At 65.5% G+C, this 57,671-nt stretch carries 49 protein-coding genes (2 of these 49 cut by a window edge); 40 read left to right on the top strand and 9 right to left on the bottom strand.

Features of this window, described 5'->3' with window-relative positions; all coding sequences use genetic code 11:
• Positions 1-1,976, top strand: partial view of a D-(-)-3-hydroxybutyrate oligomer hydrolase gene (locus tag WS49_RS16425; protein WP_059530448.1) — the 3' portion only. It extends 115 nt beyond the left edge of the window; 1,976 of the gene's 2,091 nt are visible here — the last part of the coding sequence; the start codon falls outside the window, past its left edge; the stop codon is at positions 1,974-1,976.
• 612 nt (positions 1,977-2,588) lie between these two features.
• The gene (locus WS49_RS16420; RefSeq protein WP_059530445.1) at positions 2,589-4,424 is read left to right on the top strand and encodes a S10 family peptidase; all 1,836 of its coding nucleotides are present in this window, start codon (positions 2,589-2,591) and stop codon (positions 4,422-4,424) included.
• Positions 4,425-4,570: 146 nt separating this feature from the next.
• Here the strand turns inward: WS49_RS16420 and WS49_RS16415 are convergent, their stop codons facing one another.
• The 5 genes from WS49_RS16415 to WS49_RS16395 form a co-directional block, all read right to left on the bottom strand.
• Complete coding sequence (locus WS49_RS16415; RefSeq protein WP_059530551.1) at positions 4,571-5,359, bottom strand: sulfite exporter TauE/SafE family protein; 789 nt, start codon at positions 5,357-5,359, stop codon at positions 4,571-4,573.
• A gap of 280 nt (positions 5,360-5,639) precedes the next feature.
• Positions 5,640-7,079, bottom strand: coding sequence for a DHA2 family efflux MFS transporter permease subunit (locus tag WS49_RS16410; RefSeq protein WP_059530442.1), 1,440 nt, complete (start codon positions 7,077-7,079; stop codon positions 5,640-5,642).
• Between the two features lie 127 nt (positions 7,080-7,206).
• Positions 7,207-7,941, bottom strand: coding sequence for a DsbA family oxidoreductase (locus WS49_RS16405; protein WP_059530439.1), 735 nt, complete (start codon positions 7,939-7,941; stop codon positions 7,207-7,209).
• A 183-nt stretch (positions 7,942-8,124) separates the two neighbouring features.
• The gene (locus WS49_RS16400; protein ID WP_059530436.1) at positions 8,125-8,919 is read right to left on the bottom strand and encodes a helix-turn-helix transcriptional regulator; all 795 of its coding nucleotides are present in this window, start codon (positions 8,917-8,919) and stop codon (positions 8,125-8,127) included.
• On the bottom strand, positions 8,916-9,890 hold the full coding sequence (locus tag WS49_RS16395; RefSeq protein ID WP_059530433.1) for an ornithine cyclodeaminase family protein: 975 nt from the start codon (positions 9,888-9,890) through the stop codon (positions 8,916-8,918). Before WS49_RS16395 ends, WS49_RS16400 begins: the two co-directional genes overlap by 4 nt.
• A 332-nt stretch (positions 9,891-10,222) precedes the next feature.
• Here WS49_RS16395 and WS49_RS16390 point away from each other — a divergent pair, with 332 nt between their 5' ends.
• The 11 genes from WS49_RS16390 to groL all read left to right on the top strand — a co-directional run bounded on the left by WS49_RS16390 (position 10,223) and on the right by groL (position 21,233).
• Positions 10,223-11,002: an ABC transporter substrate-binding protein gene (locus WS49_RS16390; RefSeq protein ID WP_059530430.1), complete on the top strand. Its 780-nt coding sequence runs from the start codon at positions 10,223-10,225 to the stop codon at positions 11,000-11,002.
• A 67-nt stretch (positions 11,003-11,069) separates the two neighbouring features.
• Positions 11,070-12,314 carry an NAD(P)/FAD-dependent oxidoreductase gene (locus tag WS49_RS16385; RefSeq protein WP_059530427.1) on the top strand — a complete coding sequence of 415 codons (1,245 nt, stop codon included), beginning with the start codon at positions 11,070-11,072 and terminating at the stop codon, positions 12,312-12,314.
• A gap of 486 nt (positions 12,315-12,800) precedes the next feature.
• The gene (locus WS49_RS16380; protein WP_059530424.1) at positions 12,801-15,269 is read left to right on the top strand and encodes a beta strand repeat-containing protein; all 2,469 of its coding nucleotides are present in this window, start codon (positions 12,801-12,803) and stop codon (positions 15,267-15,269) included.
• A 277-nt stretch (positions 15,270-15,546) separates the two neighbouring features.
• A complete protein-coding gene (locus WS49_RS16375; RefSeq protein WP_059530421.1) occupies positions 15,547-15,906 on the top strand; it encodes a COG4315 family predicted lipoprotein in 360 nt (119 codons plus the stop codon).
• Between the two features lie 46 nt (positions 15,907-15,952).
• Entirely contained in the window at positions 15,953-16,468 is a 516-nt protein-coding gene (locus tag WS49_RS16370) for a sigma-70 family RNA polymerase sigma factor (RefSeq protein ID WP_059530417.1), read from the top strand.
• A complete protein-coding gene (locus tag WS49_RS16365) occupies positions 16,468-17,256 on the top strand; it encodes an anti-sigma factor family protein (protein WP_059530415.1) in 789 nt (262 codons plus the stop codon). The genes WS49_RS16370 and WS49_RS16365 overlap by 1 nt, the downstream gene beginning before the upstream one ends.
• A gap of 28 nt (positions 17,257-17,284) precedes the next feature.
• On the top strand, positions 17,285-17,698 hold the full coding sequence (locus WS49_RS16360) for a hypothetical protein (RefSeq protein ID WP_059530412.1): 414 nt from the start codon (positions 17,285-17,287) through the stop codon (positions 17,696-17,698).
• Positions 17,695-18,327, top strand: coding sequence for a LolA family protein (locus tag WS49_RS16355; RefSeq protein ID WP_059530409.1), 633 nt, complete (start codon positions 17,695-17,697; stop codon positions 18,325-18,327). Before WS49_RS16360 ends, WS49_RS16355 begins: the two co-directional genes overlap by 4 nt.
• A gap of 41 nt (positions 18,328-18,368) precedes the next feature.
• Positions 18,369-18,878, top strand: a complete 510-nt coding sequence (locus WS49_RS16350; protein WP_059530407.1) for an SRPBCC family protein — start codon at positions 18,369-18,371, stop codon at positions 18,876-18,878.
• A 374-nt stretch (positions 18,879-19,252) separates the two neighbouring features.
• A complete protein-coding gene (gene groES, locus WS49_RS16345; RefSeq protein WP_004186661.1) occupies positions 19,253-19,546 on the top strand; it encodes a co-chaperone GroES in 294 nt (97 codons plus the stop codon).
• Positions 19,547-19,592: 46 nt separating this feature from the next.
• The gene (groL, locus tag WS49_RS16340) at positions 19,593-21,233 is read left to right on the top strand and encodes a chaperonin GroEL (RefSeq protein WP_059530405.1); all 1,641 of its coding nucleotides are present in this window, start codon (positions 19,593-19,595) and stop codon (positions 21,231-21,233) included.
• 178 nt (positions 21,234-21,411) lie between these two features.
• Here the strand turns inward: groL and WS49_RS16335 are convergent, their stop codons facing one another.
• Positions 21,412-22,278 (bottom strand): hydroxymethylpyrimidine/phosphomethylpyrimidine kinase, encoded by an 867-nt coding sequence (locus WS49_RS16335; protein WP_059466951.1) that lies wholly within the window; start codon positions 22,276-22,278, stop codon positions 21,412-21,414.
• Positions 22,279-22,533: 255 nt separating this feature from the next.
• Between WS49_RS16335 and WS49_RS16330 the strand changes: the two genes are divergently transcribed.
• The 8 genes from WS49_RS16330 (at position 22,534) to WS49_RS16295 (ending at position 29,131) form a co-directional block, all read left to right on the top strand.
• Positions 22,534-22,704, top strand: a complete 171-nt coding sequence (locus tag WS49_RS16330) for a rubredoxin (RefSeq protein ID WP_004186709.1) — start codon at positions 22,534-22,536, stop codon at positions 22,702-22,704.
• 103 nt (positions 22,705-22,807) lie between these two features.
• The gene (locus WS49_RS16325) at positions 22,808-24,109 is read left to right on the top strand and encodes a hypothetical protein (RefSeq protein WP_059530404.1); all 1,302 of its coding nucleotides are present in this window, start codon (positions 22,808-22,810) and stop codon (positions 24,107-24,109) included.
• Positions 24,110-24,291: 182 nt separating this feature from the next.
• A complete protein-coding gene (locus tag WS49_RS16320; RefSeq protein WP_006751106.1) occupies positions 24,292-24,870 on the top strand; it encodes a YqgE/AlgH family protein in 579 nt (192 codons plus the stop codon).
• Complete coding sequence (ruvX, locus tag WS49_RS16315; RefSeq protein WP_059530402.1) at positions 24,867-25,316, top strand: Holliday junction resolvase RuvX; 450 nt, start codon at positions 24,867-24,869, stop codon at positions 25,314-25,316. Before WS49_RS16320 ends, ruvX begins: the two co-directional genes overlap by 4 nt.
• Complete coding sequence (gene pyrR, locus WS49_RS16310) at positions 25,303-25,818, top strand: bifunctional pyr operon transcriptional regulator/uracil phosphoribosyltransferase PyrR (RefSeq protein ID WP_059530399.1); 516 nt, start codon at positions 25,303-25,305, stop codon at positions 25,816-25,818. Before ruvX ends, pyrR begins: the two co-directional genes overlap by 14 nt.
• A gap of 74 nt (positions 25,819-25,892) precedes the next feature.
• Positions 25,893-26,924, top strand: coding sequence for an aspartate carbamoyltransferase catalytic subunit (locus WS49_RS16305; protein ID WP_044846292.1), 1,032 nt, complete (start codon positions 25,893-25,895; stop codon positions 26,922-26,924).
• Between the two features lie 52 nt (positions 26,925-26,976).
• The gene (locus tag WS49_RS16300) at positions 26,977-28,254 is read left to right on the top strand and encodes a dihydroorotase (RefSeq protein WP_059530395.1); all 1,278 of its coding nucleotides are present in this window, start codon (positions 26,977-26,979) and stop codon (positions 28,252-28,254) included.
• A 19-nt stretch (positions 28,255-28,273) separates the two neighbouring features.
• A complete protein-coding gene (locus WS49_RS16295; RefSeq protein ID WP_059530392.1) occupies positions 28,274-29,131 on the top strand; it encodes a lysophospholipid acyltransferase family protein in 858 nt (285 codons plus the stop codon).
• A 33-nt stretch (positions 29,132-29,164) separates the two neighbouring features.
• Here WS49_RS16295 and WS49_RS16290 read toward each other — a convergent pair whose 3' ends face one another.
• Entirely contained in the window at positions 29,165-30,004 is an 840-nt protein-coding gene (locus WS49_RS16290) for a symmetrical bis(5'-nucleosyl)-tetraphosphatase (protein WP_059530389.1), read from the bottom strand.
• Between the two features lie 344 nt (positions 30,005-30,348).
• On the opposite strand from WS49_RS16290, the gene rfbB reads away from it, so the two are divergent.
• The 15 genes from rfbB to WS49_RS16215 all read left to right on the top strand — a co-directional run bounded on the left by rfbB (position 30,349) and on the right by WS49_RS16215 (position 49,741).
• Positions 30,349-31,410, top strand: coding sequence for a dTDP-glucose 4,6-dehydratase (gene rfbB, locus WS49_RS16285; RefSeq protein ID WP_059530386.1), 1,062 nt, complete (start codon positions 30,349-30,351; stop codon positions 31,408-31,410).
• Between the two features lie 11 nt (positions 31,411-31,421).
• Positions 31,422-32,315, top strand: a complete 894-nt coding sequence (gene rfbA / locus WS49_RS16280) for a glucose-1-phosphate thymidylyltransferase RfbA (RefSeq protein ID WP_059530383.1) — start codon at positions 31,422-31,424, stop codon at positions 32,313-32,315.
• Positions 32,300-32,851 carry a dTDP-4-dehydrorhamnose 3,5-epimerase gene (gene rfbC / locus WS49_RS16275; protein ID WP_059530380.1) on the top strand — a complete coding sequence of 184 codons (552 nt, stop codon included), beginning with the start codon at positions 32,300-32,302 and terminating at the stop codon, positions 32,849-32,851. Before rfbA ends, rfbC begins: the two co-directional genes overlap by 16 nt.
• Positions 32,844-33,746, top strand: a complete 903-nt coding sequence (gene rfbD, locus WS49_RS16270; protein ID WP_059530377.1) for a dTDP-4-dehydrorhamnose reductase — start codon at positions 32,844-32,846, stop codon at positions 33,744-33,746. Before rfbC ends, rfbD begins: the two co-directional genes overlap by 8 nt.
• A gap of 140 nt (positions 33,747-33,886) precedes the next feature.
• Entirely contained in the window at positions 33,887-35,332 is a 1,446-nt protein-coding gene (locus tag WS49_RS16265) for a mannose-1-phosphate guanylyltransferase/mannose-6-phosphate isomerase (protein WP_059530548.1), read from the top strand.
• Complete coding sequence (locus WS49_RS16260) at positions 35,332-36,126, top strand: ABC transporter permease (protein WP_059530372.1); 795 nt, start codon at positions 35,332-35,334, stop codon at positions 36,124-36,126. The genes WS49_RS16265 and WS49_RS16260 overlap by 1 nt, the downstream gene beginning before the upstream one ends.
• The gene (locus WS49_RS16255; RefSeq protein WP_059530369.1) at positions 36,126-37,346 is read left to right on the top strand and encodes an ABC transporter ATP-binding protein; all 1,221 of its coding nucleotides are present in this window, start codon (positions 36,126-36,128) and stop codon (positions 37,344-37,346) included. The genes WS49_RS16260 and WS49_RS16255 overlap by 1 nt, the downstream gene beginning before the upstream one ends.
• Positions 37,343-38,737, top strand: coding sequence for a class I SAM-dependent methyltransferase (locus WS49_RS16250; RefSeq protein WP_059530545.1), 1,395 nt, complete (start codon positions 37,343-37,345; stop codon positions 38,735-38,737). Before WS49_RS16255 ends, WS49_RS16250 begins: the two co-directional genes overlap by 4 nt.
• Positions 38,738-38,831: 94 nt before the next feature.
• Positions 38,832-40,268 carry a PfkB family carbohydrate kinase gene (locus WS49_RS16245; RefSeq protein WP_059530366.1) on the top strand — a complete coding sequence of 479 codons (1,437 nt, stop codon included), beginning with the start codon at positions 38,832-38,834 and terminating at the stop codon, positions 40,266-40,268.
• Between the two features lie 389 nt (positions 40,269-40,657).
• A complete protein-coding gene (locus WS49_RS16240) occupies positions 40,658-44,314 on the top strand; it encodes a glycosyltransferase (protein ID WP_059530363.1) in 3,657 nt (1,218 codons plus the stop codon).
• 60 nt (positions 44,315-44,374) lie between these two features.
• Positions 44,375-45,409 (top strand): GDP-mannose 4,6-dehydratase, encoded by a 1,035-nt coding sequence (gene gmd, locus WS49_RS16235; RefSeq protein WP_059530360.1) that lies wholly within the window; start codon positions 44,375-44,377, stop codon positions 45,407-45,409.
• Positions 45,387-46,304 carry an NAD-dependent epimerase/dehydratase family protein gene (locus WS49_RS16230; protein WP_059530357.1) on the top strand — a complete coding sequence of 306 codons (918 nt, stop codon included), beginning with the start codon at positions 45,387-45,389 and terminating at the stop codon, positions 46,302-46,304. The genes gmd and WS49_RS16230 overlap by 23 nt, the downstream gene beginning before the upstream one ends.
• Positions 46,301-47,452 carry a glycosyltransferase family 4 protein gene (locus WS49_RS16225; RefSeq protein WP_059530354.1) on the top strand — a complete coding sequence of 384 codons (1,152 nt, stop codon included), beginning with the start codon at positions 46,301-46,303 and terminating at the stop codon, positions 47,450-47,452. Before WS49_RS16230 ends, WS49_RS16225 begins: the two co-directional genes overlap by 4 nt.
• A complete protein-coding gene (locus WS49_RS16220; protein WP_257127661.1) occupies positions 47,418-48,554 on the top strand; it encodes a glycosyltransferase family 4 protein in 1,137 nt (378 codons plus the stop codon). The genes WS49_RS16225 and WS49_RS16220 overlap by 35 nt, the downstream gene beginning before the upstream one ends.
• Positions 48,551-49,741, top strand: a complete 1,191-nt coding sequence (locus tag WS49_RS16215) for a glycosyltransferase (protein ID WP_059530348.1) — start codon at positions 48,551-48,553, stop codon at positions 49,739-49,741. Before WS49_RS16220 ends, WS49_RS16215 begins: the two co-directional genes overlap by 4 nt.
• A 79-nt stretch (positions 49,742-49,820) precedes the next feature.
• Here the strand turns inward: WS49_RS16215 and WS49_RS35040 are convergent, their stop codons facing one another.
• Positions 49,821-50,072 carry a hypothetical protein gene (locus WS49_RS35040; protein ID WP_156437091.1) on the bottom strand — a complete coding sequence of 84 codons (252 nt, stop codon included), beginning with the start codon at positions 50,070-50,072 and terminating at the stop codon, positions 49,821-49,823.
• A 155-nt stretch (positions 50,073-50,227) separates the two neighbouring features.
• Between WS49_RS35040 and WS49_RS16210 the strand changes: the two genes are divergently transcribed.
• The 4 genes from WS49_RS16210 (at position 50,228) to WS49_RS16195 (ending at position 56,779) form a co-directional block, all read left to right on the top strand.
• A complete protein-coding gene (locus tag WS49_RS16210; RefSeq protein ID WP_059530345.1) occupies positions 50,228-51,193 on the top strand; it encodes a UDP-glucose 4-epimerase family protein in 966 nt (321 codons plus the stop codon).
• A 5-nt stretch (positions 51,194-51,198) separates the two neighbouring features.
• The gene (locus tag WS49_RS16205) at positions 51,199-52,215 is read left to right on the top strand and encodes an MraY family glycosyltransferase (RefSeq protein ID WP_059530342.1); all 1,017 of its coding nucleotides are present in this window, start codon (positions 51,199-51,201) and stop codon (positions 52,213-52,215) included.
• Between the two features lie 12 nt (positions 52,216-52,227).
• Entirely contained in the window at positions 52,228-54,111 is a 1,884-nt protein-coding gene (locus tag WS49_RS16200; protein ID WP_059530339.1) for a polysaccharide biosynthesis protein, read from the top strand.
• Between the two features lie 319 nt (positions 54,112-54,430).
• The gene (locus WS49_RS16195; RefSeq protein WP_257127663.1) at positions 54,431-56,779 is read left to right on the top strand and encodes a protease pro-enzyme activation domain-containing protein; all 2,349 of its coding nucleotides are present in this window, start codon (positions 54,431-54,433) and stop codon (positions 56,777-56,779) included.
• 122 nt (positions 56,780-56,901) lie between these two features.
• On the opposite strand, the gene WS49_RS16190 is transcribed toward WS49_RS16195, so the two are convergent.
• Positions 56,902-57,671, bottom strand: the 3' portion of a protein-coding gene (locus tag WS49_RS16190) for an MraY family glycosyltransferase (protein ID WP_059530334.1). 337 nt of this gene lie beyond the right edge of the window; only the last 770 of its 1,107 coding nucleotides appear in the window; its start codon lies beyond the right edge, outside the window; it ends in the stop codon at positions 56,902-56,904.

Genomic DNA, 57,671 nt, shown 5'->3' with positions numbered 1-57,671 from the left:
TCGTGTCCGGCAGCGTGCGCACGACCGCTTACGACGGCTCGAGCGACGATCTGCTGACGGCCGGCCTCGGCAAGACCGGGCTCGCCACGGCCACCGCGCCCGCGTTCGCGAATCCGTCCCGGCCGACGAGCGCCGAGCTGCGCCGGGTCGCGATCTGGTCGAACTACCGCGCGCTCGTCGACATGAGCGCCAATGGCGGCTACGGCCGTTTCTGGGGGCCGAACGTCGACCTCGACGGCAACGACACGCTCGGCGAAGGCAAGATCCCCGGCACCGAATATCTCGCGTATTCCGACGACGGCAGCGGCCGCAAGAACGTGACGCTGCTCGTGCAGGTGCCCGCGAGCTTCGATCCCGCTCAGCCGTGCATCGTCACCGCGACGTCGTCCGGTTCGCGCGGCGTGTACGGCGCGATTTCGGCGGCCGGCGAGTGGGGCCTCAAACGCGGCTGCGCGGTCGCATACAACGACAAGGGCGGCGGCAACGGCGCGCACGAACTCGGCACCGACACGATCACGCTGATCGACGGCACACTCGCCGACGCCGTGCTCGCCGGCAACGCCAGTCTCTTTACCGCCAACGTGACGAGCGGCGACCTGGCCGCGTTCAACAGCCGCTTCCCGAACCGCTACGCGTTCAAGCACGCGCATTCGCAGCAGAACCCCGAGCAGGACTGGGGGCATGTGACGCTGCAGTCGGTCGAATTCGCGTACTGGGCGCTCAACGAGCAGTTCGGGCCGCTGCTCGACGGCTCGCATCACGGCGTGCGGTACCGCCCGGGCGACATCACGACGATCGCCGCGTCCGTCAGCAACGGCGGTGGCGCGGCGCTCGCGGCGGCCGAGCAGGACACGCGTCGCTGGATCACCGCGGTCGTGGTCGGCGAGCCGCAGGTCAACGTGCGGATGGCGCCGAACGCGGTCGTGCGCGAGGGCGGCCAGCCGGTGCCGTCGTTCGGCCGGCCGCTGGCCGACTACGCGACGCTCGCGAACCTGCTGGAGCCGTGCGCGGCCGCATCGGCGTCGCTCGCGGGCGCGCCGTACCTGAGCGCGCTGCCGGCCGCCACCACGCAGTCGATCCGCACGCAGCGCTGCGCGACGCTCGCCGCGGCGGGGCTCGTGTCGGGCGCCGATACGCAAAGCCAGGCCGCCGACGCGCTCGCGCAGCTCCACGCGGCCGGCTATCTCGCCGATTCCGACCTGCTGCAGGCGCCGATGTGGGATTCGCAGGCGATCCCGGCGATCGCGGTCACCTATGCGAACGCGTATACGCGTTCGCGCGTGACCGACAATCTGTGCAATTTCAGCTTCGCGACCACCAGCGCGGCGACGGGCACGGTCGCGCCGCCCGCCACGTCGCCGATGCCGGCCGTGTTCGGTCTCGGCAACGGCGTCCCGCCGACCGCCGGCATCAGTCTCGTGTTCAACACCGGCGCGGGTGTCGACCACCGGCTCGCGACGCCCGATGCGAGTTTCGCGGGCGCGCTGTGCCTGCGGCAGCTGTGGACCAACGGAATGCTCGACATGCCGGCGAACGTGGACGCGGTGCGCGTGAACGCGAACCTGCAGGGCAAGCCCGCGATCATCGTGCAGGGCCGCAGCGACGCGCTCGTGCCCGTGAATCACGCGTCGCGCGCATACGTTGCGCAGAACGGCATCAGCGAAGGCGGCCGCAGCCAGCTCGTGTTCTACGAGGTGACGAACGGCCAGCACTTCGATGCGTTCCTGCCCGTCGCGGGCTTCGACACGCGCTTCGTGCCGGTCCACTACTACAACCTTCAGGCGCTGAACCTGATGTGGCGGCACCTGAAGAGCGGTGCCGCGCTGCCGCCGTCGCAGGTGATCCGCACGGTGCCGCGCGGCGGCACGCCGGGCGCCGCGCCGGCGTTGACGAGCGCGAACCTGCCGCCGATCTCGGCGTCCCCCGGCGCGAACACGATCACGACCGGCGCTGGCGCGATCGACGTGCCGCTCTGACGGCGCCCGCCGCGCCGCGATACGGAAGCCGGACAGTCGTCCGGCTTTTTTCTTTTCAGCGCCTGGAATCCGTCCCGCATTGGCCTTTACCGGAATGGCACGCGCTGTAACAAATTATTACTTTACGGCGGAAAACCCGGAATCTATTATGCGCCGATATTTTCACTTAATTTAATAAATTCCCGTAAAGACAATATTCCTTTCCATATAGTTAATCGATCCTTTCGATTTTATTAAATCGGCTCGAGCTGCGATTGGTCGCCGTTTGGCGATTGATCGGCATTTCGCCGAGGGGGATTGTTCGTGTGTTGGAAGCGAAGGCGCCTTGTCTGGCGGGCTTTGCGGGGAATGCTTTTGCTTGCTGTTTCTCGCGCGTGCAGATAGTGGGACTGAATTCGCATTGCCGTGCATTATTGAATCGTCGTTTGCAATGGAATTGATTCCATTGCGCGGTCGAAGAATATGGGTGGGGTAAATCGTGCCGATCGGTATTCGCCGATCCGGTAAAAAACTCGGAGTGCATCGCAAAACGAATGCGCTCCCGGTGCGGAGCGCCGGCGCAAATGATCCTTTGCGATCGGCGGTATTTATCGTTCTGTTCGAGAGGCAATAATGACGACACTGAAGTCCTTGAAAGACGGTTTCGCGCTATTTGGAACGACACTGCGCCTGCCGCTCGCCGCAGCCGCGGCGGCGGCGCTGCTCGTCACCGGGTGCGGCGGCGACGACGGGTCCGGCCCGACCGCCGCCACCGCGGCGGCCGCGACGACGTCGAACGGCAGCACGGCGGCCACCACCAATGCCACGGCCGCCGTTCCGGCCGACCAGCCGTACGTCGACAACGACGTGTACGGCACCGGGCCGAACGACGCGGTCACGGATTCGACCGAAGGGGCTGCGGTCGTGCACCGCCAGGTCACGATCGGCGGCAAGACCGTCCAGTACACGGCCACCACGGGCCACCTGACCACCATCGATCCGATCACGTCGGCGCCGAACGCGAAGATGTTCTACGTCGCGTACACGCAGGACAACCCGGACCCGTCGAAGCCGCGCCCGGTCACGTTCTTCTACAACGGCGGCCCCGGCTCGTCGTCGGTCTACCTGCTGCTCGGCTCGTACGGGCCGAAGCGCCTGCAGTCGTCGTTCCCGAACTTCACGCCGCCGGCCCCGTACAAGCTGCTCGACAACCCGGACAGCCTGCTCGACCGCACCGACCTCGTGTTCATCAATCCGGTCGGCACCGGCTACTCGGCGGCGATCGCCCCGGCGAAGAACAAGGACTTCTGGGGCACCGACCAGGATGCGCATTCGATCGATCGCTTCATCCAGCGCTACCTGACGAAGTATTCGCGCTGGAACTCGCCGAAGTTCCTGTATGGCGAGTCGTACGGCACGGCGCGTAGCGCGGTCGTGTCGTGGGTGCTGCACGAGGACGGCATCGACCTGAACGGGATCACGCTGCAGTCGTCGATTCTCGACTATGCGAACGCGCTGTCCGCGCCGGGCACCTTCCCGACGCTCGCGGCCGACGCGTTCTACTGGAAGAAGACGACGCTCAACCCGACGCCGACCGATCTCGACGCGTATATGGTGCAGGCCCGCAACTACGCGGACAACACGCTCGCGCCGCTCGCGCAGAAGCCGAATCCGCAGGACGGCGGCTTCGTGAATGTGCGGTTGAACCTGAACCTGCAGACCGCGCAGCAGATGGGCTCGTACATCGGCACGGATCCGACGTCGCTGATCCAGACGTTCGGCAACCCGGCCGCGCTCGGCAACGTGCCGTCGTCGGACGACAACCCGCCGTACACGTTCTTCCTGACGCTCGTGCCGGGCACGCAGATCGGCCAGTACGACGGTCGCGCGAACTTCACGGGCAAGGGCATCGCGCCGTACATCCTGCCGAACTCGGGCAGCAACGATCCGTCGATCACGAACGTCGGCGGCGCGTACACGGTGCTGTGGAACAGCTACATCAACACCGACCTCAAGTACACGTCGACGTCGTCGTTCGTGGACCTGAACGACCAGGTCTTCAACAACTGGGACTTCAGCCACACCGACCCGACCGGCGCGAACAAGGGCGGCGGCAATACGCTGTACACGGCCGGCGACCTGGCGGCGACGATGAGCGTGAACCCGGACCTGAAGGTGCTGTCGGCGAACGGGTATTTCGATGCGGTCACGCCGTTCCACCAGACCGAGCTGACGCTCGCGCAGATGGCGCTCGATCCGACGCTCAAGGCGCAGAACCTGACGATCAAGAACTACCCGTCGGGCCACATGATCTACCTGAACGACGCGTCGCGGACCGCGCTTAAGGGCGACCTCGCCAACTTCTACGACGGGATCCTCGCGAACCGTACCGCGCTGCAGCGCGTGCTGAAGCTGCAGGCGCGCACGCAGCAGCTCAAGCAGCAACAGTTGAAGCAGCAGGGGCAGTAAGCATCGCGTTGCGGCCCGCATGGTCCGGCCTTGCGCCGGGCGGTGCGGGTTCGCGGGGCCCCGGATGGACGACAGCCCGATCGGCGCAGGCCGGTCGGGCTGTTTTTTTCGGAGGATGGCGGTGCCGGCGGCCGAGGCGGCGCGACCTACGCGAGCACGAGCCGCACGCCGACCGCGACGAGCGTCGCGGCGAGCAGGTTGCGCAGCAGCCGTTCGGGCGCGCGCGCCGACAGCAGGCTGCCGAGCACGATGCCGGGCAGCGAGCCGAGCAACAGCGACAGCAGCATCGACCAGTCGACCGAGCCGAGCAGCCAGTGGCCCATACCCGCGACGAGCGTGAGCGGCACCGCGTGCGCGATGTCGGAGCCGACGATGCGCGTGGTCGCGAGCATCGGGTACAGAAGCAACAGCACGGTGACGCCGATCGCGCCGGCGCCGACCGAGGTCATCGACACGAGCGCGCCGAGCACGGCGCCCGTCAGCACGGTCGACCCCAGCGTGCGCATGGGGCTCGGCGCGAGCGGGTTGCGCGCGGCGAGCGCGGTCAATTGCGGACGGAAGATCAGCGCGAGCGACGTGAGCAGCAGCGCGACGCCGAGCACCAGCTGGATCAGCCGCGCGGTGCCGGGCGAATTCATCCCGTGCGTGTGCAGCACCCACAGCGTGACGGCCGCGGCCGGGACGCTGCCGGCCGCGAGCCGGCCGGTGATGCGCCAGTCGATCGACCCCTTCAGCCCGTGGACGAGCGTGCCGGTGGCCTTGGTCGCGGCCGCGTACAGCAGGTCGGTGCCGACCGCCGTCGCGGGGTGGATGCCGAACAGCAGCACGAGGATCGGCGTCATCAGCGAACCGCCGCCGACGCCCGTCAGGCCGACGAGAATGCCGACGAACAGGCCGGACAGGGAGTACAGCAGATCGATATGGGGAAGCGACATCGGAAGCAGGCGGTTATGCGGCGTTCGGCGGCGGCGCGCGGCCGCGGCGCGCGCATCAAAGTCCGCCATTGTCGCAAAAGTGGCGCGTCGGTGTACGACTACGTTAAAAATCGGCCCGGAAGGCCCGCTGGACGGGCCGTAGGTGGCCGGTGAAACGGTCGTTTGAATGGGGGCCGGGCCTGACGCGGCCGTGCGCCGGCGTCGGCGGGTGTTTCGCCGATGGTTTGCCATCGGGCATGACGGGGGCGACGCGCGCCCCCGGTTCAGGCACGGACGGCCGTCAATGCATCGCGGGACCGACGCCGGCAACGGCATCCTGGCGGCGGATGCGCAGCGCGAGGCCGAGCAGCCCGGCCGCGGCCGCAAAAGCCGCGCCGACCGCGAACGCGGCGTGGTAGCCGCCGTTCAGCGCATCGAGCGGCGTGGCGTGCGCCGCCGCGAGCGCATCGGTGCGCGCGGCCGCGAGGCTCGCGAGCACGGCGAGGCCGAGTGCGCCGCCCATCATGAACGCGGTGTTGACGATGCCCGACGCAAGCCCCGAATCGGCCGGATCGACGTCGCTCATCGCGGCGAGCAGCACCGGATTGAACGCGACGCCGGCGCCGATGCCGAGCAGCGTCATGCCCGGCAGCACGTGCCAGAGGAAGCTGCCGTCCGCCGGCGCGCGGGAGAACAGCGCAAGGCCGCACGCCGCGATCAGCAGGCCGGCCGCGATCGGGCCGCGGATGCCGAAGCGCATCACGATCCGCGCCGACAGCCCGAGTGAGAACGCGGCCATGATCAGGTTCGCCGGCAGGAACGCGAGCCCGACCTGCAGCGGCCCGTAGCCGAGCACGCGCTGCATGTAGAGCGCGGACAGGAAGAACCACGCGAACATGGCCGCCGCCCACAACACGCCGATCACGTTCGCGAGCGCGACGTTGCGCGCGGCGAACAGCGTGAGCGGCATCAGCGGATGCGCGACGCGCGCCTCGATCGCGATGAACAGCGCGAGCAGCACGACGGCCGCGCCGATCAGCGCGACGGTCTGCGTCGACAGCCAGCCGGCCTCGTTGCCGCCGACGATCCCGTAGACGGCGAGCATCAGCGACGCGGTCACGGTGATCGCACCCGCGACGTCGAGCCGCGCGGCGGCGGCCGGCGCGCGCATGCGCGGCAGCAGCGCGACGCACATCGCATAGACCGCGATGCCGATCGGCAGGTTGACGAGGAAGATCCAGTGCCACGACAGCGTGCTCGTCAAGAGCCCGCCGAGCAGCACGCCGATGCTGCCGCCGCCCGCGCAGACGAAGCCGTAGACGCCCATCGCGCGCGCCCGTTCGCCCGGTTCGGTGAAGAGATTCATGATCAGCGACAGCGACACCGCCGACACGATCGCGCCGCCGAAACCCTGCACCGCGCGCGCGGCGATCAGCATCGCCTGCGATTGCGCGAGGCCGCAGGCGAGCGATGCGAGCGTGAACACGACGAGGCCGGCGAGGAACATGCGCCGCTGGCCGTACAGGTCGCCGAGGCGGCCGCCGAGCAGCAGGCAGCCGCCGAACGTCAACAGGTACGCGTTGACGACCCACACGAGGGCCGTCTCGGTGAAATGGAGGTCGGTGCTGATCGACGGTAGCGCAACGTTCACGATCGTGCTGTCGAGCACGATCATCAGCACGCCGAGGCAGAGGACGATCAGCGCGTACCAGCGCTTCTCGCCGTGGATCCCGTGGGTCATGGGCTGGCCGCCTTCTCTCTGATAGTTATTTGAAAGGCTGCATTGTAGACGTCATTCGCGCGCGCTTCCTGCCGGTTTATGGCAGGAGCGACGCGTAGCGGCGGCGCGCGTCGCGCGGCGCCGGAGGTTATCCGCGCGGCGGCAGTTCGCAGCCGTCGGGGCCGCACGCGGCGGCGTCGTCGCCGGCGAATTCGACGATGGCGCCGTCGCGCCACGCCTGCTCGAGCGCCTGCGCGAACACGTCGGCCGGCTGGGCGCCCGATACCGCGTAGCGGCCGCCGAACACGAACAGCGGCACGCCGCGTCCGCCGATCTGCGCCGCGCGCGCGATGTCGGCCTCGACTTCGTCACGGTACGCGTCGCTGCGCAGCACGGCTTCGACGGCCGAGCGCTCGAGCCCCGCTTCGACCGCGAAGTCGATCAGCGACGCGTGGTCGAACAGCGAGCCGTGCTCGCAGAAATACGCGCGGTACAGTCGCTCGGTCAGCGCATGCGCACGGCCGGTCGCCTCCGCGAGCTTCACGAGCCGGTGACCGTCGAGCGTGTCGCCGACGAACGTGCCGGGCAGGTCGTAGCTCAGCCCGACGCTCGCGGCCGCATCGGTCACCTGGCGCAGCATCTGGTCGACCTGCGCGGGCGACATCCGGTACTTGCCCGCGAGCATCGCCTCGACCGGTTCGACCGGCTGGCCCGGCATCAGCCGGTACGCGCGCAGCGCGACGTCGACGTGCTCGGCGTGCGCGAACGCGGCGAGCGCCTCGTCGAAGCGGCGCTTGCCGATCCAGCACCATGGGCAGATCAGGTCGGACCAGATTTCGACGGTCAGGATCGGGCGGGCAGTCGGGGCAGGGGTGGTCGTCATGAGCGGTCCGGGGCGGCGAATAAATGTAACCGGGACTATATCACTTTATGCTTCGATGCTTCGTCTGGGTCTCGCCCGGGCCGAACGGCGCGGCCCGGATGCTTCACGAAGCATAGTCACGGACCGGGTGTACCGGTAGCGATTGTCGATCCCAGTCGGGGCGCCGCCCGCCGCCCGCGCCGCTTACACGTCGCCCTGCGTTTCCTTCAGATGCTTCAGGTGCTTGTAGACGGTCGCACGCCCCATCCCGAGCACGTTGGCGACGTAGTTCGCGGCGCTCTTGCCGCGGAACGCGCCTTCCGCGTACAGCGCCTCGACGAGCTCGCGCCGGTGCTCGCGCGTGAGCCCGTTCAAGCCGACCTGCCGCTCGCGCAGCCAGCCGTGCAGGAACGTGTTGATGCGTTCCTGCCAGTCGTCGCGGAACAGCTCGTCCGGTTGCGCGACGATGCCCGCGCCCTTGATGAACACGTCGAGCGTCGCGCGGACGTCGTCGAACACCGCGATGTTGAAGTTGATGCACATCATCCCGGCCGGGCGGCCTTCGTCGTCGAACAGCACGTTGCTCACGCAACGCATCCGCCGGCCGTCCCAGTTCAGCTTTTCGTACGGACCGATCACGCGCTCGCGGGCCGAATGATCGATTTCCTCGAGTGCGGAGTCGTCGCCGACCTCGCGCTTCGACAGGTTGTTCGCGAGATACAGCACGGTCTGGTCGTGCAGGTCGTGGATCACGACTTCCGCATACGGGAAGAACAGCGCCGCGATGCCGTCGGCGATCGGTGCATAGCGGGTGAGCAGCAGGTCTTTGACGGGGGATTGCTTCTTGCGCATCGGAATCGCCATCTCGGGTGAGCGGGGGCCGGGCGGTGCGTCGGCGCGGCGCGCCGGCGTGCCGTCGACCGGCTGCTCCGTGCGCCCGCGCGCTGCCGCCGCGGCGGTTGCGCCATTGTATCGGCCCCGCGTGCGCGCGCCGCTCATGCGCGCGTCAGATGCGTGTACAGCGCATGGGCGATCGCGATGTCCTCGAGCCCGAGGCCGATCGAGCGGAAGAATGCATGACGCGTGCGCGACGGCGCCGCGCAGGTGCCGGCGACGAGCGCGGGCAGGTCGCCGACGATCCGCTCGGGCGTCCAGCCGTGCCCGGCCGCCGCGATCTGCATCTCGCCCGCGCTCGCGGGCGTCGTGTGCCGGTAGTCGCAATACACGTCCATGTCGGGCAGCCACGCGGGCGGGATCTCGTGCGCGCGCGCGACGTTGGTGCTGATCGACGTGACGAGCGCGGGGCGCGTGAGCATGCCGTCGGCGAGCACCGGCGTGCCCGACGACGTGCACAGCATCACGACGTCCGCGTCGCGCACGCACGCCTCGACGCTGGCGGCCGCACGGGCCCGCGGATCGATCCGCGCGAGCGTCGCCTGCAGCGCCGGGTCGCCGGCGAGCGCGGGCGAATGAACGCTGATCGATGCCCAGTCGCGCAATGCCGCGGTGTGGCGCAGATGCGCGAGGCCGACCGCGCCCGTGCCGATCACGGCGAGCCGGCGCGCGTCGCGCGGCGCAAGGCAGTCGACCGCGAGCGCCGTCGTGCCGGCCGTGCGCTCGACCGTCAGCAGCCCCGCGTCGCACCACATCAGCGGCTGGCCGGTGCGCATCGACATCAGCGCGGTCCATGCGGTGACGATCGGTCTCCCGTCGGGTTTGCCGCCGGTCACGACGTACGGCGACAGCTTCGCGCCGAACACCTGCTCGTCGGCGAGCGCGCCGAGATACGTGATGAAATCGCCGGCCTGCTCGGGGAACAGCGTGAGCGTCTGCGGCGGCTGCACCGCGCGGGCCGACGCGAGCGATGCGAACATGCGGCGCAGCGTGCCGAGCACGTCGAGCGACGGCAGCGCCGCGCGCACCGCGGCTTCGTCGACGGTCAGCGGCAGGGTCGGGGCGGGTTGCGTCATGGGACTTCTCCGGTCGGGGCCGGACAGGACAGTCTCGACATAGCGCGTCCGGCGGTGTTCATAGTGGACTAAAAGTCTAATATAGACAAAGTAAGTTTGGTGGATTTTTCTTTTGAGGAACGAGGGGATTCGATTTCCTCGGGAAAAACGTCGATAAATCAATGATGCTGAGCATGGTCGACGGCGTCTCAAGGGACTGCATGAGCGCCGGATTATCGTATCCCCTATAGTCTATAGTAGACTAAGAGTCTATATTTTCGCGTGCAGACCGGCGTGCCGCCGCACGATGACCGGTCTTCATCGCCTCAATCCGGAATCGAAGGACATCCGTCATGAACTGGAAGCTTTCCCTCTGCGCCGTCGCGGCGCTTGCGTGCGCGGCCGTCACGGCCCACGCGGAACAGACCACGCTGCGCTTCGGGATCGAAGCCGCGTATCCGCCGTTCGAGAGCAAGACGCCGGCCGGCCAGCTGCAGGGTTTCGACGTCGACATCGGCAACGCGGTGTGCGCGAAGCTGAACATGAAGTGCGTGTGGGTCGAGAATGCGTTCGACGGGCTGATCCCGGCGCTGCAGGCGCGCAAGTTCGACGCGATCAATTCGGCGATGAACATCACCGCGAAGCGCAAGCAGAGCATCGACTTCACGCCGGCGATCTACGTGGTGCCGATCGTGATGGTCGCGCACCGCGGCTCGCCGCTGCGGCCCGATGCCGCGAGCCTGCGCGGCAAGCACGTCGGCGTGCTGCAGGGCTCGTCGCAGGAGGATTTCCTGAAGGCGCACTGGGCGAATGCGGGCGTGGCCGTCGTGTCGTACCAGGATCAGGATCAGATTTATGCCGATCTCGTCGCCGGGCGTCTCGACGCGGCCGTGCAGGAAGCGCAGACCGCGCAGGACGGTTTCCTCGACAAGCCGGCCGGCCGCGACTATCAAATCGTCGGCGACGCGCTGAAGGATCCCGCGACGCTCGGCGAAGGCACCGGCTTCGGGATGCGCAAGGGCGACAAGGCGCTGCAGGCGAAGATCGTCGGCGCGCTGGACGCGCTGAAGAAGGACGGCACGCTGAGCGCGCTGTCGCAGAAGTACTTCAAGCGCGACATCGTCGCGAAGTAAGCCTGGCCGCGCGCCGGCCGCGGTGCCGGCGCGCGTCGCACCGAATCTCGACGCAGTACGGGGAAGCATGGATTTCGACGTCATCGTTCTGGGGGCCGGCATCGTCGGCGTGTCGTCGGCGCTGCATCTGCAGGATCGCGGGCTGCGCGTCGCGCTCGTCGACCGGCGCGCGCCCGGCGAGGAGACGAGCCACGGCAATGCCGGGCTGATCGAGCGCTCGTCGGTCGTGCCGTACGCGTTCCCGCGCCGTCTCGGCACGCTGCTGCGCTACGCGCGCAACCGCTCGGTCGATCTCTACTGGGATTACAAGGCATTGCCCGCGTATGCGGGCTGGCTCGCGCGCTTCTGGCGCGAATCGTCGCCGCAGCGGCTCGCGGCCGCCGCGCGCGACATGCTGCCGCTCGTCGCGGCGAGCGTCGTCGAGCACGACGCGCTGCTCGCGCGCACCGACGCGCAGCCGCTCGTGCATGACGGCGGATGGATCGAGGCGTTCCGTTCGCCGACGCTGTTCGACGCGGAAACGCGCGCGCAGCAGCGGGTGGCCGACGCGCACGGGTTGCGGATGCGCGTCCTCGACGCGCGCGCGTTGCGCGAACGCGAGCCCGGCATCGGCGACGCATTCTGCGGCGCATTCCACTGGCAGGACCCGAAGACCGTGTCGAGCCCCGGGGGCCTCACGAAGGCGTACGCGCGGCTGTTCGAGCGCGACGGCGGCACGTTCGTGCACGGCGACGCGACGACGCTCGCGCAGGTGAGCGACGGCTGGCGGGTCAAAACCGAGCATGGGCCGATCGCGGCCCGCTCGGCCGTGGTCGCGCTCGGGCCGTGGTCCGATCACGTGTTCGCGCCGCTCGGCTACCGGATTCCGCTGCGCGCGAAGCGCGGCTATCACATGCATTACCGGCCGACCCGCGCGCCGCTGAATGTGCCCGTGTGCGATACCGAGGCGGGTTTCGTCGTCGCGCCGATGGAAGGCGGCCGCCTGCGGCTCACGACCGGTGTCGAGATCGCGTTGCGCGGCGCGCCGCCGACCGGCGTGCAGCTCGCGCGCGCCGAGCCGCTGGCGCGCGACGCGTTCGGCATCGGCGAGCGGCTCGATCCGGTGCCGTGGCTCGGGATGCGGCCGTGCACGCCCGACATGCGTCCGGTGATCGGGCCTGCGCCGCGTCATCGTCATCTGTGGTTCGCGTTCGGCCATTGCCACCACGGGCTCACGCTCGGGCCCGCGACCGGGCGTCTGCTCGCCGAGATGATGACGGGCGAGCCGACCTACATCGATCCCCATCCATACCGACCCGCGCGCTTCGGCTGAGCGCGTTTCGATATGACGGCCGCCGCGGTTGCGGCCGTCACATTTTTTCATTTGGTAATCCGCACCGCATTATCCGCGGTCGCGCGAATGGAAATTGTCTGCGTAATTGATCGGAAAGAAATCGCTAAATAAGAAAATCGGTAAACAAGCGATTTATTAATGCATTTTCATGAAAATGAAATGCGAAACAGGCGATTCGGCCGGGCAATCCGGCGGCGCTTTCGTGCCGGACGTTCCGATGTGGCACGGAATGTACCGGAACACGTTACTTCGGGCCTCGCAAACGTTACGTTACATCCGCGCGCCAGACACCTGATTCATCAGATGATTATGGCTGTGCGATCCGCTTATTTGCCCTGAAATCCATATAAAACCGTTATTGGCTTGCAATGGGCCGACGAATCAATTCGCTTTAACCGGGTGGCACACTTCGTGCAATCCGTCCCCATGCTTTATCAACGTAGTGCCAACCGAGATGGGGTAAAGATGGGACAAAAGCTTAAATTGACGGGTGTGGCGCTGTCGGTCGCGACGGTGTTCGGGGTGCTGGCTTCCGGTTCGGCTATCGCGGGGACGCTCGATGCGCTGCCGCTTCCGCAGGTAATCGTGAATCCGCCGACGAACAGCGTCTCGATCGGGCTGGCCGCGACCGGCACGTCGCCGCTGGGTTCGGTCACCGTGGCGGCGGGCGGATCGGGCGCGATCCAGACGTCGCTCGGCAGTCCGGCGCAAGCCTTGTCGGGCGCGGTGAACGCGCTGCAAGGCGCGCTCGGCGGCGCTGGCGGCACGGTGACGCCGCTCGCGCCGGTGCAAGGCGTGGTGGACCAGGTGACGGGGGCGCTTGGCGGCGGCAATCCGGCGGGTGCGTTGACTGGCGCGCTGGGTACGGCGACGGGGACGTTGAGCAATGCGGTTGGTACGGTGACGGGTGCGCTGGGTAACGTCGCCGGTGGGGCGAATCCGCTGGCGCCGGTTCAAGGTGTCGTCAATCAAGTAACGGGGGCGCTCGGCGGCGGCAATCCGGCAGGTGCGTTGACCGGCGCGTTGGGCACGGTCACGGGTGCGCTGGGTAACGTCGGCGGTGGGGCGAATCCGCTGGCGCCGGTTCAAGGTGTCGTCAATCAAGTAACGGGGGCGCTCGGCGGCGGCAATCCGGCTGGTGCGTTGACCGGCGCGTTGGGCACGGTCACGGGTGCGCTCGGTAACGTCGGTGGCGGCGCAAACCCGCTGGCACCGGTTCAAGGCGTGGTCAATCAAGTGACGGGCGCGCTTGGCGGTGGCAATCCGGCGGGTGCGTTGACTGGCGCGCTGGGCACGGTCACGGGTGCGCTGGGTAACGTCGGCGGCGGTGCAAACCCGCTGGCGCCGGTTCAAGGCGCCGTCAACCAAGTGACGGGCGCGCTCGGCGGCGGCAATCCGGCAGGTGCGTTGACCGGCGCGTTGGGCACGGTCACGGGTGCGCTGGGTACCGTCGGCGGTGGTGCAAACCCGCTGGCTCCGGTTCAAGGCGTGGTCAATCAAGTGACGGGCGCGCTTGGCGGCGGCAATCCGGCGGGTGCCTTGACCGGCGCGTTGGGCACGGTCACGGGCGCACTGGGTAGCGTTGGCGGCGGCGCGAATCCGCTGGCCCCGGTTCAAGGCGTCGTCAATCAAGTGACGGGCGCACTCGGCGGTGGCAATCCCGCAGGTGCGTTGACCGGTGCACTCGGCACGGTCACTGGCGCACTCGGCAACGTCGGCGGCACGAACCCGCTGACACCGATCCAGAACGTCGTCGACCAGGTCACGGGCACGGTGGGCAGCGGCAATCCTGCCGGTGCGCTGAGCAATGCAGTCAATACGATCACGGGGACGCTCGGCAACATCGGTGGCGCGTCGAGCCCGTTGGCACCGGTGCAAGGCGCCGTCACGCAACTCGCCGGCACGCTTGGCAACGGCAACCCGGCCGGTGCACTGACGGACGCCGTGAACTCGATGACGGGCGCACTCGGCAACCTCGGCGGCACGAACCCGTTGGCGCCGGTGCAGGGCGTCGTGAACCAGGTCGTCGGCACGTTGTCGGGCGCCGGCGGCGGCAGCCCGATCGCGCCGATCACGAACCTCGTCAGCGGCCTCCAGAACGCACTGCCGACGGGTGGCAATGCGGCCGGCGCGCTGACCGGTGCGATCGGTTCGGTCACGAGCACGCTCGGCAATCTCGGCGGCACGAACCCGCTGGCCCCGGTGCAAGGCGTCGTGAACCAGGTGGTCGGCACGCTCGGCAGCGGTAACCCGGCAGCCGCACTGAGCAACGCAGTCAGTTCGGTAACGGGCGCACTGGGCAACCTCGGCGGCACGAATCCGCTGGCGCCGGTGCAAGGCGTCGTGAACCAGGTGGTCGGCACGCTCGGCAGCGGCAACCCGGCAGCCGCACTGAGCAACGCGGTGAATTCGGTAACGGGCGCACTCGGCAACCTCGGCGGCACGAATCCGCTGGCGCCGGTGCAGGGCGTCGTGAACCAGGTCGTCGGCACGCTGTCGGGCGCAGGCGGCAGCCCGATCGCGCCGATCACGAACCTCGTCGGCGGTCTGACCGGCGGCAGCAACCCGGCCGGCGCACTGACCGGTGCGCTCGGTTCGGTGACGGGCGCCCTCGCGAACGGTCCGGCAGCCCTCGGGCAGGCGGCCGGCGCGCTGTCGGGCGCCGCCGGTTCGACGGCTGCGGCGGGCGGCAGCCTGCTCGGCTCCGGCGCGAGCGCGGCCGGCAGCACGGCGGGCGCGACCGGTTCGCTGGTGTCGACGACCGGCAACGCGACGGCAACGGTCGTCAATGCCGTCGGCACGACGCTGGGCGCGGCCCTGGGTTCCACGCCGAGCCTGTCGGTCACGCCGCACTCCGGCAACGGCTCCGCGAACAACCCGCTCGCACCGGTGTCGACGCTGCTGCAGGCGGTGACTGGCGCATTGCCGAAGTAACCGGCCGGAACGCGCGGCGGCGGTCCATCGCCTGCCGCGTGCAACGGGTCGTACGACGCGGCATGACAGTAATGTCATGCCGCGTTTTTCTTTGGAATCCCGAGGTGTTTCGTGCGAGGAATGGCGCCGCTTCGTGGGGCGGCATGGAATAACTGGCCGGATTCGTCCGTTTACATACCGAGTCTCGGCGCGGCCGGACAGCGGGATAATGGTCATCGCGAAGTCGACGTCCCGTCCGGCGGCATCGTGCCGCGACGCCATGCCAAGGAGAACGGGAATGAAGACGATGCTGTTCGCCATCGCGCTGACGGCCGCGATCGCGCGGCCCGCGGCCGCCGAGCCGCCGCAGGCCGGTGACGGGAAACTGGTCGACGAAGATCACATGACGCTGTACGTGTTCGATCACGACGCGCCGGGCAAGAGCACCTGCACCGGCACCTGCGCGGCCAACTGGCCGCCGGCGCTCGCCGACGGATACGACAAGGCGTCGGGTGCACTGAGCCTCGTCACGCGCGACGATGGCAAGAAGCAATGGGCTTACCACGGCCGTCCGCTGTATCGCTGGAAGATGGACCGCAAGGCCGGCGACGCGGGCGGCGACGGAATCGGCGGCATGTGGCACGTCGCGCGTCCCTGAACACCGATCGACGGACTGACGGCGCGGCGACGCGCGAGGCATCCGGATGAGCTACGAATCGGACCTGCTGGTGTGGTTGCCGCATCTCACGCGATATGCGCGCGCGCTGACGGGCGACCGGGCCTGGGCGGACGATCTCGTGCAGGACACGCTCGAGCGTGCGCTGAACCGGCCGCCGCGCGACGGCGGCAACCTGCGTGCGTGGCTGCTGACGCTGCTGCGCCACCGCTTCATCGACCAGTTGCGCGCGCGGCACGAGATCGCGGTCGACGATGCGACCGCGCCATGGCAGACGATGGCCGCGCCGACCGACGAGATCGGCGGTCTGCTGTTGCGCGACGTGCAGCGCGCGCTGTACCGGCTGCCCGTCGAGCAGCGCGAGGTGCTGCTGCTGGTCGCGCTCGAGGAATTGAGTTACCGCGACGCCGCGCAGGTGCTCGGCGTGCCGGTGGGGACGGTGATGTCGCGGCTGTCGCGGGCGCGTGAACAGATGCGTGCGCTGCTGTCCGACGAGCCGCCGGCGCGCGGCGCGGCCGCGTTACGGGTGATCGGGAAGACATGATGGACGACGATCCGCGCAAACCTTCGAACGATCGGGACGGCGGAGCCGACGCGTCGGCGCAACTGCTGTCGGCGCTGCTCGACGGCGAGCTGTCCGGGCAGGAGCGCCGCGAGGTGCTCGAACGGCTGGCGTCCGATCCACGCGAAGCCGACCGGTTCGCGCATTACCGCGCGCAGCGCGACGCGCTGCAAGCGCTGTTCCCGCTGCCGGCCGCCGCACCCGCGCTGTTCGTGCAGCGGCGCGTGCCGCGTTGGCGCGGCGTCGCGTATGCATTCGCGGGGCTGGCGGCCGGGCTGGTGATCGGCGTCGCGCTGCACGCGGGCTGGACGACCTTCGGCGCCGAGCCGGCCTTCGCCGCGCGCGCGGACGTCGCGTATGCCGTGTACGCGGCCGATCGCGAGCATCCGGTCGAGGTCGACGCACGCGATCCGGCGCGCCTTGCCGCGTGGCTGTCCGCGCGTCTCGGGCGGCCCGTGCGTGCGCCGTCGCTCGACGAATACGGCTATGCGTTGCTGGGCGGCCGGCTGCTGCCGGGCGACGCGGGGCCGGCCGCGCAACTGATGTACCAGCGCGCGGACGGCAAGCGCGTGACGCTCTACATGACGGCCTACGATGCGCGGCGCTTCGCGCCCCGGGCGATGTCCGCCGGCGGCCGCAACACGTACTTCTGGTCCGATCGCGGCATGGGTTATGCGCTCTCCGGACACGCCGACGAACGACGGCTGCGCGAGCTCGCGATCGAAGCATGCGGCGCGCTCGGCGGACCGACCGACGCGTGGAAGGGCTGACGCGCGCGACATCGGCAGGGAGCCAGCGATGAACACGAAGGCGGTGATGGTGGCGGTGGCGCTCGTGGCGGGCGCCGGGCTCGCGCGGGCGGACGGCGATGCGCCGGTGCGCGCGCCGGTCGACGCCGACGGCGTGCAGCGGGTGGCGATCGTCGGCGGCAGCTATTTCTTTCGTCCGAGCCATGTGATCGTCCGCGCGCACGTGCCGGTCGAACTCACCGTCTCGGTCGAGCCGGGCGTCGTGCCGCACAGTTTCAAGATCGACGCGCCGCAGGCCGGCATCGCGGTGCATACCGAGCTGGGCACGACGCCGCGCACGTTGCGCTTCACGCCGACGGCGCCCGGCCGCTTCGCCTACTATTGCACGCATCGGCTGCTGTTCCTGCGCAGCCATCGCGAGCGCGGAATGGAAGGCGTGCTCGACGTCGAGGCGGCGCCGTGATCGCCGCGTTGCTGGCCGCGAGCCTGATAGGAGCGAGCATGACAGCCGATCCCGTGACCATCGCGCAGACACATTTCGACCAGGTCCATTCGTACCGCGCGACGATCCGCTCGTCGGCGCGAAGCGGCGAGCATGCCGAATTCCACTATGCCTACCTGAAACCCGGTTTCGTCCGGATGGACTTCGTGTCGCCGCATCACGGCGCGGTGCTCGCGTACGACCCGGGCAACGGCAAGGTGCGGCTGCGTCCGTTCGGCGAGCATGCGCTGCCCGCGCTGACGCTGTCGCCGTCCAATCCGCTGCTGCGCGACCGCAGCGGCCATCGCGTCGACCGTTCGGACGTCGGCGTGCTGCTGCACAACGTGCATGCGCTGCAGCAGGGCGGCGCGACCGTGACGGAAGGCAAGGAAACCCTCGGCGGCCGCGCCACGCTGCGCGTATCGGTGACGGGCGCGCCCGCGCACGTGGTCGACGGCGTGCATCGCTATCGTCTGTGGCTGGACACCGAGGACGGCTTTCCGCTGAAGGTCGTCAGTTTCGCGGACGACGACGGCGCGCCGCTCGAAACGGTGACGCTCGACGACGTCGAGATCGACGTCGCGTTTCCCGCCCGCTTTTTCTCGCCCTGATCGCGTTTTTGACCCCGATTCTGATTCGCGCCGGAGGCAGCATGGCGGAATACCGGTTTTCGACGACGTGGCGCGTGGACGCGCCGCTCGCGGCTGTCTGGGACGCGATCTACCAGGTCGATCGCTGGCCGGACTGGTGGAAGAGCGCCGTGCGGACCGTCGAGATCGAGCACGGCGACGCGGGCGGCGTCGGCGCGCTGCAGCGATACACGTGGAAAGGCGCGTTGCCGTACCGGCTGACCTTCGACATGCGCGTGCTGCGCGTCGAACGGCCGCATGTGCTCGAAGGCCGCGCAAGCGGCGCGATCGAAGGCGACGGCCGCTGGTCGTTCGCCGGCGACGGCGCGCGCACCGTCGTGCGCTACGACTGGCACATCCGCACGCGCGAGCGCTGGATGAACTGGCTGGAGCCGATCGCGCGCCCGCTGTTCGCGTGGAATCACGACGTCGTGATGCGCGAAGGCGCGAAAGGCCTCGCGCGGCTGCTCGGCGCGACGGTCGAGACCGACGGCCGGACGTTTCAGCCGGTCGCGGGCTGTCCGGACATGTGACGATCCCGTGGCCGCGGTTTGTGCCCTTGGCACGTCCGCGCAACCTTGTTCAAGCGATGCCGGACGACCGCGGGAACTCGGTGCTCGCCTCGTGTCCAATTGGGGCATGGGTCGGGATATCCCGTATCTCGTCCGCTCCCGGTGTGCGGGATCGATGTTTATGTGGTTGTTTTTAATGAAATTTTTCAATCAATCCCCGTTTTTCCATCGTTCCGCCCCGCACGAAAAAACCTCCGGCTCCCCTTCTTGAATTTGTCAAAACCCGTCCATATAATTAGCACTCGCTGCACGAGAGTGCTAACAATTCTCTGCCGGGCGACCCGCCGGGCAGATTCCCTAAGCGTTCTTCAATCTCAGTCAAGAGAGGAGTGAATATGAACCTTCGTCCTTTGCACGATCGCGTGATCGTCAAGCGCCTGGATCAGGAAACCAAGACCGCCTCGGGCATCGTGATCCCCGACGCAGCAGCTGAGAAGCCGGATCAAGGCGAAGTCCTGGCCATCGGCCCGGGCAAGCGCGACGACAAGGGCGCGCCGATCGCGCTCGACGTGAAGGTCGGCGATCGCGTGCTGTTCGGCAAGTACGCTGGCCAGACCGTCAAGGTCGACGGCCAGGAGCTGCTGGTCATGCGTGAAGAAGACATCATGGCCGTGGTCAACGCCAAGTAAGCGTCCACTGACGGCACATATTCTCAAGAATTCAAGGAGTTAGAAGATGGCAGCTAAAGACGTCGTATTCGGCGATTCCGCCCGTTCGAAGATGGTCGAAGGCGTGAACATTCTCGCCAACGCAGTCAAGGTCACGCTGGGTCCGAAGGGCCGCAACGTCGTGCTCGAGCGCAGCTTCGGCGGCCCGACGGTCACCAAGGACGGTGTGTCGGTCGCGAAGGAAATCGAGCTGAAGGACAAGCTCCAGAACATGGGCGCGCAAATGGTCAAGGAAGTGGCTTCCAAGACCAGCGACAACGCAGGCGACGGCACGACGACGGCAACCGTCCTCGCGCAATCGATCGTTCGCGAAGGCATGAAGTACGTCGCATCGGGCATGAACCCGATGGACCTGAAGCGCGGCATCGACAAGGCAGTCGCAGCGGCTGTCGACGAGCTGAAGAAGATCAGCAAGCCGTGCACGACGAACAAGGAAATCGCACAGGTCGGCTCGATCTCGGCGAACAGCGACACGTCGATCGGCGATCGCATCGCTGAAGCGATGGACAAGGTCGGCAAGGAAGGCGTGATCACCGTCGAAGACGGCAAGTCGCTCGCCGACGAACTCGACGTCGTCGAAGGCATGCAGTTCGACCGCGGCTACCTGTCGCCGTACTTCATCAACAACCCGGACAAGCAAGTCGCCGTCCTCGACAACCCGTTCGTGCTGCTGCACGACAAGAAGGTGTCGAACATCCGTGATCTGCTGCCGGTGCTCGAGCAAGTCGCAAAGGCTGGCCGTCCGCTGCTGATCATCGCTGAAGACGTCGAAGGCGAAGCGCTCGCAACGCTGGTCGTCAACAACATCCGCGGCATCCTGAAGACCGTTGCGGTCAAGGCGCCGGGCTTCGGCGATCGCCGCAAGGCCATGCTGGAAGACATCGCGATCCTGACCGGCGGTCAAGTCGTCGCGGAAGAAACCGGCCTGACGCTCGAGAAGGCAACGCTGGCAGAACTGGGCCAGGCGAAGCGCATCGAAGTGGGCAAGGAAAACACGACGATCATCGACGGCGCAGGCGAAGCCGTAAACATCGAAGCGCGCGTCAAGCAAGTTCGCACGCAAATCGAAGAAGCGACGTCGGACTACGACCGCGAAAAGCTGCAAGAGCGCGTGGCCAAGCTGGCCGGCGGCGTGGCAGTGATCAAGGTCGGTGCTGCGACCGAAGTCGAAATGAAGGAAAAGAAGGCACGTGTCGAAGACGCACTGCACGCAACGCGCGCAGCTGTGGAAGAAGGCATCGTGGCAGGCGGCGGCGTTGCGCTGATCCGCGCTCGCACCGCGATCGCAGGCCTGACCGGCGCGAACGCCGACCAGAACGCCGGCATCAAGATCGTGCTGCGCGCAATGGAAGAGCCGCTGCGCCAGATCGTCACGAACGGTGGCGAAGAAGCCAGCGTCGTGGTGGCGGCAGTTGCTGCAGGCACGGGCAACTACGGCTACAACGCAGCAACGGGCGAGTACGTCGACATGGTTGAAGCCGGCGTCGTCGACCCGACCAAGGTCACGCGCACCGCACTGCAGAACGCAGCTTCGGTTGCAGGCCTGCTGCTGACGACGGACGCAGCTGTCGCAGAACTGCCGAAGGAAGACGCACCGATGCCGGGCGGCATGCCGGGCGGCATGGGCGGCATGGGCATGGACATGTAATCGACTTCGGTCGATGGTGTCCGGAGCGCGCAGCGATGCGCGTTCCAGCCAAAGAAAAAGACCCGCAGCGATGCGGGTCTTTTTTTATGCGCGCGAAAACGGACGGACACGGGACGGACATGCCGCCCCGAAGCGAGCGCAGGCCGCGCAACGGCGGCGCAGGGCCGCCGCGCGGGCGTCAATGCCGGGCGATTCGCGGCGAGCTTTTGCTGCTTTCCGTCACCGGACGCCCGCCTTCCTCGTCGTTGCTGCGCGCCCAGAAGAACCGGTCGGGCAGGTACGCGCCCATGCCGGGCCGGAACGCGTCGCGGACGGCCTGGTACAGGTATTCCTGCGCCTCGCGCACCGCTTCGGGCGGCTCCTGGCCGTTCGCGAGCAGTGCCGCGATCGCCGCGCCGAGCGTGTCGGTGATGCCCATCAGCCGGTGCGGCGAGCGATCCCACATATCTTCGCGAAGCTGGCCTTCCTCGCCGTACAGCGTGTTGACGAGCCGGTGCGAGCCCGTTTCCGACGACAGGATGTATTCGCAGCCCTGCGACAGCAGGTGCGACACGGCCGCGTCGAGATTCGGCGCCTCGGCATCGCCGTCCGGCTGCGCGAGCGCGATCAGCGTCGCGTGGTCGGCGACCAGCAGCGTCGTCTGCGGCGCGAGCAGGTCGGCGATCGATTCGCGCAGGTCGTCGGCGGCGAGCACGTGCTCGTCGTCGAGCGTGAAGTCCGGTGCGAGCACGAGCGGCACGCCGTCGTAGTCGGCGACCACTTCCGCGATCGCGCTCACGACTTCGGCGCGCGTCGCGGCGCCGATCTTGAACGCGGCGACCGGCATGTCCTCGAGGAGCATGCGCGCCTGGGCGGCGACGACATCGGGATCGAGACCGGTCACTTCGTCGCAGGCGGCGGAGTCGCGCACGGTGTAGCCCGTCAGGACGGACACACCGTGACAGCCCATGCTCGCCAGGGTCATCAGATCGGCTTGGAGGCCGGAGCCGCCGGTGGGATCGGACAGGCCGAAGGTGAGGACGATCGGAGGGGCGTTGCTGGACATGTAAAAATGGGGCAAGAAAAAAACGGGGAAGCGACAGATCTGCGGACGGCAAGGCGAATCGGGCGTTTGGACCCCGTGTTGCCCGGCAGGCCGCACTTTTCAGCCATTATGCGGCGGAATCCGGCCCGCACGACGGAATTTTTAGCGCAGCGCAACGTAGTCGTCGGACTCCAGTGCGATTGCTAGGCAGTCCGGCCCCGACACGGTACCATCATGGCTCCCGAATTTACCGACTTTTCCCCGACGCGGCTTAAGATGGAATACAAGAGCTGGATGTGCCTGATTTGTGGCTGGATTTATGACGAAGAAGCCGGGCTGCCCGAAGAGGGCATCGCCCCGGGCACGCGCTGGGAAGACGTCCCGATCAACTGGACGTGCCCCGAATGCGGCGCTCGCAAGGAAGACTTCGAGATGGTCCAGATCTGACCGGACCTTGGCCCACGGACACACCGCTTCGGCCTCGCGGTTGCCCGGCGCTCGCGCGCCGCGGCCGGCGCGAGCGACTTGACGATGACAGGCGCGCGTGTCCATGACGTCCGATCCGGCGAACGTTTCCCACCCTGACGCACTGCCCAACCCGCGTGGCGGGGCCGTGCGCGCGGCCGACGCGTGGCTCGCGGCGGCCGCCGACGCATTCGAGCAGCGGGACGACGCGGCCGCGCCGCTGTCGGCCGCCGCGGCCGTGCTGGCGGAGGCCGGCTGGCTGCCGGCCGCCCGTTTCGCCGGCCAACTGGCCGCGGCGGTGCCACTGGTCGCCGCCGAACCGGCTTCCGCCGCCTGGCGTCTCGCGCTGAGCGATTTCCGCGCGGCGGTCGAGCGCCACAATCTGCGCGAGCTGGCCTGCTCGCCCATCCTGTTCGAACATTTTCGGGCGCTGCGTGCGCAAAGCGCGGCCGACCTGCACGCGAGCGTGCCGCTCGACGTGCTGGCGCTCGTCGGGCGCGCGACACCGCCGGCGACGCTGCGCGCGCTGCCCGACGCATTCGCGAGCCGGGCGCGGGCCCGATACGAGCAGGCGCTGCTCGGCGTGCTGCGCGCGCCGCACGGCACGCCGGACGCGGCGCTCGACGAACTCGACACGATCCTGACCGCGCTGGCCGACGGCGCGCCGTACGATTTCTGGCGGCTCGCCGCCGCGTGCCTGCGCGCGCTGCGCGCCAGCGCCGCGCCCGAACTGAAGCGTTTCCTCGCACGCACCAACCTGCTGCTCGGCGAGCACGCGCAGGGCAGGCGCAGTGCGCCGCCGGCGCTCGTGCGCGAAACGGTTGCGCTGCTGTGGCGCGATTTTGCGCTGTTCGGCGCAGCCGCGGAAGACGTCGCGCTCGTCGACGTGCTGCACGACTATGGGCTGACCGTGGACTGGCACGTCGCCGGCACGCCAGCGTCCGAGGCCCTCTGGGAGGCCGACGCCGCGCGCGCCGAGCGTGATGCGGTCGCGGCGGCGCCCACCCGCATGCTCGGTGTCGTGACCGTCAACGCCCATGCGTATGAGGATTTCCTGCAGACGGCCGACGCATCGATGGCCGATCTGGCCGTCGATCCAGCCGCCGCCGATGCGGGGGCCGCATGGCGCGCATCCGCGGCCGCCTATCGGGTCGGTACGGCCGCATGCGCGCTCGGGCTCGGTCATGCGGCGCTGCTGGCCGACACGCTCGGGCTGGCATGGCGCCGTGCCGCGCACGGCATGCCGCTCGCCGAAGGCGGGCTCGACGCGCACGCCCGCGCGTCCGACATGCTGCGCGCCGCGCTGCTGAAGATCGCCGCGGGGGTGGCGCCGCCGGACCTGACCGCCGCCTCCGGGGCGCTCGGCGCGGCGCTCGGCCGGACCTGATGCGCAACGGGGCGCGACCGTGGCGGCAGCCCTTGTCGCACGGGCCGGCAACACGCTGCCGACAGCACCCGCGCGCGTGTTAGAGTGCCGTGTGATCCGCGCGCGTCGTTGCCAGCGTCGCGCGGCGTTGCTTGTTGATCGCGGCCCGGTCAGGTCGCGGCGTCTTTGCTAAAATTCAAACCATGTCAAAGCCTTCCGATCGCATCAATCTCACCAACCAGTTCCTGATCGCCATGCCGAACATGGCGGATCCGACGTTTTCGGGAACGGTGGTCTATCTTTGCGATCACAGCGAGCGCGGCGCGCTCGGCCTCGTCATCAATCGTCCCACCGACATCGACCTCGAATCGCTGTTCAACCGCATCGACCTGAAGCTCGACATCGAGCCGCTGCTGCACATCCCCGTGTACTTCGGCGGCCCGGTCCAGACCGAGCGCGGCTTCGTGCTGCACGAGCCGGTCGAGGGCGCGAACTACAACTCGTCCATGTCGGTCGAGGGCGGGCTCGAGATGACGACGTCGAAGGATGTGCTCGAGGCGGTCGCGACGGGCACCGGCCCGAAACGCTTCCTGCTGACGCTCGGCCATGCAGGCTGGGGCGCCGGTCAGCTCGAGGAAGAAATTTCCCGCAACGGTTGGCTGACCGTGGCCGCCGATCCCCGCATCGTGTTCGACACGCCGGCCGAGGAGCGCTTCGAAGCCGCGCTTGGCCTGCTCGGCGTCAGCTCGTCGATGCTGTCCGGCGAAGCAGGGCACGCATGAGTGGCGCGAGCGCGCGCGATGCGACGCTCCTGGCGTTCGACTATGGCGAGAAGCGGATCGGCGTCGCGATCGGCAATGCGCTGACGCGCTCGGCCCGCGCCCTCGTCGTGATCCCCAACCTGAACCGCGAGCACCGCTTCAAGGCGGTCGGCGAACTGCTGGCCGAATGGCGGCCGGACGCGCTCGTCGTCGGCCTGCCGATGCATCCGGACGGCACGCCGCACGAGATGACGCAGCAGGCGAAGCGCTTCGGCAACCAGCTGAACGGCCGCTTCGGGCTGCCCGTCACGTGGGTCGACGAACGCTATTCGTCGGTCGAGGCCGAGGCCGGGCTGCGCGAGCGCAACGTGCGCGGGCGCGCACGTGCCGAGATGCTCGACGCCGAGGCCGCGCGCGTGATCCTTCAACAGTATCTCGATCAATTGTCCGACCATGAGCACCATTGACGCCGACGCGCTCTACCGCGTCCTGCTCGACCAGATCCGCGACGCATACGGCACGGCCTTCGCCGAGCCGGGTGGCCCGCGGCTCGCCGGCATTCACAGCGGCGGCGCGTGGCTCGCCGAGCGCCTCGCGCGCGATCTCGGCGCGCCGGGGTTCGGCGTCGTGAACGTCGCGCTGCATCGCGACGACTACGCGAAGAAGGGGCTGCACAGCCAGGCGAGCCCGACGTCGCTGCCGTTCGAGGTCGACGGCGCGCGCATCGTGCTCGTCGACGACGTGCTGTACACCGGCCGCACCGTGCGCGCCGCGCTCAACGAACTGTTCGACTACGGCCGTCCGGCCGTGGTCGAGCTCGCGGTGCTCGCCGATCGCGGCGGCCGCGAGCTGCCGGTCGCCGCGCGCTTCGCGGGCGGCACGCTCGACGTGCCGGCCGATGCGACGCTCGTGCTCGCGCGCGACGAGGCCGCGCAGCTGACGCTGCGCATCGAGGCGCACGGCGTCTGACCGAACCGCGAAACCGTATCCCGGGCCGCCGGTTCGTGCCGCGGCCCGTTTGCATAGTTGGAATCACGCACACCATGACCACCGACACCACTGGCCGCACCGGCAATCCCGCTGCGGCCGCGAGCCCCGAGCGGTTCCGCTACGGTTTCCTGAAGGGCAACCCGCAGCTCACGAAAAACGGCGAGCTGAAACACCTGCTGTCGATCGAGGGGCTGCCGCGCTCGATCGTCAATCACATTCTCGATACGGCCGAGCAGTTCGTCAGCGTGACGGACCGCGAGGTGAAGAAGGTGCCGCTCCTGCGCGGCAAGTCGGTGTTCAACCTGTTCTTCGAGAACTCGACGCGCACGCGCACGACCTTCGAGATCGCCGCGACGCGCCTGTCGGCCGACGTGCTGAACCTGAACATCAACGCGTCGTCGACGAGCAAGGGCGAGTCGCTGCTCGACACGATCAACAACCTGTCGGCGATGCATGCCGACCTGTTCGTCGTGCGCCACGCGTCGAGCGGCGCGCCGTACCTGATCGCCGAGCACTGCGCGCCGCACGTGCACGTGATCAACGCCGGCGACGGCCGTCATGCGCACCCGACGCAGGGCCTGCTCGACATGTACACGATCCGTCACTACAAGCGCGACTTCACGAAGCTGCGCGTGGCGATCGTCGGCGATATCCTGCATTCGCGCGTCGCGCGCTCGGACATCCACGCGCTCACCACGCTCGGCGTGCCGGAAGTGCGCGCGATCGGCCCGCGCACGCTGCTGCCGGGCGGCCTCGAGCAGATGGGCGTGAAGGTGTTCCACAACCTCGACGAAGGACTGAAGGGCGTCGACGTGATCATCATGCTGCGCCTGCAGAACGAGCGGATGAGCGGCGCGCTGCTGCCGTCCGCGCAGGAGTACTTCAAGACCTGGGGCCTGACGCCCGAGCGCCTCGCGCTCGCCGCGCCCGACGCGATCGTGATGCACCCGGGCCCGATGAACCGCGGCGTCGAGATCGACTCGCAGGTCGCCGACGGTCCGCAGTCGGTGATCCTCAACCAGGTCACGTTCGGCATCGCCGTGCGGATGGCGGTGATGGGCATCGTCGCCGGCAACAGCGACTGAGCCCGCCTTCGCGCATCCTTATTCACGCAATCAACGCATTCACAGACAGCGCATGAAGATTCATATCCAAGGCGGCACGCTGATCGACCCGGTCGCCGGCACCGAACGGCAGGCCGACGTATTCGTCGCGGACGGCAAGATCGCCGCGCTCGGCACGGCGCCGGCCGGTTTCAACGCGGAGAAGACGATCGACGCGGCGGGCCTGATCGTCGCCCCCGGTCTCGTCGACCTCTGCGCGCGGCTGCGCGAGCCGGGCTACGAGCACAAGGCGACGCTCGCGTCCGAGATGGCCGCGGCCGTCGCCGGCGGCGTCACGACCCTCGTATGCCCGCCGGACACCGACCCCGTGCTCGACGAGCCGGGCCTCGTCGAGATGCTCAAGTTCCGCGCCCGCAACCTCCACCAGGCGAACGTCCATCCGCTCGGCGCGCTCACCGTCGGCCTCAAGGGCGAAGTGATCACCGAGATGGTCGCGCTGACCGAGTCGGGCTGCGTCGGCTTCACGCACGCGAACGTGCCGGTGCGCGACACGCAGGTGCTGCTGCGTGCGCTGCAGTACGCGAGCACCTACGGCTACACGACGTGGCTGCGTCCGCTCGACGCGTTCATCGGCCGTGGCGGTGTCGCCGCGAGCGGCGCGCTCGCGTCGCGGCTCGGGCTGTCCGGCGTGCCGGTCGCGGCCGAGACGATCGCGCTGCACACGATCTTCGAACTGATGCGCGTGACGGGCGCGCGCGTGCACCTCGCGCGCCTGTCGTCGGCGGCCGGCCTCGCGCTCGTGCGTGCGGCGAAGGCCGAGGGGCTGCCCGTGACGTGCGACGTCGGCGTGAACCACCTGCACCTGATCGACGTCGACATCGGCTACTTCGATTCGCAATTCAGGCTCGACCCGCCGCTGCGCGGCGAGCGCGATCGCGAAGCGATCCGCGCGGCGCTCGCCGACGGTACGATCGACGCGATCTGCTCCGATCACACGCCGGTCGACGACGACGAGAAGCTGCTGCCGTTCGCCGAAGCGACGCCGGGCGCGACGGGGCTCGAACTGCTGCTGTCGCTCACGGTGAAGTGGGCCGATGAAACGAACACGCCGCTCGCGCAGGCGCTGCGTCGCATCACGGCGGCGCCGGCCGACGTGCTGCAGTTGCCGGCGGGCCGTCTGGCCGAAGGCAGTGCGGCCGACCTGTGCGTGTTCGACCCGCGCGCGCACTGGCGCGTCGAGCCCCGCGCGCTGAAGAGCCAGGGTCACAACTCGCCGTTCCTCGGCTACGAACTGCCGGCCTGCGTGCGCACGACGCTCGTGGCGGGGCAGGTCGCGTTCGAGCGCCACTGAACCACGCCGGATCCTCGCCATGACCGCTCTTCGCAAGCTGCGTCTCGTCTTTCACCTGTTGCGCGGCATGGCGATCGTCGCGCTGCGCTTTTCGCATGTCACGCCCGCGCGTCGCGCCGAGATGACGCGCCGCTGGTCGCTCAAGATGCTGCGGATCTGCGGGATGCGCCTCGTCGTCCACAACGACGGCGCGCGGCTCGACGCGAGCGCGCTCGTGGTCGGCAATCACGTGTCGTGGCTCGACATCTACGCGATCAACGCATGGCGGCCGACGCCGTTCGTGTCGAAGGCCGAGGTGCGGCAGTGGCCGGTCGTCGGCTGGCTCGCCGAGAAGCTCGACACCGTGTTCCTGCAGCGCGAGAAGCGTACCGAGGCGATGCGGATCATGCACGAGATGGCCGAGCGCCTGCGCAACGGCGGGCTGATGTGCGTGTTTCCGGAAGGCACGACGTCGGACGGGCAGTCGCTGCTGCCGTTCCATGCGAACCTGTTCCAGGCGTCGGTATCGGCCGGCTGCTCGGTGCAGCCGATCTGCCTGATGTACGAGGACGCGCAGCGGCGGCAGTCGGTCGCGCCGGCGTATACGGGCGAGCTGTCGCTCGGGATGTCGCTCGACATGGTGCTGCGCGGCGGCCCGCTGGTTGCGCACCTGTACGTGTGCGAGCCGATCGCACCGGGCGGTGACCGCCGCACGACTTCGGCGGCGGCGCGCGACGCGATCGCGGCTGCGCTCGAAGCGATGCAGGCGAAGGTCGGCAAGCCATCGCCCGAGTCGCTGGCGGAGCTCGAGCGGCACGCATATCCGGCAATCGAAGTCGGCGGCGGTGCGGCAGGCGATGCGGCGGCCGAGGAGCCGGTGCCGGGGCGCGAGGGTTGATGCTTCATTCCGCCCGCGCGTCTCGCGTGCGGGCTACTCGCCGCCCGGCGTGCGGCACGCTTCGCACTGAACTTGCGTGACCGTGCGCTGCGCCGGGTCGGCCGTCAGTCGTACGGCCGACAATTGATTTCCCCATACGCACCCCGAATCGAGCGCGACGACGTTGTCGCGCAGCATCAGGCCGAGCGCGGCCCAGTGGCCGAACACGACCGTCACGTTTTCGGTGCGGCGCGCCGGTACGTCGAACCACGGCAGGTAGCCGGGCGGGGCGGTGTCCGGGCCGCCGTTCGCCTTGAACTCCATCGCGCCGTCGGGCGTGCAGAACCGCAGGCGCGTGAACGCGTTGAATGCGACGCGCATCCGGTCGCGTTTTTTAAGGTTCGGACTCCATTGGTTCGGCTCGTTGCCGTACAGGCCTTGCAGGGTGTCGCGCCAGTCGGGCGCGCGCAGCGCGCGTTGCAGCTCGTCCGCGAGTTCCAGTGCGAGCGTGGCGTCCCATTGCGGCAACACGCCTGCGTGGACGAGCAGCATGTCGTTTTCGAAATGGGCGAACGGGCGGTGGCGCACCCAGTCGAGCAGTGCGTCGGCGTCGGGCGCGTCGAGGATTTCGCCAATCGTGTCGCCCGGGCGTTCGGTGCGGATGCCGGCTGACACCGCGAGCAGATGGAGGTCGTGGTTGCCGAGCACGACGGTCGCGCGCGGGCCGAGGTCGACCAGCGCGCGCAGCGCGGCGAGGGAGTCGGGCCCGCGGTTGACGATGTCGCCGGCGATCCAGAGCGGGGTGTCGGCGGGGGGTGAAAGCTTTTCGAAGAGCGACTGGAAAGCTGAATGACAGCCTTGGATGTCGCCGATGGCGATGGGGGTAGGCGGCATGAGAGGCAGTTGTTACAGGTTTTGATACCGAATGGAAAAAGGCACGACGGCGGAAGCGCGCATATGCACAACATTGTGCCAGTTTAACGTATTGATTTAAAACATCATTTCATTCGTGCTGCCGAGTGCGGATCACTGTTTCAAGTTGTTAGCAGCATGGCTTTTGCGGAGGCTTGCTTCCTATAATTGCCGCTTCCTCGACAAAATTAGCATTTCATGACTTTGACGGTCACGGTGAGAAGTTAGAATTCCCGCCTTGAGCGACGCGTATGTTGATGCCGTCGCTGTTCGAAATGATGGCGGCTCGTGCTTGAGGCCTGCCGCGTATGACTAGAGGGAGCCTCATGATCCTGGTGACGGGTGGCGCGGGTTTTATCGGTGCCAATTTTGTACTCGACTGGCTGCGTCAATCCGACGAGGCCGTGCTTAACGTCGACAAGTTGACCTACGCCGGCAACCGTCGCACGCTGCAGTCGCTGGACGGGAACCCGAAACACGTGTTCGTACGCGCCGACATTTGCGATCGCGCTGCGCTGGATGCGCTGTTCGCGCAACACAAGCCTCGCGCAGTCGTGCATTTCGCTGCGGAAAGCCACGTCGATCGCTCGATTCACGGGCCGGCGGATTTTGTTCAGACAAATGTGGTCGGCACGTTCACGCTGCTTGAAGCCGCCCGGACATACTGGAGCGGCTTGGGCGAAGCAGAGAAATCGGCCTTTCGTTTTCTGCACGTGTCGACGGATGAAGTGTTCGGCTCGTTGTCGGCGACCGATCCGCAGTTCTCGGAAACCACGCCGTATGCACCGAACAGCCCGTATTCGGCAACGAAGGCCGGCTCCGATCATCTCGTGCGCGCCTATCATCATACGTATGGCCTGCCCACGCTCACCACAAACTGCTCGAACAACTACGGCCCGTACCAGTTCCCCGAGAAACTCATTCCGCTGATGATCGCCAACGCGCTCGCCGGCAAGCCGTTGCCCGTGTACGGCGACGGCCAGAACGTGCGCGACTGGTTGTACGTCGGCGACCACTGCAGCGCGATTCGTGAAGTGCTCGCGCGCGGCGTGCCCGGCGAGACGTACAACGTCGGCGGGTGGAACGAGAAGAAGAACCTCGAGGTCGTGCATACATTGTGCGATTTGCTCGACCAGGCGCGCCCGAAGGCGACCGGTTCGTATCGCGATCAGATCACCTATGTGACGGACCGTCCCGGCCACGATCGCCGTTATGCGATCGATGCGCGCAAGCTCGAGCGCGAACTCGGCTGGAAGCCCGCCGAGACGTTCGAAACCGGTCTCGCGAAGACGGTGCGCTGGTATCTCGACAACCAGGTGTGGGTCGATGAGGTGGCCTCGGGCGAATACCTCAAGTGGGTTGAAACCAACTACGCAGAACGCGCTTGAGGAGTCGATCGATGGCACGTAAGGGCATCATTCTCGCCGGCGGTTCCGGCACGCGTCTGTATCCGATCACGCACGTCGTATCGAAGCAGCTCCTGCCGGTGTATGACAAGCCGATGATCTATTACCCGCTCTCGACGCTGATGGTCGCGGGGATTCGCGACGTCCTGATCATTTCGACGCCGCAGGACACCCCGCGCTTCGAGTCGATGCTCGGCAACGGCAGTCAGTGGGGCATGAACATCGAGTATGCGGTACAGCCGTCGCCGGACGGTCTTGCGCAGGCGTTCATCATCGGTCGGGATTTCGTCGGCAACGATCCGTCGGCGCTCATCCTCGGCGATAACATCTTTTACGGGCACGATCTCGCGAAGCAACTCGAGCGCGCATATGCGGCAGAGGCAGGGGCTACGGTGTTTGCCTATCACGTGCACGATCCCGAGCGTTATGGCGTCGTCGAATTCGATGCGTCGTTCCGTGCATTGTCGATCGAGGAGAAGCCTGTGAAGCCGCGTTCGAACTATGCGGTCACGGGGCTGTATTTCTACGACAACCGCGTGTGCGACATCGCAGCCGACATCAAGCCGTCGGCGCGAGGCGAACTGGAAATCACCGACATCAATTCGCGATATCTCGCGGATGGTGCGCTGAACGTCGAGATCATGGGGCGCGGCTATGCATGGCTCGATACGGGTACCCACGATTCGCTGATCGAAGCGGCGAGCTTCATCGCGACGCTCCAGAAGCGGCAGGGCCTGGTCGTGGCGTGCCCAGAAGAGATTGCGTACCGCAGGCACTGGATCGACGCGGAGCAGGTGCTGAAGCTGGCACAGCCGCTGTCGAAGAACGCCTACGGGCAGTACCTCCGGAACCTTCTCACGAATCAGGTCGCATGGCTATCCAAGTAACGGCAACGGCGCTACCCGAAGTCAAGGTCATCGAACCGAAGGTATTCGGCGACGCGCGCGGTTATTTCTACGAGAGTTTCAATGCGCGCGAGTTTGCCGAGCAGGTGGAGCCGGGCATTGTGTTCGTGCAGGACAATCACTCGCGTTCGTCGAAGGGCGTGCTGCGCGGACTGCACTATCAGGTCCGGCATGCACAGGGCAAGCTTGTGCGCGTGGTGGAAGGCGAGGTGTTCGATGTTGCGGTCGACATCCGCAAGCACTCGCCGAATTTCGGCAAATGGGTCGGCCTCGTGCTGTCGGCCGAAAACCACCGGCAGCTGTGGATTCCTCCCGGCTTTGCGCATGGTTTCGTCGTCCTGTCCGATGCCGCGCAGTTTCTGTACAAGACGACCGACTACTGGTTCCCCGAGCATGAGCGATGCATCGTTTGGGACGACCCGGAAATCGGGATCGAGTGGCCGATCGATGCGGCACCGATACTGGCACCGAAGGATGCGGCCGGCAAGCGTCTGAGCGAGGCCGAAGTCTATGCGTGAGGGCGGCGTGCATCCTGAATCGACGATCCTCGTGACCGGCGTGAACGGCCAGATCGGATTTGAATTGCTGCGGGCGCTGCAGGGGCTCGGGCGTGTGGTTCCGTGCGACAGATCAATGCTGGACCTGACCGATCTGGATCGTGTGCGTGCGTTTGTCCGAGAGGTGAAACCATCGCTGATCGTGAACCCGGCCGCCTATACGGCGGTGGACAAGGCCGAGACCGACGTTGACGCCGCGCGGCGATTGAATGCAGACGTGCCGCGCGTCTTCGCCGAGGAGATGGTGCGTACCGGTGGCGCGTTGATTCATTATTCGACCGACTACGTGTTCGATGGCACGAAGCCGGGCGCGTATACGGAAACCGACGTGACGAATCCCGTAAACGCTTACGGCGCGACGAAGCTTGAAGGCGAGCAGGCGATCGCGGCAACGGATTGTGCGCATTTGATTCTCCGTACGAGTTGGGTGTATGGGCGGCGCGGCAAGAACTTCCTGCTGACGATGCTGAAACTCGGCCGCGAGCGGCCGGAATTGCGGGTCGTCGCGGATCAGGTCGGGGCGCCGACGTGGGCGCGGACGATAGCCGTGGCTACCTCGCACATCGTCGCGCAGCAAACCGTCGCGGAGGATGTCGCCGCGTGGTGGGCGGCGCGTTCCGGCATCTATCACCTGACTTCGTCCGGCGAGACGTCGTGGCACGGCTTCGCGCAAGCCATTTTGGGCACGGCGATGGGCGAACTCGCGCCGAAGGTATTGCCGATTTCCGCGAGCGAGTATCCGGTTCCGGCGAAGCGGCCCGCGAACTCGCGAATGGCGCTGGAAAAGCTGGCGCAGACGTTCGGCGTGAGGATGCCGGCATGGGACGACGCGCTGCGGCTCTGCCTGGGCGAGTAGGGTGCGTCGGCTATAATTCTGTCCCAACTAAGTTGGCCTAAACGGCTGATATTTTTTGCTGACGGACCGTTGAATCAGACGGCGAAAGGCAGTGAAAGCCTTCCTTTCGCGGTTGAAAAACCAAATCTGGAGTGAAAGTGATATTGATCCCCGTCATCCTGTCTGGTGGCGCAGGCACACGACTTTGGCCGGTCTCCCGTGAAGGACACCCCAAACCGTTCATGAAGCTTGCGGACGGCGAGAGCCTGCTCTCGAAAACCTATCGCCGGGCGGCAGCCGTGGTCGGCAATGAGGCGGGGGCGCAGCGCCGGGAAATTCTCACGGTCACCAATCGCGACTACTACTTCATGAGCAAGGACGAGTTCTCGGGCGTGAAGCTCGGCGAATCCGTGTCCGGTGCATTCATGCTCGAACCCGCGGGTCGCAACACGGCACCCGCAGTTGCAATGGCTGCCCATCACGTCGCGGAAAAATACGGGCGCGATGCGCTGATGCTGATTCTCGCGGCCGATCATCTGGTTCAGGATCAACAGGGTTTTTCCGCTGCGGTTGCGAATGCCGTCGAACTGGCGAACCAGGACAAGCTGGTGACGTTCGGCATCGTGCCGACGCGTCCGGACACCGGCTTCGGTTACATCGAGGCAGGGGAGGCGATCGGCGCGGGTCGGGCCGCCCTGCGCTTCGTCGAAAAGCCGGATGCCGACAAGGCGGCCGAATATCTTGCTGCGGGCAACTATCTGTGGAATTCCGGGATGTTCTGCTTCAAGGCAGGCGTCATTCTGGACGAAATGGCCCGCCATGCCCCGGACGTTGCCAAGGCAGCCGAGGCATGCTGGTCGTCGCTGAAGGAGAGCAACGCGTCGGCGCAGATGCTCGAGATTCCTTCGGAGTCTTTCGCGAAAATGCCCGATATCTCGATCGACTACGCGGTAATGGAGCGTTCGACGAACGTGACGGTCGTGCCGTCCAGTTTCGGATGGAGCGATATCGGCTCGTGGGGTGCGGTCCGCGACCTGGTTTCGCCTGACGCGGACAGAAACCGCGCGATCGGCGACGCGATCTTCATCGACAGCCGGAATACCTATGTGCAGAGCCAGGACCGTGTGGTCGCGGCCGTGGGTGTGGCTGACCTGATGATCATCGATACGCCGGATGCGCTGCTGGTCGCGCATCCCGATTGCGCGCAGGACGTGAAGCAGGTCGTGGCTCGCCTCAAGAAGCAGAATCACGAAGCATACAAGTTGCATCGCACCGTGAGTCGCCCGTGGGGGACTTACACCGTGCTGGAAGAAGGGCCTCGCTTCAAGATCAAGCGCATCGAGGTCAAGCCGGGCGCCAGCCTGAGCCTGCAGATGCATCATCATCGCAGCGAGCACTGGATCGTCGTGTCCGGCATGGCCAAGGTCGTGAACGGGGATCGGGAAATCTTCGTGCGTACCAATGAGTCGACTTACATTCCGGCAGGCCACAAGCATCGGCTCGAGAACCCGGGTGTGCTGGATCTCGTGATGATCGAGGTGCAAAGCGGCGAGTATCTCGGGGAAGACGACATCGTTCGTTTTCAGGACGTTTACGGGCGGGCGTGATGCTAGGGATGTTGAAAGTCCTCTGGGACTATCGCGGTTTCATTCTGGGTAGCGTCAAGCGGGAGTTCCAGTCCAAATACCGCAATTCCCTGCTCGGCGCGGCGTGGACCGTGCTCAACCCGCTTGCGATGATCGTCGTCTATACGGTGATCTTTTCGCGAGTCATGCACGCCCGTTTGCCCGGGGTCGACAGCACATTTGCGTACAGCATCCACTTGTGTGCCGGTGTGTTGCCTTGGGGGATGTTCGTTGAAATCGTCAGCAACGGCCAGAACACTTTCGTCAACAACGCGAACCTCCTCAAGAAGCTGAGTTTTCCGCGTCTGTGTCTGCCGATCATTGTCGTGATCAATGCGCTGGTCAATTTCGCGATCGTGTTCGGGCTGTTTACGGTGTTCCTGGTGATTACGGGCAATTTCCCTGGTCTGGCCTATTTCGCCGTCATTCCCGTGCTGACACTGATGACGTTGTTCGCCATCGGACTGGGCATCACGCTCGGGGTGTTGAACGTGTTCTTTCGCGACGTGGGGCAGTTCTTCGGGATCGTGCTGAATTTCTGGTTCTGGCTGACGCCGGTGGTGTACGCAGCCAATATTTTGTCCAAGTCCGCACAAGAGGCTTTGCGCTTCAATCCGATGGCGCCCGTGATCGAAGCCTTCCAGGTGATGATGGTGCAACACGTATGGCCGGACTGGTCGATGCTGCTGTATCCGCTCATATTGAGCATCGGGCTGTGTCTCGCCGGCTTCAGTTTGTTCCGCAAGCATGCGGGTGAAATGGTGGATGAACTCTGATGGGCACCATTACCGTTACCAATCTTGGCAAGGCGTACAAGCAGTATCCGACGCGGTGGTCGCGTCTTCTCGAGTGGCTGGATCCGCGTCGCAAGCCTCATCACACGCTGCACTGGGTGCAGCGTGACGTCAGTTTCTCGGTTCGCTCCGGCGAGGCGCTGGGTATTGTCGGCATCAACGGTGCCGGCAAAAGCACGCTGTTGAAAATGATCGTCGGCACCACGCAGCCGACCGTCGGCAGCGTGACGCGGACTGGCCAGATTGCCGCATTGCTCGAACTGGGAATGGGCTTCCACCCTGACTTCACCGGGCGCCAGAACGTGATGATGGCGGGGCAACTGCTCGGTTACAGCGTCGAGGAGATTGTCGCGTTGATGCCGGCAATCGAGGCGTTCGCCGAAATCGGCGAATACATCGACCAGCCGGTGCGCGTGTATTCGAGCGGGATGCAGGTGCGTCTCGCGTTCAGTGTCGCGACGGCCCGCCGTCCGGACATCCTGATCGTCGACGAGGCGCTCTCGGTCGGTGACGCCTATTTCCAGCACAAGAGTTTCGATCGCATCCGGGAGTTTCGGAAGCAGGGCACGACGTTGCTTATCGTCGCGCACGACAAGGCCGCGATTCAGGCCATCTGCGATCGCGCAATACTGCTGAATGCCGGGCGGCTGGAGATGGAAGGCACGCCCGAGGCGGTCATGGATTACTACAACGCGATGTTGGCGGACCACCAGGACCAGGACGTTCGTCAGGAAGTGCTCGAGAGCGGCAAGGTCCAGACGATTTCAGGTACGGGCGAAGTCACGATCGACAAGGTCACGCTGCTGAATCGAGACGGCAGGCCGATCGATGTCGCTCAGGTCGGACAGCCGGTGACGTTGCGGATATCCGCCGAATGTCGCGCGTCCGTGCAGGATCTGGTCATGGGCTTCATGATCAAGGACAGGCTGGGGCAGACGGTCTTCGGTACCAACACGCACAATCTCAAGTCCGACATCGGCGATGTAGCCGCGGGCGCGAATGCGACGGTCGATTTTGAGTTCCCCGCGAATATCGGCCCGGGCAGTTATTCGGTTGCCGTGGCGTTGCATACGGGCAGTACGCACATGCAGAACAATTTCGAGTGGAGGGATCACGCCCTCACATTCAATATGGTGAACGGCAACGTGAGCGAATTCGTCGGACTGACTTGGGTGCCGACGCAGGCGAGGGTGGTGTCGTGAGTGACAATTTCTACCGGGCCTTTGAAGAGCGCTATTACGCGCCCCGGGACCTCATCAAAAGCATTCGCAGACAATATCTGCCGTTCGTCGAGCCGCTGGCATCGATTTATCCGGGCGGCTGCACATTCGATCTCGGCTGTGGTCGCGGCGAGTGGCTGGAACTGATGTCCGAACAAGGTTTGACGCCTTTCGGCGTGGACCTGGACGCCGGCATGCTGCAAGCCTGCGAAGAGCGTGGCCTGCCCGCGACGCAGGGCGATGCGGTGGCCTATCTGAAGACGCTGGAATCCGACAGCCAGGTCGTCGTGTCGGCTTTCCACGTTGTGGAGCACATTACCTTCGAGCAGTTGCAGACTGTCGTGTCGGAGGCGTTGCGGGTGTTGCGGCCTGGCGGATTGCTGATCCTCGAGACGCCGAATCCGGAAAATATCGCTGTCGCGACGAACAACTTCCATCTCGATCCGACGCATCAGAAGCCGATTCCGTCGCTGTTGTTGTCTTTCGTGGTCGAGCACGGTGGATTCGAAACGGTGAAGACGCTCCGGTTGCAGGAGTCGCCGGCGTTGCGTAATCCTGATCATGCGGTGTCTCTGCTGGACGTGATACGGGGTGCGAGTCCCGACTACGCCGTCGTCGCTCAGAAGACTGCCAATCCGGAAACCAGGTCGAAGTTCGCACAGGTGTTCGCTGCTGAGTATGGTTTGTCGCTGGAGCAACTGGCGGATCGTTACGATGTACAAACCGAATCCGTGCGGATGCGGATGGAAAAGGCCGAGGCGGGCGTCGAGCGGTTGGACGAACTGGCTCGTGTGATCAGCGGGCAACTGCATCTGACCCAGGAGCGGCTTCAGTCCGTCGAAGCAGATCTTGATGCAGGGCAACGGCAGGTTATCGAAGACCGGCTCAAGCTTGCAGAGGAGCGGTGTCGGCATGCGGAGGAGTTGCGCCAGCATGCGGAGAACCAGCTTGGCGCCGTGGAGGCGCGGGCGCAACAAGCCGAAGCTCAGGCCCGGCATGCAAATGAAGTATTGCATGCCGTGCTGCACAGCACGTCCTGGCGCGTGTCGAAGCCGGTGCGCATGGTCGGCGTGCCGCTGCGCAGGCTGACGTCTGCAATCCGCGAAGGCAGGTTGATGTCAGGGGTCAAGACGCGAATCAAGGGCGTACTCAGAGTCGGAGCGGCTGAACTCGCAAAGCGTCCGGCATTGAAGCGTGCGGCCCTTCGGTTGGTGAGAATGAGTCCGGCCCTGGACCGTCGATTGCGCGCGGTCGTGACACAGTCGGCGAGCGTTGCGGTCAGCTCTCCTCTGTCTCAACGAGCGTTGCCGGAGTCGGTCCGTGAAGTGCTCGACGAGCTCCGGGCTGCCGCGCGCGCGTCCGAATCCCGGTGACGATGCTCGTAATCGAATAGATGGAACTGCTGTGCACGCGAAGAACGGCGTGCCGGCAACAATGCTAAGTGCTGCTTTGGAAAGAATATCCCCCATGCATAAACCCCAGCCCGCTAACGCGATCAGACCTCGAATCCTGGTGGTTGGCGACATCATGCTTGACCGCTACGTCATTGGTGGCGTCTCTCGCATTTCTCCTGAGGCACCGGTTCCGGTTCTGGCTGTCGGTCGCGAAGAGAATCGGCCAGGCGGTGCTGCGAACGTTGCGGCCAACGTCAGTGCCATGGGAGGGGACGCAACATTGCTGGCGGTGGTCGGCCACGACAGCGCGTCAATCGAGCTTCAGAAGTGCTTGCAGGGGTACGGCGTACGGACGATGTTCGTGTCCGACCCAGAGGGCGGCACGACGCAAAAGACCCGCTTGATGGCGGGTGCGCAACAGATCGCGCGCGTCGATCGCGACGTGCGGCCGACGGTGCGGACTCAGGCGCTACTACTCGAAGAGTTCAGGCGAGTCGCGTCCGATCATGACCTGGTCGTGTTTTCCGACTATGCGAAGGGTACGCTGGACCACCTGCCGGAATTTCTCGCGGTGGCAGCGGCTTTGAATGTTCCGACGCTGGTCGATCCGAAGCGGACCGATCCTGCGTTCTATCGTGGCGCAACGTTGCTCAAACCAAACAATTCCGAGTTCATCGGACTGTTCGGCGACTACGCATCCGAGGATGAACTGCTGGAGCGGGCACATCACGCATTGAATGAGCTGGGCTTGCGGCATCTCGTCGTGACCCGCGGCGCGAAGGGCATGGTCTACGTGAGCACGGACGGCCATCAGGGCAGCATCCCCACGCACGCACGTGATGTCTTCGATGTATCGGGAGCCGGGGATACCGTACTCTCGGCACTGGCACTGGCGCTGGCCCGCGGTACTCCGGTATCCGAGGCGGTGCATGTCGCCAATGTGGCAGCAGGCATCGCGGTCTCCCATTCCGGCACTTACGTGGTCTCGGCGGATGAGGTTCGCGATCAACTGTATCCGTCGCGCCAGCGTGCCCTCAAGCTGGTGGATGAGGACACCCTCTGCAAGCTGCTGCAGGCGCATCGGCAACGAGGGGAAGTCGTCGTGTTCACCAACGGCTGCTTCGACACCCTGCACCCTGGCCATATCCGCTTCCTCAACGAAGCGCGTGCGCAGGGCGACATTCTGGTCGTGGGGCTCAATTCCGATGCTTCGGTACGCGCATTGAACGGTTCCGGGCATTCAGTCCATTCCTTTGGCGATCGCGCCGAAGTGCTGGCCGGCTTGGCAGCAGTGGATTATGTGGTGGAGTTCGATGCGCCGACGCCGTTGAAACTGATTGAATCGCTTGAACCCGACGTTCTCGTGAAGGGCGGCGATTACCAAGTGCATGACATCGTGGGTAATGACGTCGTAAGCGCCCGGGGTGGGCGCGTGGCCGCACTCGCATTCCATGATGGCTACCCGACCACGCGCGTCGCTCCGAAGCTCAGCGCGGTGCGTGATCAATGACCGTGCTTGCCGTGGAAATGGAGTGGAGCCCGCGCGGGTTGTGCGAAGCCGGCATTTCGCGATGTGCAGTCCAGGGCTATGACTCCGGTCTGGGCCTGTTTCACCGGTGGCCCGGTTATTCAGATCGTCCGCAGAACGAACTGCTTCGTCACCTGACGGTGCAATGCGGACGGTTCGACGTGATGAGCCGCACGCGTCGAAGAGGCTGGTTGGAGGGCGGTTCAGTGATTGAGCGAAGCTGGAGCAAGGATCAGCGCCGCTTTACCACTCGACGTTGCCCTTTGGATGCGTCTCTTCCGTCAGCGCGCCCCGACGCGCTGTTGCGCCGGATCGTTCCGGGGTCACGACGGCCTCGTGGGCGTCGGTAGGTCAAGTAAAGTAGGACAACCATGCGAATCGTTATTGACATGCAGGGAGCGCAAACCGAGAGCCGCTTCCGTGGCATCGGACGCTATTCCCTTTCCCTGGCGCTTGCCATTGCACGCAATGCGGGACACCATGAAATCTACCTGGCCCTCAGCGGACTGTTCCCCGAGACCATCGGGCCGATTCGTCAGGCGTTTCGAGGGTTGGTGCCACAGGAGCGAATTCGCGTCTGGCAGGCGCCGGGGCCGATGCGCTGGGTCGACCCGCAAAATGCGTCGCGTCGTGCCGTCGCCGAACGGGTGCGCGAGGCGTTTCTGGAAACGCTCGATCCCGATATCGTGCTGGTTACCAGTCTGTTCGAGGGATTGGGGGACGATGCGGTCATCAGCATCGGGGCATTGGGCGACCCGCTGCCGACCGCGGTCATACTTTACGACCTGATTCCGCTGATTAACCCGGATGAGCAATACCGGACGAACCCCATTTATCGTGACTACTACGCAGACCGCATTGAAAACCTGAAGCGGGCGCGGCATCTCCTTGCGATTTCGGAGAGTGCCCGGCAGGAGGCGCTGGGTGCGTTGCCTTTTTCGCCCGAGAAAGTGACCAACGTGTCGGGCGCCTGCGACGAGATGTTTACCCGTGTCGTGCCCGATGCAGACCTCTTGGCGACCCTGAAGCAGCGCCTGGGGGTAACCAGGCCTTTCATCATGTACACGGGGGGAGCCGATGCGCGCAAGAACCTCCCGCGGCTGATCGAGGCGTTCGCCGCCTTGCCCGATACGTCGCGCAACCACCATCAGTTGCTGTTTGTCGGTCGAATGCCGCAGTCGGAAGTGAGTGCGCTTCGTGCACATGCACAACGCGTCGGTCTCCGTGCCGACGAGTTGTTGTTCAGCGACTACATCTCCGATGAAGAGCTGCTGGCATTGTTCAGCACATGCCGCCTGTTTGTCTTCCCTTCCCTGCACGAAGGATTCGGCTTGCCGCCGCTTGAAGCGATGGCATGCGGCGCCGTGGTGATCGCTGCCGATGCAGCCAGCCTTCCGGAGGTCATGGGTAGCCCCGAGGCGCTCTTCGATCCGCAGTCGGTCCCGGCCATCAGCGGCAAGATGCATCAAGCGCTGACCGACGACGGCCTGCGCGCGCGGTTGCTGGAGAACGCCAGAACACAGGCGCAGGCATTCTCGTGGGATCGCAGCGCCAAGCTCGTGTTGCGGGCCATCGCTCCCTTCGAGCGACCCCGTGAGTCACGGACGGCGCGAGCCGTGACCTTTGAGCGCACCACCCTGTTCGAGCCGAAGATCAAGAAAATCCTGCTGCTCAAACTGGATCACATGGGTGATCTGCTGCTGGCAGTGCCCGCTATCTCTCGTCTGCGCGCACGATATCCGAAGGCCAGCATCGATGTCGTGGTGGGTAGCTGGAATCAGGCGTTGGCTCAAACCCTGCCGTTTTTCGATCGAGTGCTGACGCTCGACTACTTCAAGCGCAAATCGTCGTTGCAGGCAGAGCTGTCCGATGGTTCGTTGGTCGAATTCGTGAAGCAGCTGGGTTTCTACGACCTGGCTATCGATTTGAGGCGACAGCCCGATACACGGTTCGTCCTGGCACAAGTCGAGGCGGGGCTCAAGGTCGGTTACGGCAGCCTCAATCCAGCCATCGATACCAAGCTCGACATCGCGCTGCCCACGTATCAGGACCTGCCGTTCGTGGAAACGCCGCTGAATCGCATTTCGATCAGCGAGCAGATGCTGGCTTTGGTCGATGCACTTCCGGCTCATCCGTCCGACTACGTGGCCTTGCCTCCGCTTGCGGCTCCTTTGCAACAGCATAATCGTGCGGTTGCGCTGTTTCCCTATGCCGGTGGCGATGCGAAGGAATGGCCTGTTGAGCGATTCCACGAACTGGCACGCCGGCTGGCCGCGGATGCCGCGGTGGAACACGTCAGCGTTTTCTTTGCCAGCGACAAGGAAGCCCGGCGTTTCAGCTTTGACGGCCTTGAAAAGGTGGTGATTCATGCAGGACTCAGCATCCCCGAACTGATGCAGCATCTCGCCGGTCACCAGTTGTGCGTCGCCAACAATTCCGGCGGCGCGCACATGGCGGCCTATCTGGGCGTGACAGCGCTTGGGGTCTATGGTGGCCTGGAAACCGCGCACGAATGGGCACCGGTATTCGGCAACAGCTATGTCTTGCATAATGAGGCCGCATGCTCGCCCTGCCACATTCCTTCGCGACGCGATTGTCCGCACAACTTCTTCTGTCTCGACGACATCACGGTGGACGAGGTGTATGCCCGCTGCCGGGAACTGCTTGCCCAGAACGGCGCGACGCCTCCGGCGACACAGTCGCGTCCGAGCATCAAGTCGACGCGCAAGAAGCTGTTCCAGGCAATCGCACCTCTGGTGCGTCAATGCAGCGAAGATGAACTGAGTCAAGTTGCGCAGGGCATAGCGTTCAGCTTGCCCACGCGAACGCGCCGTGCGCTGTTCGTCGACGTATCGGAGCTGGTCAGCCATGACGCACGGACCGGAATTCAACGGGTCGTACGGAGTATTCTGAGCGAACTGCTCAAGGACCCACCGAAGGATTTCGAGGTGTGGCCTGTCTACGCGACGCATGACCGAACGGGTTACTTTTACGCGAAACGCTTGCGGTCGCGCTTCATGGGGCAGGGTGACCCTGGCACGGTGCAGGAAGATCCCATCGATTTCCAGGCGGGCGACATCTTTTTGGGGCTGGATCTAAACCCGTACGGTACCGGCGTTCAGGAAGCGTTTCTCGATGAAATGTCGCGTCAGGGCGTTCGCATCCAGTTTGTGGTGTACGACCTGTTGTGCGTGCAGATGCCCAGCTACTTCGCGCCGGGGAGCGAGAAACTGTTCGGGGAATGGCTGAATACGATTTCCCGTTATGACGGTGTCGTGTGCGGCTCCCGGACAGTGGCGGATGAATTCAAACAGTGGCTGCAGGAGCATCAGCCTCAGCGCCAGGGCGCGCTTGAGGTGGGCTGGTTCCATTACGGCGCGGATGTGCAGAATTCTCACCCGAGCACCGGCATGCCGAGCGACGCGCCCCGTATACTCGAGGCACTGCGCGCGGCTCCCAGCTTTTTGATGGTGGGGACGGTCGAGCCGCGTAAAGGGCATGCCCAGGCATTGGCGGCTTTCGAGCAGCTCTGGCAGGAAGGTACGGCGGTCAATCTCGTGATCGTCGGCAAAGCCGGGTGGCTGGTCGAAAAGCTGGTTGCGCGTCTGCGAGCGCATCCCGAGCTCGGAAAACGACTATTCTGGCTGGAGAGCATCAGCGATGAATACCTGGAGCAGGTCTACGGCGCATGTTGCTGTTTGCTCGCGGCTTCGGAGGGAGAAGGCTTCGGGTTGCCGCTGATCGAGGCGGGTCGCAAGCATCTGCCCATATTGGCTCGAGATTTACCGGTGTTCCGCGAGGTAGCGCAGGACCACGCGCATTACTTCCATGGCACCAGCGGCGAAGCATTGGCGCAAGCCGTGGCGCACTGGCTCACGCTGTATCGGCAAGGCGCACAACCGAAGTCCGAGGGGATGCCCACGCTGACGTGGCAAGCTTCAGTCCAGCAATTGCTGGACAGCGTATTACCGACGCGCCAGGTCATCAAACCCGTTATCCGCATGGAAGTTTCGGCGGAGACCGAGTGAGATTGCCGTCAATCATCCGATAAAGATTTTGCAAGAGAACTTAAGATGAATTCTCAAACTATGAAAGTTTCCATCATTACCGGCATCACTGGCCAAGACGGTGCCTATCTCGCCCAGCTCCTGCTCGAGAAGGGCTATCAGGTATATGGCACCTATCGCCGCACCAGCTCGGTGAACTTCTGGCGTATCGAAGAGCTTGGCATCGCCAAGCACCCGAACCTGCATCTCATCGAATACGACCTGACAGACCTGTCGGCGAGCATTCGCCTGCTGCAGACGACCGGCGCCACGGAGGTCTACAACCTCGCCGCGCAAAGTTTTGTCGGCGTGTCCTTCGACCAGCCGGTCACCACAGCGGAAATCACCGGCATCGGTCCGCTGAACCTGCTCGAGGCGATCCGCATCGTCAATCCGAAGATCCGCTTCTACCAGGCGAGCACGTCCGAAATGTTCGGCAAGGTGCAGGCAATTCCCCAGATCGAATCGACGCCGTTCTATCCGCGCAGCCCGTATGGCGTTGCCAAGCTGTATGCGCACTGGATTACGGTGAACTACCGCGAAAGCTACGATATCTTCGGCTGCAGCGGGATCCTGTTCAATCACGAATCCCCGCTGCGCGGCCGCGAGTTCGTCACGCGCAAGATCACGGACTCCGTCGCGAAGATCAAGCTGGGTCAGCTCGATGTGCTCGAACTGGGCAACATGGACGCGAAGCGCGATTGGGGTTTCGCGAAGGAATACGTGGAAGGGATGTGGCGCATGCTGCAGGTCGATGAGCCGGACACGTACGTGCTCGCCACGAATCGCACGGAAACCGTCCGCGATTTCGTCCGCATGGCGTTCAAGGCGACCGGTGTCGACCTCGAGTTCAAGGGCAGCGACGTGGATGAAGTCGGTGTCGACGTCGCGACCGGCAAGACGGTGGTGCGCGTCAATCCGAAGTTCCATCGCCCGGCCGAAGTCGACCTGCTGATCGGCAACCCGGAGAAGGCGAAGCAGAAACTGGGCTGGGAGCCGACGACGACGCTCGAGCAGCTGTGCGCAATGATGGTCGAAGCGGATTTGCGTCGCAATGAACTCGGCTTCTCGTTCTGACGCGCCGCGGGCTCTGGTGACAGGGCTCGGCGGCTTTACCGGCGACTTTCTGGCGCAGTCGTTGCGGGCGGCCGGCTATCGCGTGTTCGGTACGACGCACGGTTCCGAAGTGACGGGGCCCGATATGTATCGAGTGGACCTGTGCGACCGCGCGGCGCTCGCACAGGTCGTCGCCGACGTCCGGCCGGACGTGGTCGCGCATCTTGCCGCGATTGCGTTCGTCGCGCACGGTGACGCCGATTCGATATATCGCACCAACGTGGTCGGCACGCGCAACCTGCTCGACGCGCTCGCGAATCTGGATAGTCGTCCGAAGGCGGTTCTGCTGGCAAGCAGTGCCAACATCTACGGCAACGCAGCGGTTGAAGTCATCGACGAGTCGGTCGAGCCCAACCCGGCGAACGACTACGCGGTGAGCAAGCTGGCGATGGAGTACATGGCGCGCCTGTGGTGCGACAAGCTGCCAATCGTTGTCGCGCGTCCGTTCAACTATACGGGCGTCGGTCAGTCGTCGCAGTTCCTGCTGCCGAAGATCGTCAGTCATTTCCAGCGTGGCGAACGCGTGATCGAACTCGGCAATATCGACGTCGAGCGCGATTTTTCCGACGTGCGTCGCGTCGTGGATGCCTATCGGCGCCTGCTGCAACTCGCACCGGCCGGTGGGGTATTCAACGTGTGCTCCGGCCGTGCGGTGTCGCTGAAGGCCGTGATCGCGATGATGGAGCAGATTGCCGGTTACACGATCGAAGTGCGCGTCAATCCGGCATTCGTGCGCGCGAATGAAGTGCGCCGGTTGCAGGGCGACGGTACGCGGCTGCAGGCGGCCGTTGGTCCGCTCGAGGACATTCCGTTGGAAAGTACGCTGCGCTGGATGTTTGGCGGAGGGCGTGGGTGAAGGTCGGTTTCGGCACGACGGCCCTCGCGCGAAGCCGCGCTCACGGCGGCGTCGACGGCATTGGTTCGTATACGCGTGAATTGGGACAGGCGCTGATCGCGCGCGGCGGGATCGGCCTGGTTCCGGCCGGTTTTGGCGCGACCGTTGGCGACGACGTATTTCCGGGCGCCAGGCCGCCGGTGAATCTCGGTCGGCATGAAGTCGCGACGGTGCTGGGCGCCGTGACGCCGTGGGCCTCCATCGACGAGAAGGCGCTGCGCGCGGAACGCGTGGACGTGTTTCATGCGACGGATCACCTGATTCCGAAGCTGTCCTCGACGCCGGTCATCGCGACGTTGATGGATGCGATTCCGCTGTCGCATCCGGAGTGGACGACGATCCGGTTGGCGGCGCTGCGTCGTTGGCTGCTGCGTCGGTCGGGTGCATGGGCCGATCATGTGATCACGATCTCCGACTACTCCAAGCAGGAAATCGTCGAGCATTTCGGCATCGCGCCGGAGCGGATTTCGGTGGTGCCGCTGGGTGTCCATCCTCGCTTCTTCGAACGGATCGATCAGGCCGAGCGTGAGGCGGTATTGACGCGTCTCGGCTTGCCGGCGCAGTTCTTCCTGTGCGTCGGAACCCTGCAGCCGCGGAAGAATCTCGAGCGTGTGGTTGACGCCCATGCGAGCTTGCCGGCCGGCTTGCGCCGCGATATCCCGCTGGTGATCGTCGGCCGGGCAGGGTGGGGCTGCGAGCAACTCGTTGCGCGCTTGCGCGCGAACGAGAGCGGTTGCGTTCGCTGGCTCGAGTATCTGCCTGACCATGACGTGCGCGCGCTGCTTCAGTCGGCAACTGCGCTTGTGTTCGCGTCGCTGTGCGAGGGTTTTGGACTGCCCGTCGTGGAAGCTTTTGCGTCGGGGCTGCCGGTCGTGGCTTCCAGCACGACGTCCGTTCCGGAAGTCGCGGGCGACGCGGCTATCCTGGTCGATCCTTTCCGTACTGGCGATATTGCCGACGGCATGAGAATGATCGTCGAGCAGCCCGGCCGGGCCGACATGCTTCGCGCGGCCGGGCTGACCCGGGCGCGAGCGCTGAACTGGCCGGCCTGCGCGGAGAAGACGCTGGCCGTCTATGAAGCCGTCCTGGGCGGAACACGTCGTCAATGAATCAATTCGCTTCGAGGAGCACCGCGTGAAGTTGGGGGTGGACATCACCTGGATGGTGGGCAACTACCGCGGCATGGGGCGCTTCGCCCGTCAACTGGTGGCGCCGATCGGCGAGTCGGTGCTGGGCTTCGCGCCAAGCGGGGTGAGCACCGACGACTGGCCGTGCGTCAGCGAAGGGCGTGGTTTCTTCCCGTGGTGGGAGCAGGTCGAGTTGCCGCGATTGTGCCGCGAGCACAAGCCGGACTATCTGCTGTGCCCATACAACACCGGGCCGCTGCGCGCCACGGGCAACACGCCGCTGATAGCGGTCATCTACGATCTGATCTACATGCAGCCGTGGAGCGTGCTGCCGCCGGCGCGGTCGCTATATCAGACCGCCGGGCGCGTGTACCGTCGGCATGTGGTGCCGCGGCTGGCGCGCCGGGCCGACATCGTGCTGACCATCTCGCGTTTTACGCAGCGGGAGCTGGTCGAGACGCTCGGGCTGAACGAGGCGGACGTGCGCGTCATCCCTTGCATGATTTCGGACGACTGGTTCGATGCGCCGGTGAGTGCGGCGGCGCGCCGGCCGTATCTGTTCACGGTCGCGGGCGAGGTGCCGAGCAAGAACGTCGAGCGCCTCCTGCAAGCGTTCGCGGTCGCGCGCCCGTCGCTCGGCGATGACGCCACGCTGAGGATCGCCGGGATCAAGTCTGAACATCACGCGCATTTTCTCGGCAGGGCTGCGGCGCTCGGGCTTGCGGGTTCGGTCGAGTTGCTCGGCTACATTTCGCGGGACGAACTGCGCGAGCAGTACCGGCACGCGCGCGCGTTCATCTTTGCTTCGCTGTTCGAAGGGTTTGGCATTCCGCTGCTGGAGGCGATGGCGTCGGGTACCCCCGTTGCGTGCAGCAATACGACGTCGATGCCCGAGGTGGTCGGCGACTGTGGTCTGCAGTTCGATCCTTTTTCGGTGGACGACATGGCGGAGCAGATTCGCAGGGTATGGACCGACGGCGCACGCTTCGACGTCGCGATTGGCGACGGTGTGGCCCGCGCACGGTCCTTCTCGGAGTCTGCCGTGCGTCCGTTGATTCAGGACTTCTGGGCGCATCTGCCATGAACCAGGACAAGAAGAAGCTGCTGGTGCTGACGCCGCGGTTTCCGTATCCGGTGATCGGCGGCGACAAGCTGCGGATCTACCATCTTTGCCGTGTGCTGTCCCGTCATTACTCGCTGACGCTGCTGAGCATGTGCGAGACCGACGAGGAGATGCACGCCGCGTTGCCGGACGATGGCGTATTCGACCGGGTCGAACGGGTCTATCTGTCCCGCCGGCGATCGTACCTGAATACACTGCTTGCATTGCCCACGCGCACGCCGCTACAGGTCGCGTACTACCGGAGCCGCGCGTTTGCTGCGGCGGTGGCGCGATTGCTGCCGTCACACGACGGTGCCTTCGTGCATCTCGTGCGTTGTGCCGAGTATGTGCGCAAGTCGGACAAGCCGCGCATCCTGGAAATGACCGATGCGATTTCGCTCAACTACAGCCGGGTGAAGCAGCTGAAGAACGCGCGCGGACTGAAGTCGCGCGTATTCGGTATCGAGGCGAAGCGCTTGCTCGACTACGAGCGCACGATCGTCGACGATTTCGACCTGTCGGTGCTGGTGTCCCGGACCGATCGCGATTACCTGTTTCCGGGTGAGTCGGGCAAGAAAGTGATGGTGTGCTCGAACGGTGTGGACCTGTCGAGCCTGCCGTACTCGCCGCGCAGCATGGCGAGCAGGATCCTGATTTTCATCGGAGACATGCGCACGGTCCAGAACCAGGACATGTGCCACTATTTCGCGGAGGCCGTGCTGCCGTTGCTGCGCGAGCATGCCGACTATCGCTTCCGGATCGTCGGGTCCATCGCACCCACGCTGGCAGAACGATTTCGCGCGTATGACGGCGTCGACGTGACCGGCCGGGTCGAGTCGGTTGTGCAGGCCGCATCCGACGGCGCGATCGGCGTCTGCCCGATGCGCATCGGAGCAGGTGTGCAGAACAAGATTCTCGAATACATGGCGCTCGGGCTGCCTGTGGTCACCACATCGCTGGGCCACGAGGGTTTGGGTGCGGAACGCGGCCGCGATCTGCTGATTGCGGATACGCCGGAGGAATTCGTCGATCGCATCGAGCAACTGGTTGCTGACGAGTCCGCTGCGATCGAGATGACGGCGCGAGCGCGAGCCTTCGTCGAGCACGAGCACGGGTGGGAGCGGATGCTCGCGCCGCTCGTCGACGAGGTCGGTACGCTGCTGGCCTGAGCGGCGGCGTCTCCAGCACTCGTAGACTCAGTGGTCGCGAGTGCGGGGCGCGCGGCTTGGTTGCTGCCGATCGGTAAGGTTACAATGTCCGCGCATCGATGCGGCACCATCGGCACGCGTGGCCAATGACCTTCGGTCGGGCTTGCGCGTTGGCGACGCCGCCGTCGTGCAACCCGACGAGCCGCGCCGCGTCACGCGGCGCTTTCATCCGCTTCGGAACCCGAACATCATCTTGTCTTTCCATCTGGTTGCATCTGGCCGCGCACGTCTTGATGCGCTGCCGAATGCTTGTCGCGCGGCGCCGATTGAAAACAGTGCCGGCGATCGACATGCTTTCCGTTTTCGAGATCCCGACGTGTTCGTGTCTGCCTCCCTTTCCGTTCTCGAGTGCCGGTCCAGTGTGCGTCGGCCCGCGCTGTCCGTCGGCGCGGCAGGCGGGCTCACCCCGCCTCGCCAAGTCGTCAGCCGACAAAGCCGGAGGGTGCGATGACCCATCTCGTCGTCACCGGCGCCAACGGCTTCGTCGGCAGAGCGCTTTGCCGCCGCGCGTTACAGGCCGGTTATACCGTTACCGCACTGGTGCGGCGACCGGGCGGCTGCATCGACGGCGTGCGTGAATGGGTGCACGGCATCGCCGATTTCGATCGCCTGGATGAGGCGTGGCCGGCCGATCTTGCTGGCGATTGCGTGATTCATCTTGCTGCCCGTGTGCACGTGATGCGCGACGAGTCGCCCGATCCCGACGCTGCGTTCGATGCCACCAATGTCGTCGGAACCATGCGTCTCGCCGAGGCGGCGCGCAATCACGGCGTACGCCGCATCGTGTTCGCGAGCAGCATCAAGGCGGCCGGCGAAGGCGATGACGGTGTGCCGCTTTCGGAAGTATCCGAACCCGATCCGCAGGATGCATACGGTCGCTCGAAGCTGCGTGCGGAGCGACAGCTCGCGCAGTTCGGCGCGTCGGCGGGGCTCGACGTCGTCGTCGTTCGTCCGCCGCTCGTGTACGGCCCCGCGGTCCGCGCCAACTTCCTGAGGATGATGGATGCAGTCGCGCGAGGAATACCGTTGCCGCTCGGCGCGGTTTCGGCGCGCCGCAGCGTCGTCTACGTTGAAAACCTCGCGGATGCGCTGCTGCATTGTGCAATCGACCCCCGTGCGGCAGGCGAATGCTTTCATGTCGCTGACGACGAAGCGCCGTCGGTCGCAGGTCTGCTGCGTCTCGTAGGCGACACGCTGGGCAAGCCGGCACGGCTGATCGCGGTGCCGCCGATGCTGCTGCGTACGATCGGGACGTTGACAGGCCGCCGTGCGGTCGTCGACCGCCTGACCGGCAGCCTGCAGCTCGACACTGGCCGGATCACGCGCGTGCTCGGCTGGCATCCGCCCTATACCACCCGCCAGGGCCTCGAAGCGACCGCCGCATGGTATCGTTCGCGCGATACACAACAATAGTCGACATGCATCTCCCGATCTCCACATGGCCTTCCGCGGTCGTGGTGGCGCTGGCCGCCGCCATTGCATCGACGGCCATCCTGCGCATGCTGCTGGCGACCGGCCTCGCCTGGCGCCTCGCTACCGATATTCCGAACGATCGTTCGCTGCATACGCTGCCGACGCCGCGCGTCGGCGGGTGGGGTATCGTCCCGGTCTGCGTTGTCGCGCTGCTGGCGCTTGCGCCGGCGTTGTGGCTGATTGCCGCCGCCGCCGCGGGGCTGGCCGCGATGTCGCAGATCGACGACCGGCGCGGGTTGCCGGCCCGTGTGCGGTTCTCCGCTCACCTCGCGGCAGTGGTTGCGCTGATCGTCGTCTATCCGGCCGATGCGCCATGGTGGCTGCTCGTCGGTGTCGGCTTCGTGATGGTCTGGCTGACGAACCTGTACAACTTCATGGACGGTGCCGACGGCCTCGCGGGCGGCATGGCGCTGTTCGGCTTCGGTGCTTATGCGATCGCGGCACTGACCGCTGCGAGTCCGTTGCCCGATCTCGCCATGGCCGGCGCGGCCGTGGCCGGTGCGGCGTTTGGCTTCCTGTTGCTCAACTTTCATCCGGCCCGCCTGTTTCTCGGCGACGCTGGCTCGATTCCGCTGGGATTCATGGCGGGTGCGGTCGGCTACTGGGGATGGCGCGCCGATGCCTGGCCGATCTGGTTTCCTGCGCTTGTGTTCGCGCCCTTTATTGCTGACGCATCTGTAACACTTTTGCGACGTTTGTTACGCGGCGAAAAGTTCTGGCAAGCGCACCGGGAGCACTATTATCAAAGGATGGTCCGCTCGGGGGTAGGTCACCGACGGACCGCGCTTTATTGGTACCTCATCATGCTCGGCGGCATTCTCGTCGCCGTATGGGCAAAGGGCCGCCCTGAACAGCAGCAATGGCTGTCGTTTTTCGCATGGTATGGCGTTCTCGCATGTATCGGATTGGTGATCGACGTGCGCTGGCGCCGGTTTCAGTCGACCACCGAAAACAACTCTTGAGGTTTCCTGCCGATGTTGCGATCCAAAGCATCGTGGCTGTCGCTGAGTGCTTTCCTGTTCGACCTGACGGCGGTTGTCGCGTCGTGGTTGTTCGCCTATCTCGTTCGTTTCAACGGTAGCGTTCCTTCCGATTTCCTGAGCGGCGCGATGACCGCGCTCGTCTGGACGCTGCCGGTCTACGCGCTGATGTTCCATGTGTTCGGGCTTTACCGCGGGCTGTGGGTGTTCGCAAGTCTCCCCGACCTGATGCGAATCTCCAAGGCCGTTGCCGGCGGCGGCGTGATCGTGATGATCGGGGCCGTGATGTTCCAGCCGTCGCCGATCATCCCGCGTTCGGTGCTGCTCGTATCGCCGCTGATGCTGTTCCTGTTAATGGGCGGCGCTCGTGCGCTCTACCGGGCGACGAAGGAGTTCTACCTGTACGGCGGCCTGGTCGGACAGGGCAAGCCCGTGCTGGTTCTCGGTGCCGGCACGGCCGGCGCGAGCCTCGCGCGCGAATTGTCGCGCTCGGGCGAATGGCGCCTCGTTGGCCTGCTCGACGACGACGTCACGAAGCATGGGCGCGAGATCTACGGCTACAAGGTGCTCGGCTCGTTCAACGACCTGAAGCACTGGACCGACGCGATGAAGGTCGAATACGCGATCATCGCGATTCCGTCTGCGTCCGTCGAAACGCAGCGCCGCGTCGCGACGCTATGCGTGCGCGCAGGCGTGAAGGCGATGGTGCTGCCGTCGCTGACCGCGTTGATGCCGGGGCAGGGCTTCCTGTCGCAGGTGCGCAATATCGACCTCGAGGACTTGCTCGGCCGAGATGCCGTGACGATCGACACGCCGCACGTCGAAGCGCTGCTGCGTGGCCGCGTCGTGATGGTGACGGGCGCGGGCGGTTCGATCGGCTCCGAGCTGTGCCGGCAAATCCTCCGTTTTGCGCCGGCACAGCTCGTCGCATTCGATTTGTCCGAATACGCGATGTACCGGCTCGCCGAGGAGTTGCGGGAGCGCTTCCCCGACCAGCCCGTCCTGCCGATCATCGGCGACGCGAAGGATTCGCTGCTGCTCGACCAGGTGATGTCGCGTTATGCGCCGCACATCGTGTTCCATGCGGCCGCATACAAGCACGTGCCGCTGATGGAAGAACACAATGCGTGGCAGGCGCTGCGCAACAACGTGCTCGGCACGTATCGTGTCGCGCGCGCGGCGATTCGCCACGGCGTCCGTCATTTCGTGCTGATTTCGACCGACAAGGCCGTCAATCCGACCAACGTCATGGGGGCGAGCAAGCGTCTTGCCGAGATGGCGTGCCAGGCTCTGCAGCAGACAAGCGGCGGTACGCAGTTCGAGACCGTGCGGTTCGGCAACGTTCTTGGCAGTGCAGGCAGCGTGATTCCGAAGTTCCAGCAGCAGATCGCGAAAGGCGGGCCGGTGACGGTGACGCACCCGGAGATCACGCGCTTCTTCATGACGATTCCGGAGGCGTCGCAACTCGTGCTGCAGGCGTCGAGCATGGGCCATGGCGGCGAGATCTTCATTCTCGACATGGGCGAGCCGGTCAAGATCGTCGATCTCGCACGCGACCTGATTCGTCTCTACGGCTTCTCGGAGGGGCAGATCCGGATCGAGTTCACGGGGTTGCGGCCGGGCGAAAAGCTGTACGAGGAACTGCTCGCGGACGATGAGACGACGACCCGCACGCCGCATCCCAAGCTGCGGATCGCACGTGCGCGCGAAGTGCCGGATCACTTGCTCGACGAATTACTGCCGTGGCTGATGCAGAATCGCGTGCTCAGCGACGATGAAGTCCGGCGCGATCTGCGACGTTGGGTGCCGGAATACCAGTCGACGGCTGCGCCTGTGCTGCAGAGTGTGCCGGACGCGCGGGCGGTGTCGAACGAGTGAGATCAGTGCCGCGTGCGTGTGTCGGACATGCCGAGAAAAAGAGCGCCCTTGAGGCGCTTTTTTTTTGTTCTGCCGACCTGGCCGCGGGGCGGGATCGACCGATGCATTTGCGCGGCGTCAGCGTCCCCATCCGGCTGCGGACCAGCCCATCCTGGTCTACCTGCGGCCACCGGTTGCATTCATTTGACTACCGGCCGATTCCTTCCTATGTTTTCCTCAAGGTAGCCGTCCGATTGCCGTAAAGAACAAAGGTGAAAAGCCAAATACGAGATCAACGGTCCATACCAATCCGATGAAAGCGGAACATATTGCAAGGGGAATGAGCGCGGCACTCATGGTGTTCGCGCTCGCGGGGTGTGGCGGCGACGAGAGTCCGACGACGTCGACCGTCACCGCCACTGCGCAGGTCGGCAAATTGTCGGCGCTGCGCGCCACCGGTAACGTGGTGAGTGCAGCGCCGATGAGTGCGACGGCGCCGGTCCATGTTGTGCTCATACTCAAGCCGAACGACCAAGCCGCACTGCATCGCTTCGTGCAGGACGCGCGAACGCCCGGCAGCGCCAGCTTCGGCGCCGTGCTGACCTCCGCGCAGATCGCCGCGCGCTACGCGCCCACCGCCGACCAGGTCGCCACGGTGAAGGCCTATTTGGGAAGTAAGGGCTTCACGAACATCAACGTTGCCGGCAACAACATGATCGTCGAAGCCGATGCGCCGGCCGGCGTGATATCCGGCGTGTTCAAGACGACGCTGGTGCCCGTCGCGATGGCCGACGGCAGCCGCGCGCATATCAACACCGCCCCCGAGACGGTGCCGGACGCACTCGGCGGAGTCGTTCAAGCGGTTCTGGGGCTCGATACCGCGACGCGCCTGCATCCGCACTTCGTGCGCGCGTCCGTGGCCGCCCGTGCGCCAACCGCAAACACGTCGCCGACGACCAACGCAATCATGGTGGGCCACAACCCGACGCAGTTTCCGGGCATCTATTCCGTCGGCAGCGCGCCGACGGCCGGCAACACCACGGTGGGCATCATCGCGGAAGGGAACCTGACGCAACCCGTCATCGACCTGACGACGTTCGAAACCAACAACCGGTTGCCCGCCGTACCCGTTTCGGTGATCAACGCCGGCACGCCGAGCGCCGACACGAGCGCGAACGTCGAATGGTCGCTCGACAGCCAGACCATCGTCGGGATGTCCGGCGGCGTCAAGCAAATCAACTTCTATGTTGCGCCGTCCTTCGCATGGAGCGACATGGCGCTCGCGATCAATCGCGCCGTGTCGGACAACACCGCGCGGGTCGTCAACATGTCGATCGGCGGATGCGAGAACTGGGCGCCGACCGCCTCGATGGACGTGCTGTTCGAAATGGCCGTCGCACAGGGGCAGACCTTTTCGGTCAGCACGGGCGATTCGGGTAGCGTTGCATACGGCTGCAGCGGCACGTCGGTGCAATATCCGGCGAGCTCGCCCTACGTCGTGGCCGTCGGCGGCACCAGCCTCTATACGAACGGGAACGGCAGCTATGGCGGCGAGATGGCCTGGGACTCCGGCGGTGGCGGCAGCAGCGGCTTCGAGCCGATTCCGACCTGGCAGTCGAACGTGCCGCAGCTCAAGGGACGGGCGTTCCGGGGCCTGCCGGATCTCGCGTTCGACGCCGATCCCAACAGCGGCGCGCAGATCATCGTGGGCGGACAACTCGAAACGCTGGGCGGTACGAGCCTGTCCGCGCCGTTGTTTGCCGCGACCTGGGCGCGTCTCTTGTCCGGCAGCTGCGCGACGAACCCCGGCTTCGCGGCACCGACGATATACAGTGCACAAGCCACGACACCGTCGATCTTTCGCGACATCACCTACGGCAGTAACGGCGCATACAGTGCCGGTTCGGGCTGGGACTTCGTGACCGGCTGGGGCTCGCCGATCGTCACCACGCTGCAATCGTCGATATGCGCACCGACGACACCGATCTATGGCGGCACCATCGGTGAAGGGACGACACTCAAGCCGGGACAAACCGTGTACTCGGCGTCCCAAAACCATCGACTGGTCATGCAGAATGACGGCAACCTCGTGCTTTACAACGCGACCAGTGGTGCTGCGGTATGGAATTCGGGGACCAACGGAAACACCGGCGCCTATGCCGTGTTTCAGACCGACGGCAATTTCGTCATCTACGGCACGAGCGGCAAGCCTTTGTGGTTCTCGTCGACCAATGGCACCTTGTATGGCCAGAGTCTTGTCATTCAGGACGACGGCAACATGGTGATCTACCGGTTGTCGGTGCCGGTATTTGCCACGGCGACTTCCGCGATGGGCCTGGCGAGTTCCTCGAGCGGTCCCGCGGTCTGGAAGGGCGGCGTCACGCTTGGTAGCGGGCAGAGTTTTGCATCGGGCAACGGCGCAAACGTGCTCGTCATGCAGGGCGACGGGAATCTGGTGCTGCTACGCCAGGGCGTTCCGGTGTGGAATTCGGGTACCTACAATCACCCGGGGGCCTACGCGACGATGCAAACGGACGGCAACCTGGTGGTCTACAGTTCAGCGGGGGCACCGCTCTGGTATTCCAGCACCGGTGGAAATCCGGGGGCAGTTACCTACATTCAGGACGACGGTAACGTCGTGATCTATACGCAAGTGCCGGGCTGGAGCTCGAATTCCGCGGGAAGCTAGTCGACCGTTCGTCGAGCCGCCGCCATGCCGTCATGATCCTGTCGGCAACGGCGGCTCGTCCGTCATCGGGGCGCGGCACGCGTTGCCGCGCGAACCGGCAGCGTGCCGGCTGACCCGCCCCCTCAATGCCCCCGCTTCTCCTTCCTCACCACCATCCACCGCGGCGCCCTGAACCTGACGATGCTGATATACAGCCACACATAGGTCAGCGCGAACAGCACCACAAAAACGAACAGGTGCACCGTGTGCCGCCAGAACAGCGTCGCAGGAATCACGGCAACGAGGCACAGCAGCCAAAGATAAGGTGAGGTGAGCGAATTCCGCCGCGTGAGGTCGTGCGCGTGCTTCGTCCCGACGGCCCATCGCATCAGCCGCTTGTACACGAGCATGTGCAGGTGCACGCCATCCGGAATCCCCGGCGACATCCCGCGAATGAACTTCTTCCGGTAGATCGAGAAGCAGGTCTCGAAGATCGGATACATGAACAGCAGCACCGGATACCACGCCGACACTTCGCGATTGCGCATCACCAGCATGATCGCGAGCTCGGCGAGCATGAAGCCGATGAAATACGCGCCGCCGTCGCCGAGGAAGATCAGGCCGGCCGGGAAATTCCACAGAAAGAAGCCGAGCACGGCGCCCATCATGATGATCGACGCGGACATCACGACCGGGTCGTTGACGTGGAATGCGACGTAGGCGAGCGACGCGAACATCATGAAGCTGACCATCGACGCGAGACCGTTGAAGCCGTCGATGATGTTGATCGCATTGGCCAGCGCGGCGACCGCGAGCACCGTGATGAACGCCGAAATGGCCACGTAGTGGAGCAGGAAGTCGAGCGGCGGCACGCTGATGCGCGTGACCGCGATGTTCAGCAGCCAGAACGCCA

The sequence above is a fragment of the Burkholderia sp. RF7-non_BP4 genome, assembly GCF_001521935.1.
Lineage (GTDB): Bacteria > Pseudomonadota > Gammaproteobacteria > Burkholderiales > Burkholderiaceae > Burkholderia > Burkholderia diffusa.
The sequence above is the reverse complement of the archived record's forward strand: the minus strand, read 5'-3'. Positions and strand labels throughout refer to the sequence as shown.

Coding starts and splice junctions, on each gene's coding strand:
- WS49_RS16370 (WP_059530417.1), top strand. CDS start 15,953: ATGAGCTACGAATCGGACCTGCTGGTGTGGTTGCCGCATCTCACGCGA.
- groL (WP_059530405.1), top strand. CDS start 19,593: ATGGCAGCTAAAGACGTCGTATTCGGCGATTCCGCCCGTTCGAAGATG.
- pyrR (WP_059530399.1), top strand. CDS start 25,303: ATGAGCACCATTGACGCCGACGCGCTCTACCGCGTCCTGCTCGACCAG.
- WS49_RS16350 (WP_059530407.1), top strand. CDS start 18,369: ATGGCGGAATACCGGTTTTCGACGACGTGGCGCGTGGACGCGCCGCTC.
- WS49_RS16255 (WP_059530369.1), top strand. CDS start 36,126: ATGGGCACCATTACCGTTACCAATCTTGGCAAGGCGTACAAGCAGTAT.
- WS49_RS16380 (WP_059530424.1), top strand. CDS start 12,801: ATGGGACAAAAGCTTAAATTGACGGGTGTGGCGCTGTCGGTCGCGACG.
- rfbD (WP_059530377.1), top strand. CDS start 32,844: ATGCGTGAGGGCGGCGTGCATCCTGAATCGACGATCCTCGTGACCGGC.
- WS49_RS16330 (WP_004186709.1), top strand. CDS start 22,534: ATGGAATACAAGAGCTGGATGTGCCTGATTTGTGGCTGGATTTATGAC.
- WS49_RS16365 (WP_059530415.1), top strand. CDS start 16,468: ATGGACGACGATCCGCGCAAACCTTCGAACGATCGGGACGGCGGAGCC.
- WS49_RS16290 (WP_059530389.1), bottom strand. CDS start 30,004: ATGCCGCCTACCCCCATCGCCATCGGCGACATCCAAGGCTGTCATTCA.
- rfbA (WP_059530383.1), top strand. CDS start 31,422: ATGGCACGTAAGGGCATCATTCTCGCCGGCGGTTCCGGCACGCGTCTG.
- WS49_RS16375 (WP_059530421.1), top strand. CDS start 15,547: ATGAAGACGATGCTGTTCGCCATCGCGCTGACGGCCGCGATCGCGCGG.
- WS49_RS16390 (WP_059530430.1), top strand. CDS start 10,223: ATGAACTGGAAGCTTTCCCTCTGCGCCGTCGCGGCGCTTGCGTGCGCG.
- WS49_RS35040 (WP_156437091.1), bottom strand. CDS start 50,072: ATGTCGATCGCCGGCACTGTTTTCAATCGGCGCCGCGCGACAAGCATT.
- WS49_RS16420 (WP_059530445.1), top strand. CDS start 2,589: ATGACGACACTGAAGTCCTTGAAAGACGGTTTCGCGCTATTTGGAACG.
- WS49_RS16195 (WP_257127663.1), top strand. CDS start 54,431: ATGAGCGCGGCACTCATGGTGTTCGCGCTCGCGGGGTGTGGCGGCGAC.
- WS49_RS16335 (WP_059466951.1), bottom strand. CDS start 22,278: ATGTCCAGCAACGCCCCTCCGATCGTCCTCACCTTCGGCCTGTCCGAT.
- WS49_RS16240 (WP_059530363.1), top strand. CDS start 40,658: ATGCGAATCGTTATTGACATGCAGGGAGCGCAAACCGAGAGCCGCTTC.
- ruvX (WP_059530402.1), top strand. CDS start 24,867: ATGAGTGGCGCGAGCGCGCGCGATGCGACGCTCCTGGCGTTCGACTAT.
- WS49_RS16405 (WP_059530439.1), bottom strand. CDS start 7,941: ATGACGACCACCCCTGCCCCGACTGCCCGCCCGATCCTGACCGTCGAA.
- WS49_RS16410 (WP_059530442.1), bottom strand. CDS start 7,079: ATGACCCACGGGATCCACGGCGAGAAGCGCTGGTACGCGCTGATCGTC.
- WS49_RS16415 (WP_059530551.1), bottom strand. CDS start 5,359: ATGTCGCTTCCCCATATCGATCTGCTGTACTCCCTGTCCGGCCTGTTC.
- rfbB (WP_059530386.1), top strand. CDS start 30,349: ATGATCCTGGTGACGGGTGGCGCGGGTTTTATCGGTGCCAATTTTGTA.
- WS49_RS16260 (WP_059530372.1), top strand. CDS start 35,332: ATGCTAGGGATGTTGAAAGTCCTCTGGGACTATCGCGGTTTCATTCTG.
- WS49_RS16245 (WP_059530366.1), top strand. CDS start 38,832: ATGCATAAACCCCAGCCCGCTAACGCGATCAGACCTCGAATCCTGGTG.
- gmd (WP_059530360.1), top strand. CDS start 44,375: ATGAAAGTTTCCATCATTACCGGCATCACTGGCCAAGACGGTGCCTAT.
- WS49_RS16220 (WP_257127661.1), top strand. CDS start 47,418: ATGAAGCCGTCCTGGGCGGAACACGTCGTCAATGAATCAATTCGCTTC.
- WS49_RS16385 (WP_059530427.1), top strand. CDS start 11,070: ATGGATTTCGACGTCATCGTTCTGGGGGCCGGCATCGTCGGCGTGTCG.
- WS49_RS16215 (WP_059530348.1), top strand. CDS start 48,551: ATGAACCAGGACAAGAAGAAGCTGCTGGTGCTGACGCCGCGGTTTCCG.
- WS49_RS16295 (WP_059530392.1), top strand. CDS start 28,274: ATGACCGCTCTTCGCAAGCTGCGTCTCGTCTTTCACCTGTTGCGCGGC.
- WS49_RS16205 (WP_059530342.1), top strand. CDS start 51,199: ATGCATCTCCCGATCTCCACATGGCCTTCCGCGGTCGTGGTGGCGCTG.
- rfbC (WP_059530380.1), top strand. CDS start 32,300: ATGGCTATCCAAGTAACGGCAACGGCGCTACCCGAAGTCAAGGTCATC.
- WS49_RS16400 (WP_059530436.1), bottom strand. CDS start 8,919: ATGAGCGGCGCGCGCACGCGGGGCCGATACAATGGCGCAACCGCCGCG.
- WS49_RS16325 (WP_059530404.1), top strand. CDS start 22,808: ATGACGTCCGATCCGGCGAACGTTTCCCACCCTGACGCACTGCCCAAC.
- WS49_RS16320 (WP_006751106.1), top strand. CDS start 24,292: ATGTCAAAGCCTTCCGATCGCATCAATCTCACCAACCAGTTCCTGATC.
- WS49_RS16200 (WP_059530339.1), top strand. CDS start 52,228: ATGTTGCGATCCAAAGCATCGTGGCTGTCGCTGAGTGCTTTCCTGTTC.
- WS49_RS16305 (WP_044846292.1), top strand. CDS start 25,893: ATGACCACCGACACCACTGGCCGCACCGGCAATCCCGCTGCGGCCGCG.
- WS49_RS16395 (WP_059530433.1), bottom strand. CDS start 9,890: ATGACGCAACCCGCCCCGACCCTGCCGCTGACCGTCGACGAAGCCGCG.
- WS49_RS16230 (WP_059530357.1), top strand. CDS start 45,387: ATGAACTCGGCTTCTCGTTCTGACGCGCCGCGGGCTCTGGTGACAGGG.
- groES (WP_004186661.1), top strand. CDS start 19,253: ATGAACCTTCGTCCTTTGCACGATCGCGTGATCGTCAAGCGCCTGGAT.
- WS49_RS16360 (WP_059530412.1), top strand. CDS start 17,285: ATGAACACGAAGGCGGTGATGGTGGCGGTGGCGCTCGTGGCGGGCGCC.
- WS49_RS16300 (WP_059530395.1), top strand. CDS start 26,977: ATGAAGATTCATATCCAAGGCGGCACGCTGATCGACCCGGTCGCCGGC.
- WS49_RS16210 (WP_059530345.1), top strand. CDS start 50,228: ATGACCCATCTCGTCGTCACCGGCGCCAACGGCTTCGTCGGCAGAGCG.